We start from the raw sequence: 54,900 nt of genomic DNA, 5'->3' as shown, positions 1-54,900 counted from the left end.
CGACCAGACCGGCACGGCGAGCGTCGAGGCCTCCACGCAGGGCATCACGATCGGGATCTCGGCACCCAGCGAGGGCCTGCTCGGCGTCTCTCCTGACGGCGAGGTCGTCTCGTGGCGCGGGACCAGCGGCGCGGCTCCCATCGTGGCCGGTGTGGCCGCGCTGATCCGCTCGGCGCATCCGGGCATGAAGGCGAACGACGTCATCAACCGGATCATCAAGACCGCGATCCCGGTGCCGGATGCGAAGAAGCCGCAGGACCCGCTCTACGGCTTCGGACTGATCGACGCGGCGGCGGCGATCTCGGCGAACATCGCTCCCGTCAGCGCGAACCCGATGGGCGATCTGGAGGACTGGATCCGCGTGTTCCGACGGGCGGCCACCGAACCGCAGCCCGAGCCGCAGGAGACCACGTCGCCGGTCGCCGTTCCGCCGCTTCCTGCCGCCGATTCGCCGACCGAGGCCGGTTCACCGTTGCTTCCCAGCGCCGATTCACTGCGTTACGGTACCCTGCCGCTCATCGCACTCACGGTCCCTGGTATCCTGGTAGCGCTTGGCGTCACCGCAGCTGCCCGGCGCATCCGATCGGCGCGCGTTTCCGTACGCCAAATCCCCGACTCCGAGGAGTAGTTCTTCTGTGCCTCAGAACAGCACTGTGCCCAAGATCCTGATCGTCGGCGGAGGGTACGCGGGTTTCTACACCGCGTGGAAGCTCGAGAAGCACCTGCGCAAGGGTGAGGCCGACGTGACCATGGTCGACCCGCTGCCGTACATGACGTACCAGCCGTTCCTGCCCGAGGTCGCCGCCGGCTCGATCGAGGCCCGGCACTCGGTGGTCGCGCACCGCCGTCACCTCAAGCGCACCAACGTTCTCACCGCCAAGGTCACGAACATCAACCACGCGCAGAAGGTCGCCACGATCACGCCGCCGGTGGGGGAGCCGTACGAGTTCGCCTACGACCAGATCGTCGTCACCGCCGGTGCGGTCTCGCGCACGTTCCCGATCCCGGGCATCGCCGACAACGCGATCGGACTGAAGACGATCGAGGAAGCCGTCGCGATCCGTGACAAGGTCATGTCGAACTTCGACAAGGCCGCCTCGCTGCCGGCCGGTCCTGAGCGCGATCGTCTGCTCACGGTGGTCGTCGTCGGTGGTGGCTTCGCCGGCATCGAGGTCTTCGCCGAGCTGCGCTCGCTGGCTTCGTCGCTCGTCGCGAAGTACCCGCAGCTGAGCTTCGACGACACGCACTTCCACCTGATCGAGGCGATGGGCCGCATCATGCCCGAGGTCTCGCTGCAGACGAGCGAGTGGGTGCTCAAGGACCTCGCCAAGCGCGGTGCCAACGTGCACCTCGACACCCAGCTCACGGGTGCCGTCGACGGCAACGTCGAGCTCTCCACGGGCGAGGTCATCCCGACCGATGTGATCGTGTGGACCGCCGGTGTCATGGCCAACCCGACCGTCGTCCGTGGCGGTGACCTCCCGGTCGAGGAGCGCGGTCGTATCCAGACCCGCGCCGACCTGCGCGTCGGAACCCCCGAGGCATTCGTCGAAGGTGCCTGGGCCGCCGGTGACGTGTCCGCTGTCCCCGACCTCTCGGGGGGTGGCGTCGGCGGCTTCTGCGTGCCGAACGCGCAGCACGCGGTGCGCCAGGCGAAGCTGCTCGCGAAGAACCTGGTGGCCGTCCTCCGCGGTGAGAACCCGAAGGACTACTTCCACAAGAACATGGGTGCCGTGGCCGGTCTCGGCCTGTACAACGGTGTGTTCCAGTCCGGCAAGATCGCGCTCAAGGGCTTCCTCGCCTGGGTCGCGCACCGTGGTTACCACGGCCTCGCGATGCCCACGTGGGAGCGCAAGTGGCGCGTGTTGTGGGGTTGGTGGAACAACCTGTGGCTGGGTCGCGACCTCGTGAACCTGGAGACCGTGCAGAACCCGCGCTACGTCTTCGAGGAGTTCGCCGCACGTCCGCGTCCGGCTGCGCCGGCGACGCCCGAGGCGGCTCCGGCCGCGAAGACCGCCCCGGCGGTCAAGGCCGCTCCGGCCGCGAAGGCCGCTTCGGCGAAGAAGTCCGCCGCCGAGGCAGCTCCGGCCGAGAAGGCAGAGGTCGCGAAGAAGCCGGCGGCGAAGAAGCCCGCAGCGAAGAAGCCTGCCGCGAAGAAGGCCGAGCCCGTCGCGAAGTAGTCCTCGCTCGAACCTGACGATCGGCCCTGTGCGCTCTGCGCCGGGGCCGATCGCCGTTTCCACGGGTGCGTTCTGAGGCGATGCACAGGTGCGGTCGCTAGCGTGAGGCGCGCAAGGGGAGTACTCCCGAATGCGGCGACGTCGTCATTACGAGCATGAGATCGTGCTCCGGCCCGCCGGCCCGTACGGGTGGAGGAGACCTTGGCACCCGCATCGCGGGCTGTCGAGTGAACCCTGCCGTCCGTCCGACGTCGTGGATCCGCGGTGGCCCGCACCACGAAGGGACCACCCATGGGAAAGCTCTCCCGCCTGATCGGCCTCGCCTCCGATGCTCTCGAGAAGAACACCGGCTCGGCGCGCAGCGGCCACCAGCCCGATGGCGCACGATCGACGGACTGGGGCGGCATGCTCCGGGGCGCGGTCGGTGCCGTTCGCGGTCCTTCCGATGCGGCGCCGCCGTCGAGGCGGAGCGCTCACTCTGCCGCGAACGATCCCTACTCGCCGCCGCCGGCTCCCGGTACCGGCCGGGTGCCGCAGCAACGCGCGTCGGAGGCTGATCGTGCGGCGATCGCCCGGTATGACTATCTGCTGCAGACGGCAGATCCGCAGCGGGTGGAGCAGATCCACCGGGAGGCGTTCGCCCGCCTGACCCCGCAGCAGCGCGTGTTGGTCGAGGCGCGCATGCAGGAGGAGCTTCCGCCGGGTGAGCGTCCGCGCTCGTCGTCGCCGGATGACCTCGCCCGTGCGGCCGGTCGGGCGGAGGCGATGAACCCGGGGCGGATGCGCGGTCTGCTGTCACGCGTACGCGGTGGCGGGGTGAGCGGCGCGGCGGTGGTCGCGGGGGGTGCCGCCGTCGGGATCCTCGGTGTGGTCGCCGGCGGTGCCGTGCTCAGCAGTGTGGCGGGCCCGTTGCTCGACCAGGCGGCGAACCTGGGCGTCGATTTCGGTGCGCTGGCGGAGGGCGTCGATCTCGAATCGTTGGCAGCCGGAGTGGATATGGATGCACTGGCCGGTGGTGCCGGGGATCTCGTGGGATCCGCCGGGGAAGCGGTCTCGGGCCTGGGCGATGCGGCGACCGGCTGGGGTGAGCAGCTCGGAGATCTGGGCATCCCCGGTATCGGCGACCTTTTCGGACGTTGAGTTCGCATGGTTCTCTTCGCTGCCGCCGACCACGGTTTCACCGGGCTCACCGGGTTCGCCGCCGACGTACTCTCCTCGCTCGGGGATGTCGGCGTCGGACTGCTCGTGTTCCTCGAAGTGCTGATCCCGCCGATCCCGAGCGAGGTGATCCTGCCGTTCGCGGGGTATCTCAGCCAGAGCGGCGAACTGAACCTCGGCTGGCTGATCTTCTGGAGCACGCTCGCATCGTGGCTCGGTGCGCTGCTGCTGTACTGGCTGGGCGCGGCGATCGGCATGCAGCGGGCGATCCGCCTGCTCGCGGCGACGCGGCTCGTGAGTCGATCCGACCTGGAACGCGGGTCGGACTGGTTCGTCCGCAGCGGTGGGTGGACGGTGCTGGTCGGGCGCATGGTGCCCGGTGTCCGCAGCCTGATCTCGATTCCAGCGGGGGCGTCTCGCATGAACCTCGTGACCTTCAGCGTGTACACGATCATCGGCAGTGGCCTCTGGAACGCCCTGCTCATCGGTGTGGGGGCGGCTCTCGGCACGCAGCACGAGCGGCTGGAGCAGTACCTCGGCTACCTCGACTACGCGGTGTACACGGCGATCGTGATCGCGCTCGCGGTGCTGATCGTGCGCCGCGTGCGCGAGGCCGCCAGTGCCCGGAAGGCGGCTGTCTCCGTCGAGGAGTGAGGCGCGGGCGTGATCGAACATGACGACGCGTGCCCCCGCTGGGACTCGAACCCAGACTGAAGCGATTTTAAGTCGCCTGCCTCTGCCATTGGGCTACGGGGGCTACGCCGCCAGCCTATCGTCGCGCATCCGTTGCGACGCGGTGCCGCAGGGGGTGATCCTGAGTCCGGCGAGGCCTTAGGGTGGGGGAGTGCTCGACCTCATCGACGAACTGAGCCCCGTCCATGGTGCGCCCCCGGTCGCCCCCGAGTGGGAGGACCCCGCCCGGTACTGGCCGCGCCTGTCTGCCGCGACGGGTCATCTCCCTGCGCCGGTCGCGGTGATCGACAGAGAGGCATTGCGCTACAACGCGATGGACCTCCTGGTGCGGGCCGGTGGTCTCCCGATCCGTGTCGCGTCGAAGTCGGTCCGCGTCCGCGGTGTGCTCGACGCCGTGCTGCAGCTGCCGGGATTCCACGGCATCCTCGCGTTCACGCTCGAGGAGGCGCTCTGGCTCGCCGAGACCCACGACGACATCATGCTCGGCTATCCGACGGTGGATCGTGCGAGCCTCGAGCGACTCTTCGCGGATGAGCAGGCGACACAGCGGATCACGCTGATGGTCGACGATCTCGTCCACCTCGATCTGATCGACAGCGTCGCCGGCCCCGGCGCTCGCCCCGAGGTCCGTGTCGCGATCGATGTCGACGCCTCGTGGCGCTCCTCGCTGCTGGGCCACATCGGTGTGCGTCGCTCGGCGCTGTTCACGGCGGGAGAGGTGGCGGCATTCGCGCGGAAGGTCGTCGCACGTCCGGGCTTCCGGCTCGTCGGACTGCAGATGTATGACGCGCAGATCGCGGGACAGGGGGACGACGCGGGTCCCGATGCGCCGCTGATCCGCATGGTGCAGGCGCGCTCACGGAACGAGCTGCGCGAGCGGCGGGCGGAGATCGTCGCCGCCGTCGGCGCGATCGCCTCGCTCGAGATCCTCAACGGCGGCGGCACCGGATCCCTGGAGTTCACGGGCAGCGATGAGTCGCTCACCGAGGCGAGCGCGGGCAGTGGGCTCCTCGGCGGGCACCTGTTCGACGGCTACCGGTCGTTCCGCCCTGCCCCGGCGTCGGCCTTCGCGTTCGACGTCGTGCGACGTCCGGCCGTCGACATCGCCACCGTGCTCGGCGGAGGCTGGATCGCCTCGGGGCCTGCCGTGGCCTCGCGCCAGCCGCGGGCAGTGTGGCCCGAAGGTTTGCGCACGCTTCCGCGCGAAGCCGCAGGTGAAGTGCAGACCCCGCTGCAGGGTCCCGCCGCCACGTCGCTGGGCGTGGGAGACCGGGTCTGGTTCCGGCACGCGAAGAGCGGCGAGCCGGCCGAGCGCATCACGCACTTCCACGTGGTCTCGGGCGACGAGATCATCGACGAGCTGCCGACGTATCGCGGCGAGGGAAAGGCCTTCCTGTGACGAGAATCGGCGGCACCTGGCAGAACTGGGGCCGCTCGGCCTCGGTGCGACCTGTGCGCGTGGAGCGTCCGCGCACTCCGGAAGGCGTGCAGCGCGCCGTGCTCGCCGCGGTGAAGCACGGGCTGGCCGTGAAGGCCGTCGGCGCCGGGCACAGTTTCACCGGGATCGCGGTCGCACCGGGTGTCCTGCTCGAGCTGGACGATCTACAGGGACTCGTCTCGGCGGACGCCACGACGGGACGAGTGACGCTTCTCGCCGGCACCCGGCTGCACCGGATCCCCGGACTGCTCGCGCCGTACGGCCTGGCGATGGAGAACCTCGGGGACATCGACCGTCAGTCCATCTCGGGAGCGATCTCGACCGGCACGCATGGGACCGGAGCGGGCTTCGGCGGGCTCGCCACGCAGGTCGTCGGTGTGACGATGATCACCGCCGCGGGCGAGTTCCTCCGTATCGACGAGGAGCACCAGCCGGAGCTGCTCCCGGCGGTCGCCCTCGGTCTGGGGGCCCTCGGCATCATCGTCGAGGTGACCCTGCAGTGCGTGCCCGCGTTCGTCATGCATGCGATCGACGAGCCGGTACCGCTCGACGACGTGCTCGCGACGCTCGACGAACGCGTCGCCGGATCCGATCACTTCGAGTTCTACTGGTTCCCGCACACGGACGTGGCGTTGACCAAGCGGCAGACCCGCCTTCCGGAATCCACGGTGCGCAAGCCGCTTCCGGTCGTGGGGCGGTGGATCGACGAGACCCTGCTCTCCAACGGCGTCTACCGCGTGGTCTGTGCGGCGGGGCAGGCGGTCCCGGCTATCACGCCGCCGTTCAGCCGGCTCGCCGTCAAGCTCACGGGCAACCGCGAGTACACCGAGCTCTCGCACCAGGTGCTCATCCAGAGCAGGACCGTGCGGTTCCGCGAGATGGAGTACGCCATCCCCGCGGAGAACGTGGTCCCGGCGTTCGAGGCGGTCCGTGCGCTCATCGCGCGGCGCGGGTGGCGGATCGAGTTCCCGATCGAAGTGCGTTTCGCCGCCGCGGACGACCGCTGGCTGTCCACGGCCCACGATCGCGCGAGTGCCTACATCGCGGTCCACCGCTACTGGCGTGCCGATCCGACCGAGTACTTCGGGGCGGTCGAGGAGATCATGAGCGAGCACGGAGGCCGCCCGCACTGGGGCAAGCTCCACACCCTCACCGCCGAGACTCTACGCGAGCGCTATCCGCGCTTCGACGATTTCGTCGCGCTGCGTGATCGGCTGGACCCGGACCGCCGCTTCGGCAACCGCTATCTGGAACGCGTCCTCGGCAACTGAACCGACGCGCTATCGGCCCTGCATGCCCAGTCCACGTGCAGACTGCGCGTCTAGGATGAGAGAAACACGAGGAAGGGTGGGCCTCTGATGGAATGGCTCGTGCCGGTACTGATCGTTGTCGGAGTGATCCTGCTCGTCGGCATCTATCTCTGGGCCACGTACAACTCGCTGGTGCAGCTGAACGTCCGTGTCGACGAGGCGTGGAGCGGAATCACCGTGCAGCTCAAGCGACGAGCCGACCTCATCCCCAACCTGATCGAGACGGTCAAGGGCTACGCCTCCCACGAGAAGGCCGTCTTCGAGAACGTCACACGCGCGCGCGCCGAGACGCTGTCCGCCGGCGGCCCCGGCGAGGCGGGTATCGCCGAGGGGCACCTGCAGCAGGCACTGCGCAGTCTGTTCGCGGTCGCCGAGGCGTACCCGCAGCTGCAGGCCAGTACGAACTTCCTCCAGGTGCAGCAGGCGCTGGTCGACACCGAGGACAAGATCCAGGCCGCGCGGCGGTTCTACAACGGTGGCGTGCGCGAGCTCAACACCAAGATCAAGGTCTTCCCGAACAACCTGTTCGCCAAGGGGCTCGGATTCTCGGAGCGGGAGTTCTTCGAGGTCGCCGACAGCAGCGCGATCTCGGAGCCACCGCGCGTGCAGTTCTGACCCGCCCGGGGTCACCGATACGAAAGCACCAGGGCGTCGTCCGTGAACGACACCTCGCCGCGCACGCTCCATGATTCGGTGCGATACGTCGTCGTGCGGGCAGCGCCGTCCTGACCTGTTCCCGTGACCGTGGCGATCAGCACTCCGCCGTCGGCACTGAAGCCTGCCGATGTCAGCGCGATCACGGGGGACGCCTCGATGCGGTAGCGGATCTCGCTGACATCGTGGAACTCCGTCCCCCAGGGGATGCGGATGCCGCACTGTGCGGGGACTCGACCCGCGGGAACCGTGCACTCCTGCAGATGCTCATCGAGCTGAGCCTGCGCAGCCGTCGTCGCCTCCGGGCGCACGCCTGCGTCGATCGTCACGGCGGTGTCCTCGCCCGGCAGCATCACGACGGTGCTCTCGCCATCGAGGAGCGCGGTCGGCGCGGCAGCGACCGTGTAGACCGCCGGAAGAAGGACGAGGGGCTTCTGCACCGGTGCGGTCGCCGCGCCGATCGCGACCGCGGAGCCGATCGAGGATTCGGCCGTCAGGGTACCGAGCCCGGAGTCGGCGACGATCCATCGACCGTCCACAGTGCGCAGTCGAAGGGACGCGCGGTGCGGCGCGCCGTCGAGCTGGAAGGCGACGTCGACCGTCGCGGCCGCATCATCGGCGTCGCTCTTCTCGCCAAGGATCTCCGCCTCCTCGATGTGGGCGGTGGCGTCCGCGAACGCCTCGAGCGTCGTCGCCGACACGTCGATCCCCGTCGCCGCCACCGCGTCCGCATCGCCGGACTCCAGCGCATGCAGATAGGCGAGCGCGGCCTCATCGGGTGTGGACGGGCGAATCGTCGCCACCGAGAACCACACCGCAGCGGCGACGATCACGAGCACGATTGCGCCGCCGATGCCCCACCATCGGCGGCGATTCATGCCGTGGCCTCCCTCGCATGCACATGACGCTGCACCGCGGAGCCGGACCCGACGAGCGCAGCATGCAGCGCGGCGGTCGCATCGCCCCAGCCTGAGACGGAGACGTGTTCGAGCCCTTGCCAGGCCGCAGCGAGCCGGAGCTCGACAGCGAGGGGCTCCGCGTCTTCGGGGTGAGACTGCGGCTCCCACCAGGCGGACTGCACCTGCAACGTCGATGTCGCGCGGTCGGCTTTGAGGTCGACGCGCGCGACGATGCGGTCGCCGACGAGCACGGGCAGCGAGTAGTACCCGTACCGGCGCTTCTCGGCAGGCACGTAGATCTCGATGCGGTAGTCGAGATCGAAGGCGCGGAGCGCTCGATCGCGGAACCACACGACGGGGTCGAACGGGGTCAGGATCGCCGCCGCCTCGACCTTGCGCGGAAGCACGGCGTCGCGGTGCCGCCAGGCCGGCACAGGACGCCCGCCGCGCTCCCATCCGCGCACCTGAACCGGCTGGAGCTCGCCCTCGTCGACGAGCTCGGTGATGGATCGCGTCACGGCCGCCCGATCGCGGATGCGGTAGTAGTCGGCGAGGTCGGACTGGGTCGCGACGCCGTTCGAGCGCGCCGCGCGACGGATGAGTTCGCGGATCGCGTCGGCGCGGGGGATCTCCTGCGCGCGGATCGCGTCGGGAACGACGTGCTCGGCCAGCGCGTACGTACGCTCGAAGCCCTTGCGGCCGCTGACGGCGACATCGCCGGTGCGCCACAGATGCTCGAGTGCGAGCTTGACGTCGTCCCAGTCCCACCAGGTCCCGCGCTCGCGAGGGGCGTCCTCGCGGATGTCTGCCGGACGCAGCGGACCACGGCCGCGCAGTTCGTCCTGCACCCACTGCACCGTGCGCGCATTCGTGCTCGTCCAGGAGCTCGCCCCGGCCCAGCGTGCGCGGAAGTCGTCCATGCGGAAGCGCCAGAGCGGCCAGTCCTCGATCGGGATGAAGGTCGCCTCGTGCGCGAGGTACTCCACGTAGTGCGTCGTGCGCGACAGGAAGACCCGGTCGAGGAGCGCGGGGTCGTAGGCGCCGAGCCGGGAGAACAGCGGCAGGTAGTGCGAGCGCGCGAACACGTTCACGGAGTCGATCTGGAGCACGCCGAGCCGTTCCATGACGCGGTGCAGGTGGCGCCCCGAGACGGTGGCAGGGCGTGGTCGGGTGAAGCCCTGGGCCGCCAGGGCGATGCGGCGTGCCTGGGTGGGGGTGAGGACATCGGTCACGCCGTCAGCGTATCGCCGCACACCGACATCACACCGGCGAGAAAGGATGCGTCGAACGGCATACGGCATGACCGTAGACTTGGGCGATGAGCGAGGACCAGCGCCCCCGGCTGCGAGATCTCTTCCGTCCGCGCCCGGTATCCACCGATCGCACCGTGACCACCGAGGCCGATGAGGCGGTTCCCCTGCCTCTGCGCATCACCGCGGGCTACGCGTGGCGCCTGCTGATCATCGCCGCGGCGATCGGCGTCTTCATCTGGCTGGTGATGCTCCTCAAGCTCCTGGTCATCCCGCTCATGGTCGGCATCCTGATCACGGCGCTCCTCTGGCCGGCGTTCTCGTGGATGCTGCGCCGCGGCCTCCCGCGCTGGCTGGCGATCGCGATCGCGCTCATCGGCACCGCCGCGATCGTCACCGGACTCATGTGGCTGGTCGTGTGGCAGGTGCGCGCGCAGCTGCCCGACGTGCAGCAGCGCTCCACCGAAGCCTTCGACCAGTTCCAGGTGTGGCTGCACGAGGGCCCGCTCAACCTCTCCGACACGCAGATCGCGGACTACCTGCAGCAGGGCCTCGACCTCATCTCCGAGCAGGCGCAGCTGCTCTGGACCGGGGCGCTGGCGATCGGCACCACGGTCGGCCACGTCGCCACCGGTGCGCTGCTGTCGCTGTTCATCCTCATCTGCCTGCTGGCCGACGGCGCCGGCATCTGGCGCTGGACGCTCCGGATCTTCCCGCGCAAGTCCCGTCCCGCCGTCGACGGCGCCGCCCGCAACGGCTGGAGCACGATCGTCAACTACGCCCGCACGCAGTTGTTCGTGGCGACGATCGACGCGATCGGCATCGGGCTGGGTGCGTTCCTGCTCCAGGTTCCGCTCGCGCTGCCGGTGGCCGTGCTGGTCTTCCTCGGCTCGTTCATCCCCATCGTGGGTGCAGTCGTGACCGGTGCCGTCGCCGTGTTCCTGGCGCTCGTCTACAACGGGCCGTGGATCGCCCTGTGGATGCTCGTCGTCGTCCTGGCCGTGCAGCAGATCGAGGGGCACATCCTGCAGCCGATCATGATGGGCTCGGCGGTCAAGGTGCATCCGCTCGCAGTCGTCCTCGTCGTGGCGGGTGGGGCGATGATCGCGGGAATCCCGGGCGCCCTGTTCGCGGTGCCGCTGGCGGCGTTCGTCAACGTCGCCGCCGTGACGATCAGCTCCGGCTCCTGGCGCACCGGCGCCGGGCCGAGCGGAGACCTTATCTGGAGTACAGTGCCGCGCGAGCGGCGACGGAGGAATCGATGAGCGCAGTCCCCAGCCTGACCGAGTTCGAGCACGCCGCTCAGAGTCTGGCTGAGGTGATCTCGCACACGCCGACGTTGCCGTCGCGAGCCCTCTCCGACATCCTCGGAGCCCCCGTCGTGCTGAAGATGGAGAATCTGCAGCGCACCGGCTCGTTCAAGATCCGCGGTGCCGCGTACCGGCTGTCGAAGCTGAGCGCCGAGGAGCGCTCCCGCGGCGTGGTCGCGGCGTCGGCGGGCAACCACGCGCAGGGCGTGGCTCTGGCCGCGCAGGCCCTCGGCATCCCCGCCACGATCTTCATGCCGCTCGGCGTGCCTGTGCCGAAGCTCCTTGCCACCCGCGGCTACGGAGCGGAGGTCGTGTTGGAGGGCGAGACCGTGGCGACCTCGCTGCGTCTGGCCGCCGAGTTCTCCGAGCGCACGGGCGCGGTGCTGATCCACCCGTTCGACCACCGCGACGTGGTGATCGGGCAGGGCACACTCGGGCTGGAACTGCTGGAAGACGCTCCCGAGGTCGACACCGTCGTGCTCGGCATCGGCGGCGGCGGACTCATCGCCGGCGTCGCGGCGGCGGTGAAGGCGCGCGCCGCTGAGAGCGGACGCACCGTGCGCATCATCGGCGTGCAGGCCGAGAACGCCGCGGCAGTTCCTCCCTCGCTCGCAGCGGGGGAGCCGGTCGACATCGTCACGCGACCCACGATCGCCGACGGCATCCTGGTCGCCCGTCCCGGTGCGATCCCGTTCGACATCATCAAGGATCTCGTCGACGAGGTCGTCACCGTCTCGGACGACGATCTGGCCCGTGCCATCCTCATCCTGCTGGAGCAGGCGAAGGTCGTGGTCGAGCCCGCGGGAGCCGCCGGCGTCGCCGCGATCCTCGCCGGGAAGGTCGCGGCGACCGGCACCACGATGGCGGTGCTGTCGGGGGGCAACATCGATCCGCTGCTGCTGCAGCGCGTCGTGTCGCACGGGCTCGCGGCGTCGGGCCGCTACCTCACCATCCGCATCCCCCTGCCCGACCGTCCCGGTCAGCTGGCCCGCGTGTCGGAGCTCATCGCCGAGGCGGGTGCGAACGTCATCGAGGCGATGCACACCCGGCACGGCCACGGTCTGCAGATCAGCGACGTCATCCTCGAGCTCAGCGTCGAGACCCGCGGCCCCGAGCACTCGGAGCACACGCTCGACACGCTGCGCCGGGCCGGCTTCGAGCCGTTCCTCGTCCCGGATTGAGCTGCGTCCCGCAGACGAGAAACGCCCCGGCATCCGTGTGGATGCCGGGGCGTTCTGCGGGTGGGCGACTCAACCCGTGTAGGTCTCGACGTTCACGATCTCGACGCTGATGGAACGCCCGTTCGGCGCCTCGTAGGACGACTTCTCGCCGACCTTGAGGCCGAGGATGGCCTGGCCGAGCGGGCTCGCCTCGCTGTAGACGTCCAGGTCGCTGCCTGCGGCGATCTCGCGGCTGCCGAGGAGGAAGACCTCTTCGCCACCGGCGACGACAGCGGTGACCACGGTGCCGGGCTCGACGATCCCACGGCTGGCCGGTGCCTCGCCGACCTTGGCGGTCTTCAGCAGGCCTTCGAGCGTGCGGATGCGGGCCTCCTGCTTGCCCTGCTCATCCTTGGCCGCGTGATAGCCGCCGTTCTCCTTGAGGTCGCCTTCTTCGCGAGCCGCCTCGATGCGCTTGGCGATCTCGTCGCGACCGAACGTGGACAGGTGCTCCAACTCGGCGACGAGCCGGTCATACGCTTCCTGCGTGAGGAACGGAACCTGAGCATCGGTGGACATGACGAAGCTCCTTCTTTCGGGATCCCTCCGACGAGCTGCGGGGGATATGCCAAGACGCCCCGGCACGGTGCCGGGGCGTCGTCTGTCTGGCACGAGTCTAAGCGACCCAGCAGGTGTTCACCAAACCTGTCGTCGCCTCGGCGACGGTCGGGATGGTGACCGATCGAGCCTGGGAGTGGCGGTCTCCGGCTTCGATCTCGACGATCTTCCAGCCGACGACGCCGAACTCCTCATCGAGCGCCTCGACAGCGCAGACGACGTTCTTGCCCTGCACTCCGGTGACCTGGAAGGTGACGTTGACGGAGTGCGCATCTACGAGCTCGAACCCGAGATCGTCGGCATCCACGGACGCCATCGACTGGGTCACGGTCATCCAGCTGAACGCACCAACGACCAGGAGTGCGACGGCACCGCCGATGATCCACGGCGTCCGCCGTCGTCCGGTTCGGCCATAGCGTTCATCGAGCTGTCGTGCGGTCGTCACAGGTGGGTCTTCCCGGTCGTTAGGCTGGTACCACCAGGTTATGCGACCTGAGTACGAAAGGCCGATTCATGTTCTCTCTGTCTGAGACCCCGATGCCGACTCCGAGCATGACCGTGGCACCGGAGGCCGTCACCCCGGGCTTCGTCGGCTTCGCCGTGATCGTGGTGATCGTGGCCGCGGTCATCCTGCTGATCTGGGACATGAACCGGCGCATCCGCCGCGTGCGCTACCGCGAAGAAGTGCGCGAAGAGCTCGACGCCGAAGAAGCAGCCCTCGCCGCCGAGGCTGAGGCGGGCAAGGGCGCTCCGGAATCCGACGCACCGCTCCCGCGCGACGCCGGCGACGAGCCGCCGACCCGCTGATCCCGGACTACGGCGCGCCCAGCGAGGGCGACAGCGGCGCGAGGGCGATGAGCAGACACGCCGTCCAGTGGCACAGGAACGCGAGCACCGTGCACACGTGGAAGATCTCGTGGAACCCGAAGTGGCCCGGCCACGGGTTGGGCTTCTTGAGCGCGTAGACCACGGCTCCGCCGGTGTAGAGGAGCCCGCCGACGATCACCAGCACCATCATCGCGAAGTTCGCGTTCATGAGATCGACGATGTACATCACGGCCGCCCAGCCGAGCAGCAGGTACAGCGCGACGTAGAGCCACCGCGGGGCGTTGATCCAGAAGACGCGGAAGAGGATCCCCACGAGGGTGCCTCCCCAGACCAGGCTGAGCAGCAGCACGCCCTTCTGCGGCGGCAGCGCCAGCACGGCGAGCGGAGTGTACGTCCCGGCGATGAGCAGCAGGATGTTGGCGTGGTCGATGCGCTTGAGGACGACCTTCACCCGGGGACGCCAGTTGAAGCGGTGATACAGCGCCGAGTTGCCGAACAGCAGCAGCGACGTGAGCATGAACACCGCCGAGGCCCATTTCGCCGCGGCGCCATCGGCCATGACGATCAGGATGATCCCGGTGACGATGGCGACGGGGAACGTGCCGGCGTGGATCCATCCTCGCCAGGTCGGCTTGATCTCGACGGCGGCGTCGACGGCCGCAGCCTCCAGCAGGGGGAGCTGGGGGACGTCGGGGCCCGAGGCCTCAGGTGTGCTCACGTGCTCACTCTAAGCCGACCCGCATTCCGCGCAGGGCACATATCCTCAGGCTCCGCACACGGCGCGGGATGGCCCGGCACGATAGCGTAGGGAGGTGATGTCACGCGAGAGCCCGGGGCGAGGGCCGCTGTATCGGCTCTACACGAACCGGCTGCGCCGCCACCTCGATCCCGCATCCGTGCCGCATCACGTCGCGATGATGATCGACGGCAACCGTCGGTGGGCACGCCAGCTCGGACTGGATACCCCGGCCGAGGGACATCGCGCCGGCGCTGCCAAGATGCGCGAGTTCCTGGGCTGGTGCGATGAGCTCGGCGTGCGTGTGGTCTCGCTCTACCTGCTCTCCAGCGACAACCTGCGAAAGCGCGATTCCGGGGAGCTCGCCGACCTCATTGAGATCATCGCCGAGCTCGCGGAGGCGCTGTCACGCGAAGGGAACTGGCGGGTCAAGCACGTCGGGCGCTCCGACATCCTCCCGCCCGAGCTCGCCCGTGTGCTCGCGGACGCCGAGGAGCGCACCAAGGACCACACGGGGCTGCATGTGAACCTCGCCGTCGGCTACGGCGGGCGGAACGAGATCGTCGATGCGGTCCGCAGCATCATCACGAAGCACGAGGCCTCCGGCGGCACGATGGAGGACCTCGCCGCGCACCTCACCCCCGAGATGATCGGAGAGCACCTCTACACCGGAGGGCAGCCCGACCCCGACCTCGTCATCCGCACGAGCGGAGAGCAGCGGCTCAGCGACTTCCTGCTCTGGCAGAGCGCGCACAGCGAGTTCTACTTCGTCGAGGCCCTCGGACCGGACCTGCGCCAGGTCGACTTCCTCCGGGCGATCCGCGATTACGCCGATCGAGACCGTCGCTTCGGCCGCTGACCGCGCACCGTGGGCACGCAGAGCCATGCCACAATGACGCAGTGAGCACTTTCCAGGACTATGTCGACACGTTCGACAACGAGTCCGGCTACTTGAACTGGGCGGCCTTCGGGCCGCTGTCGCCGTCCGTCCGCGACGAGGTCTTCGCCGACGCCGATCTGCTCGGCAGCGGACGCCCATCCTCCCTGGCCCTGGTCGGAGAACGCATCGGACAGGCGCAGGAGATCGTCGCGGAGCTGCTCGGCGGAGATCCCGACGACGTGACGCTGCAGCCCTCGTCGACCAACGGTCTCATGCACGCGCTGTTCGGGCTGTCGGGCGCGGTCATCGCGAGCACGGCGGAGTTCCCGAGCGTCAGCCTGACCGTCGAGCGGGCGGCGACCGCGTCGGGGCACGCGGTGACGCCGCGGTGGATCACGCCCGACGACGGACGCGTCACGCCCGACGCGGTCATCGAGGTGCTCGACGATGACGTGGTGGCCGTGGCTGTCAGCCACGTGGACTTCCGGACCGGATATCGCGCCGACCTCGCCGCGCTCCGTGAGGCCATCGGCCCCGACCGCCTCCTCATCGTGGACGCGGTGCAGTCCTTCGGGATGATCGATGTCGACTACGGTGCCGCGGATGTGGTGGTCGGCCACGGCTACAAGTGGTTGCGCGCCGGCCGGGGCAGCGCATTCGCATGGTTCTCCCCGCGGGCGCGTGAGCGGATCGTCCCGGTGCTCTCCGGGATCACCGGAACCACTGCCACAGGTCTCTTCGTCGACGAGCTGCCGGCGCCTTCTCCCTCGGCGCGCGCCTTCACGATCAGTCAGCCGGACACGCTCGCCGCCGGGCGCCTCGCGATCGGCGTGCGCGACGTCCGCGACGCCGGGGTCGCCGCGATCGAGGAACGGCTCTCCGAGCACGTCGACACGGTGATCGAGATCGCCGATCGCCATGGCATCGAGGTGAGCTCTCCGCGCGAGCGCACCCGGCGCGCGGGCATCGTGGCGCTCGCACCCGAGGAGCCCGCGCGGCTGGCCGCCGCGCTCGCGAACGCCGGACTGGTCGTCACCGCACGCGGTGCGTCGGTGCGGATCGCCCCGCACGCGGGCACCGATACGGGGACGCTCGAACTCCTCGACGAGACCCTGCATGCGTTCGGCAACGAGACGTTCATCAGCGCGTAACGAATCGTTGGCGTGTCGACGTCGGGTTAAGCGGTCGCACGGTCGTACCTTCTAGGCATCGGGCAAGGAGCCCGATCGGGTCGGCCTCAGGATGACGACTCGTGACCCCCTGGTCGACTCGTTCGAATAGCCGGGATTCCCCGGGTCGGGAGTGGGTCGTGACCACACGTACAGCGCAGCAGGCCACCAACACCGCGCAGCAGTCCACCCGTAAGACGACGAGGCGAGCATCATCCGCCGATCCCGATCAGGATCTGCGCACGTATGTCCTCGACACCTCGGTCCTGCTGAGCGATCCGCAGGCGTTCTTCCGATTCGCCGAGCACTCCGTCGTCATCCCGGTCGTCGTCATCACCGAACTCGAGGGCAAGCGCCACGATCCCGAGATCGGCTACTTCGCGAGGCAGGCACTGCGGCACCTCGACGATCTGCGCATCGAGCACGGACGCCTCGACTTCCCGGTCGAGGTCGGCGAAGGCGGCACCCTCCGGGTCGAACTTTCGAACACCGACCCCTCCGTGCTCCCCGCAGGGATCCGGCTCAGCGACAACGACACCCGCATCCTCTCGGTCGCCATGCACCTCGCGCAGGACGGTCAGGACGTCACGATCGTGTCCAAGGACCTGCCGATGCGCGTGAAGGCGGCGTCGCTGGGCATCCGGGCGGAGGAGTACCTCGCAGAGCAGGCCGTGGACTCCGGATGGACCGGGATCTCGGCGCTCGACCTCTCCGGCGACGACATCAGCGATCTCTACGAGAGCGAGGTCGGCATCAGCGAGGACGCCCGCGGCCTTCCCGTGAACACCGGGCTGATCATCCACTCCGAGCGCGGGTCCGCACTGGGACGCGTGACAGGGGACGGTGAGTATCGGCTCGTGCGCGGTGACCGGGACATCTTCGGCATGCACGGCCGCTCGGCGGAGCAGCGGATCGCGATCGACCTGCTGCTGGACCCGGAGGTCGGCATCGTCTCGCTCGGTGGGCGCGCCGGCACCGGCAAGTCCGCACTCGCGCTGTGCGCGGGACTGGAAGCGGTGCTGGAGCGGCAGCAGCAGAAGAAGATCATCGTGTTCCGGCCGTTGTTCGCCGTCGGCGGGCAGGAGCTCGGCTACCTTCCGGGCGACCAGGGCGAGAAGATGGGGCCCTGGGGTCAGGCCGTGTACGACACGCTGGGTTCGGTGGTCTCCGGGAACGTCATCGAGGAGGTGGTCGAACGGGGGCTGCTCGAAGTGCTCCCGCTCACCCACATCCGCGGACGATCGCTGCACGACGCCTTCGTGATCGTCGATGAAGCCCAGTCGCTCGAGCGGAACGTGCTGCTGACGGTGCTGAGCCGGATGGGCCAGAACTCGCGTGTCATCCTCACTCACGACGTCGGCCAGCGGGACAACCTCCGTGTGGGCCGGCACGACGGCATCGCGAGCGTGATCGAGACGCTGAAGGGACACGACCTGTTCGGGCACGTGACTCTGATGCGCTCGGAGCGCTCCGCGATCGCAGCCCTCGTCACCGAACTCCTGGAGGGCGGAGAGCTCAGCTGACGATGGACGACAGCGGATGCCCGACACAGACCAGGGCATCCGCTGTCGTGCGTCTGTCCGGCTCTCCTGACGAGGCGTTGCAGACACGACGAATGCCGCGAGGAACGGCTCCTCGCGGCATTCGTCGTGCGGGCGGGATCAGCCCGGGTGGGTCATCGACAGCAGGTCGAGCTTCTCGTCCAGCTGCTCCAGGGTGAGGTCACCGCGCTCGACGTAACCGAGGTCGATCACGGCGTCACGCACCGTGATGCCCTTCGCGACCGAGTGCTTCGCGATCTTCGCCGCAGCCTCATAGCCGATGAGCTTGTTCAGCGGGGTCACGATGGACGGGCTCATGCCCGCGAACGCGGCCGCGCGCTCGACGTTGGCCTGCAGACCGTCGATCGTCTTGTCTGCGAGCACGCGCGAGGCGTTCGACAGCAGACGGATCGACTCGAGCACCGCGGTGCCCATGACCGGGATGGCGACGTTCAGCTCGAACGATCCGGAAGCGCCGGCCCAGGCGACCGTCGCGTCGTTGCCGATCACGCGGGCGCACACCATCAGCACAGCCTCGGGGACGACCGGGTTGACCTTGCCGGGCATGATCGAGGAGCCGGGCTGCAGGTCGGGGATGTGCAGCTCGCCGAGGCCCGTGTTGGGGCCGGATCCCATCCAGCGCAGGTCGTTGTTGATCTTGGTCAGCGAGACCGCGATCGTGCGCAGCGCGCCGGAGGCCTCGACCAGGCCATCGCGGTTGGCCTGAGCCTCGAAGTGGTCCTTGGCCTCGGTGATCGGTAGCTCCGTCTCGGCAGCGAGCAGAGCGATGACCTTCTGCGGGAAGCCGAGGGGCGTGTTGATGCCCGTTCCCACCGCGGTGCCGCCCAGAGGGACCTCCGCGACGCGGGGGAGGGCCGACTGCACGCGCTCGATGCCGAGGCGGATCTGGCGGGCGTAGCCGCCGAACTCCTGGCCGAGGGTCACGGGCGTGGCATCCATGAGGTGCGTGCGGCCGGACTTGACCGCGTCCTTCCACAGCTCCGCCTTCGCCTCGAGCGCCACCGCGAGGTGGTCGAGAGCGGGGATGAGCGTGTCGATCAGGGCCTGCGTGACGGCGATGTGCACCGACGTGGGGAACACGTCGTTCGACGACTGCGAGGCGTTCACGTGGTCGTTCGGGTGCACGGTCGCACCGAGGATGCGGGTGGCGAGGGTCGCCAGCACCTCGTTCATGTTCATGTTCGACGACGTGCCCGAGCCGGTCTGGTAGGTGTCCACCGGGAACTCGCCGTCGTGCGCACCGGATGCCACCTGGTCGGCGGCCTGGGCGATCGCGTCGGCGATCGCGCCATCGAGGGTGCCGAGCTCCTTGTTGGCGAGCGCCGCCGCCTTCTTGATGCGTGCCAGGGCCGCGATCTGCGTCGATTCCAGTCCCTTGCCCGAGATCGGGAAGTTCTCCACGGCGCGCTGCGTCTGCGCCCCGTAGAGCGCGTTCACGGGCACCCGCACCTCACCCATGGTGTCGTGTTCGATGCGGTAGTCCTGCTCGGTCATTCCGAACCCTCCTTGGTTGCGGGGTCGATCCCCTGGATAGCGTCGTCGGTATCGATGCCGACCGTGATCACGGGCACGGCCGTGCCCTCGGCCAGACGGTAGTTCGCGCCGACGATGCCCAGGCGGCCGGCGGCGACGGCGTCGCTGATGATCTCGGACGACTGCAGCAGGTCGCCCACGGTGTTGCGCAGATGCTCGATGCCCACGAGCTCCGAGTCGATCTGTGCGACGGTCGTTCCACCGCTCTCGGCCAGGACCTTCCGGGCGGCCGGCACGATGGGAGCGATCAACTTCCAGATGTGCGGCGGCAGGGGAGCGGCGTCGATCGCGGTGCCGTCGATCGCGGCGCGCACCGCACCGCAGGAGTCATGTGCGAGCACGACGATCAGCGGCACCTCGAGCACCGCGACCGCGTACTCGAGGCTCGCGACGATCGACTCGCCGATCACCTGTCCCGCATTGCGCACCACGAAGAGGTCGCCGAGGCCGAGGTCGAAGATGATCTCTGCGGCGAGGCGCGAATCCGAGCACCCGAACAGAGTCGCGACGGGGTGCTGCGCGGCGGTCAGGTCCTTGCGGCGGGCCACATCCTGGTTCGGGTGTCGCGGTTCGTCGAGGACGAAACGGCGGTTGCCCTCCTGCATCTGCTGCCAGGCGGCGGCAGGGGTCAGCGGGTGCGTCATTGTGCCTCCGAGATGGTCTCGATCTGCGGGATCAGGGACTTCGCGAGCTCGGCGGTCGAATCGGCCGAGCGCGAGCCGTACAGCAGGATGTAGTCGTCGCCGGCCTGGGTGCCGATGGCGTAGGTGACGTTGGCGTTGGCCTCGGATCCGCCGGGCTTGTAGACGTCCCAGTCGAGGCCGCCGATGCGCACGGTGTCGGTCGGGGCGATGCCGTTCAGGCGCTGCGGGGCCCACGAGGAGTCGGCCTCGAACGCCTGCGCGACCTTGATGAAGCCGCGTTCCGTGTCGGACTTCGGCGCGAGGGTGACCTCCCACACGACCGTGGCACCCCCCTGCATCTCCGCGCCGTTGGCACGCCAGAAGGTGCCCAGCTCGGGGATCAGGACCGGCCGGTCCATCGAGGACTCGACCCCTTCGGCGATGCCGGCGACGTCGATCGGCTTCGCCGCCACGGGCTCACCGCGCGGCACCGCGAAGATGATGACGGCCACGACGGCGACCGTGACGAGCAGCGCCGCGACGAGGTTGCGCACGGTCTGGCTCGATCGGTAGGCCTTGCTGAACGCTGCCTTGCGGGCGGCGGTCTCGTCCGGTGTCTCCGGGCGGCCGAGCTCGGCGATGATGGGAGGCTGCTTGCTCATGACTCTCCCGGGGTCTCCGCGTCCGCAGCCGCAGCCCGTGCGGCGTCCAGACGACGCTTCGCACCGAGCAGCCATTCCTCGCACCGGGCGGCGAGAGCCTCGCCACGCTCCCAGAGCGCCAGCGAGTGCTCCAGCGTCGGGGATCCCTGCTCGAGCTCCGCGACGACCTTGACGAGCTCATCGCGGGCTGCCTCGAACGACAGCGTGTCCACGGGGGTGTCGTTCAACGCGCTCACTCCTCCATCCTACGTCGTGCGTCCTGACCGCTCTGCTCAGGCGTCTTCGGCGATCTCGCCCTCGGAGCGGGCCCGGAGCGAGCCCCGGTCGAGGGTGATGGTGAGCTCGGCTCCGGTCGGCGCGTCGGCGGCGTCGCGCAGGATCACGCCGCCGTCGAGGTGTGCGATGGCATAGCCGCGGGCGAGAGTCGCAGCGGGGGAGAGCGCACGCAGAGACGCGCGAAGCTCGGCCGTGCGTCGCCCCGCCTGCTCGATGTGGCGATTGACGGTGTCTCGACCGCGAGCGAGCAGCAGCCAGGTCTCCTGTGCCCGGGCATCGATGATCGGTGCGGGGGAGCGCAGCACGGGGCGGGATCGCAGCTGCTCCAGCTGGGCGATGTCGTGCGACAGCCGCTGCGTGAGCCGTGTGGTCGCGCGCGAGCGCAGCTGAGCGATGAGCGCGCGCTGCTCGCCGACGTCCGGCACGACCCGCTTCGCCGCGTCGGTGGGAGTGGAGGCCCGCAGATCGGCGACGTCGTCGAGCAGCGGATGGTCGTTCTCGTGTCCGATCGCGCTCACGATCGGAGTCGACGCCGCGGCCACGGCGCGGACCAGCCTCTCGTCGCTGAATCCGAGGAGCGTCTGCGGGTCGCCTCCTCCGCGCGCGATGATGATGACATCGACCTCCGGGTCGGCGTCGAGTCGCGCGAGCGCGGCGAGGGTGTCCGGCACGCAGCGGTCGCCCTGCACGGCGGCGTACTCGGTGCGGAACCGTACCTGCGGCCAACGCAGTTCGGCGTTGCGATGCACGTCCTTCTCGGCATCCGATCGCTCACCCGTGATCAGGCCGATCATGTGCGGGAGGAACGGCAGGCGCTTCTTTCGTGCCGGGTCGAACAGCCCTTCATGTCGCAGCTGCACGCGCAACTTCTCGAGGCGCTCGAGCTGATCGCCCAGTCCGACGTGCTTCATCGACGAGACCGTGAAGCTGAAGTCTCCCGACTTGACGAAGTAGTCCGCCTTCACCGCTGCCACGACGTGATCGCCGACGCCGATGTCGGAGGGGATGCGTCCGCGCACACTCGACCACACCCGGATCGAGATCTGCGCGTCGGAGCGCGTGTCCTTCAGGCGTGCGAACACGTTGCCGGCTCGCACGTTCCAGGAGGTGATCTCACCTTCGACCCAGACCGTGTTCCACCGCGCGACGAAGTCGCGGATGGTCGCGTTCAGCCGGGTGACGGAGGTGGGGGCGTCGGCAGTGGAATCGCGGGGGGCGACGGAATCGGCGGGCGGTGTCTCGCCCTGCCCCGTCGTCGCTTCGAAGACTGTCATCCGCTCCCGTTCCTGCCCCTGGGCCTCCCCGGCCCCGCACAGCCGGCCGGCGGTAGAATCCAGGGGTGACTTCGACTGCCGTTCATCTTCCCGTGCCCCGCCTTCCACGAGTGCGTGCGGCGGCCGGCCGGCTTCAGGATAACCCGGTGGTCGGACACAAGCGGGTTCTGCTCGCCGCACCGCGGGGCTACTGCGCCGGTGTCGACCGTGCTGTCGTCGCGGTCGAGAAGGCGCTCGAGCGCTACGGCGCTCCGGTCTACGTGCGCAAGCAGATCGTGCACAACATCCACGTCGTCACCGAACTCGAGGCGAAGGGTGCGATCTTCGTCGAGGAGGTCGACGAGGTCCCCGAGGGTGCGCACGTCGTCTTCAGCGCGCACGGGGTGTCGCCGGCGGTCGTGAACGCGGCGTCCGACCGCGGCCTGCACACGATCGACGCGACCTGCCCGCTCGTCACCAAGGTGCACCGCGAGGCCGTCCGGTTCGCCCGCGACGACTTCGAGATCCTGTTGATCGGTCACGAAGGGCACGAAGAGGTCGAGGGCACCGCGGGCGAGGCCCCGGAGCACGTGACCGTCGTGAACTCGCCGGAAGAAGCTGACACGGTCGTCGTGAAGGATCCGAGCAAGGTCGTCTGGCTGTCGCAGACCACGCTCTCCGTCGACGAGACGATGGAGACCGTCAACCGACTGCGGCTGCGGTTCCCGGAACTGCACAATCCGCCGTCCGACGACATCTGCTATGCGACGCAGAACCGCCAGGTCGCGATCAAGAAGGTCGCCGCCGGCGCCGATCTCGTGATCGTCGTGGGCTCGTCGAACTCGTCGAACTCGGTGCGCCTGGTCGAGGTCGCGCTCGAGTACGGGGCGAAGGCCGCGTATCGCGTCGACTATGCCGAGGAGATCCAGCAGGAGTGGCTCGACGGCGTCGAGACGGTCGGCGTCACGAGCGGGGCGTCCGTACCCGAGGTGCTCGTGCGGGAAGTGCTCGATGCCATCGGTGACGCCGGCTACCGCGACGTCGAAGAGGTCAAGACGGCGGAGGAGGACCTGATGTTCTCTCTGCCCAAGGAGCTGCGTCAGGACGCATCCGGTCAGCGCGACGCGCGTGCGCTCGGCGGTCGGGCATCCGGAGGGGACGCGTAGCGTTGAGCGCCGCGGAAGCGGAGCCCACCCTCATCGGGTCGGTGCAACGCGCGCTGCGGCTGGTCGACATCGTCGCCAACTCTCCCCGTCCGCTCCCGCCGAAGACACTCGCCGCGATCACCGGGCTGACCCCGGGGACCACCTACAACCTCGTGCGCACGCTGGTGCACGAGGGGTATCTCGGCTCGGAGCCGGACGGTCTCGTGCTGGGCACCCGGTTCCCGTCGTTCCAGCAGCAGATCAGCTCACGCGGAGTCTTCCTGGCGCGCGTCCGAGCTGCGCTCCGCGAGGTCACCGAGGACGTCGGCGCCACGGCCTACCTCTCCCGATTCGCCGATGGGGAGATGCACCTCGTCGACATCGTCGACGCCGCCCGCAACCCGCGGATCGAACTGTGGGTGGGGCTGCAGTCCAGCGCCCACGCGACCGCGCTGGGCAAGCAGATCCTCGCGGAGCTGCCCGAAGAAGAGCGTCTGGACTACCTGTCCCGGCACCGACTGGAGGAGTTGACGCCGCGCACCATCAGCGATCGCCGCACGCTGCTGACCCAGCTGGAGCGCTCGCCGGGATGGGCGATCGACCAGGAGGAGTATGCGATCGGTGCGACCTGCGTGGCCGTGCCCGTCATCGCCCCCGGAGTCACTGCGTCGTTGGCGATCTCCTTGCCCACGGAACGAGCGGTCGTCGACCGCGCGCTCGTGTCGTCGCTCCAGCGCACCGCACGACGGCTCTCGCTGCAGCTCGGGGCCGATGCCATCGACGATGGATCGTCAGGCGCGGAGTTCACTATCTGAAGGAAGACCCCTGGCGTTCCGGCATACGTTTTCCTACTATGGAGAAAGTAGCGGCATACATGAACGCTACCGATCGCTCACAGCGTCCCCAGCGCTGGCGGTCAATCCGGATGAGGAGCGTCCCCAGCGCACCACATCCGCGGCCCCGAGAAGTCCCCACTTCTCCGGGGCCGCTGTCTGTTTCGGGCCGCCCGCACCCGGCATGCTGCTGTGAGCCCGTCGAAAGCTCAGGCGGCTAGCATTGCGGGATGACCGATCAGCGGCCCCAGTACGGCGAACTCGCGACCCCCGAGGAGCAGCGACGCGCAGCCGGGCTGCCTCCGCTCGGTGAGGTCGTCGCGGCGCCTCCCGCCCCGCCGACCGCAGGAGTCGTGCCGCCGGAAAGCGCTACTGATGCACCAGCGAAGCGGCGGCACCCCGTCGACCGCCTGGTGACGATCGCCCTGCTCGCCTACGGCCTCGTGAACATCGTGATCACCGGCCTGTCGTACCTCGATCTGACGAGCGTCATGAACCAGACCATGGAGGTCCTCGGAATCGAGGGCGAGTTCACCAACTTCGCGCAGGGGAAGACCTGGGGCACGATCGCCGCGATCGTCCTCGCGCTCGGGTGGTCTCTCACCGCGGCGCTGTCCATCCGACGTCTCCGGCGGGGACGGATCACCTGGTGGCTGCCGATCGTCGGCGCGATCGCGACCATGATCGTCGTGTCGATCTGCCTCACCGTGCCGATGATGGGAGACCCGGCTTTCATCGCCTACCTCGACCAGATGACCGCGCGCTGACGAAGCCCGGTCAGACGAAAGAAGGGGCCCGACATGTCGCCGGGCCCCTTCTCTCGTCGTCCGTGGTGGATCAGCTCTTCGACTGACCGTACGAACCGAGCTGGCGCGTCGACTCGACCACACGGGCGGCCATGGCCGTCTCGGCGATCTTGCCCCAGGCGCGCGGGTCGTACTGCTTCTTGTTGCCGACCTCGCCGTCGACCTTGAGCACGCCGTCGTAGTTCTTGAACATGTAGTCGGCGATCGCGCGCGTGTACGCGTACTGCGTGTCGGTGTCGATGTTCATCTTGATGACGCCGTTGGCGACCGCGAGGGCGATCTCCTCGTCGGTGGAGCCGGAGCCGCCGTGGAACACCAGATCGAGCGGCTTCGCGCCCGTGTTGTACTTCGCGGCGACCTCAGCCTGGATCTCGCCCAGCAGCTCCGGACGCAGCTTCACGCCACCGGGCTTGTAGACGCCGTGCACGTTGCCGAACGTGAGGGCGGCGATGTAGCGTCCCTGCTCGCCGAGGCCCAGCGCCTGCACGGCCTGGTCGACGTCGGCGAAGGTCGTGTACAGGGCCTCGTTCGAGCCCTCGTGCTGCACGCCGTCCTCTTCGCCGCCGACGACGCCGATCTCGACCTCGAGGATGGCGTTGATGTTCTTCATGCGGGGGAGAAGGTCCTTCGCGATCTCGATGTTCTCCGCGAGGGGAACGGCCGAGCCGTCCCACATGTGGGACTGGAAGATCGGGTTGCGACCGGCCTTGACCTCTTCCTCGGAGGCGGCGATCAGAGGCTCGACGAAGCCGGCGAGGGCATCCTTCGGGCAGTGGTCGGTGTGCAGCGCGACCGTGACGGGGTAGTTCTTGGCGACCTCGGTCGCGTAGCGGGCGAAGGCGAGCGCGCCCGTGGCACGCGCCTTCACGGTGTGGCCGGCGAAGTAGTCCGCGCCACCCGTGGTGACCTGGATGATGCCGTCGGAGCCGGCCTCGGTGAGCCCCTGGAGGACGGAGTTGATCGTCTGCGAGCTGGAGACGTTGAACGCGGGGTACGCGAAGCCGCCGGCCTTCGCGCGGTCGAGCATTTCGGCGTACTGATCCGGGGTGGCGACGGGCATGAGAACTCCTGCGATTTGGGAAGCCGGGACAAGGGCCACTCTATCGGGGCGCGCGCGCTGATACCGCAGCCGGGACTCCGTCGACGCACTGCGGCTTCTGCTGGGGTGTTAAGAATCACATTTCCTTCTTCGGATCCGCGCCGAAAGGCGGTCAGTTCGCGCCTCTCGCTGGATAGGCTGACCGCATGGTGAGTCTGACAGCGGATCTGAGCCCTCTTCGTCCCGACCGTAACCTCGCGATGGAGCTGGTGCGTGCGACAGAGGCCGCGGCCATCCGTGCGGTGCCGTTCATCGGACGCGGCGCGAAGGAGGCGGCCGACGGTGCCGCAGTCGACGCCATGCGTGCGTTCCTCGGAACCGTGGACTTCCAGGGGCGCGTCGTGATCGGCGAGGGCGAGAAGGACAACGCCCCGATGCTCTTCAACGGCGAGGTCGTCGGCACCGGGCGCGGGCCGTTGTGCGACATCGCGGTCGACCCGATCGACGGAACGTCCCTCACCGCGGCCGGACGACAGAACGCTCTGTCCGTGATCGCCGTCTCCGACCGCGGAACGATGCTCGACGCCTCCACGGTCTTCTACATGGACAAGCTCGTGACCGGGCCGGCCGGAGTCGGCCTGGTCGACATCCGCCTGCCGATCGGGGAGAACATCCGCAAGCTCGCCGGCGCGCTCGACAAGCCCGTCGACGAGATCGTCGTGTCGGTGCTGAACCGTCCGCGGCACGAGCAGTTGATCCAGGAGATCCGCGACGCCGGTGCCGGTACGCGTCTGATGAGCGACGGCGATGTCGCCGGTGGCATCAACGCCGCCCGCCACGACGCCCGCACCGACATGTGCGTGGGCGTCGGAGGCAGCCCGGAGGGCATCGTGACGGCGTGCGCGATCAAGGCCCTCGGCGGACACATCCAGGGGCGTCTGTGGCCCCGTGACGACGAAGAGCGTCAGCGCGGCATCGACGCGGGACTCGACATGGACAAGGTCTACGAGGCCGACGACCTGGTGCAGGGCAACAACACGATCTTCGTCGCCACGGGTGTCACAGACGGGCAGCTGGTCGCGGGCGTGCGTCGCGAGCGCGGCTACGTCTACACCGAGAGCGTCGTGCTGCGCGGAGCCTCGGGCACGCTGCGCCGGATCGCGTCGGAGCACCTCGTCTCGAAGTGGCTCTGACCGCGCGACCGGCCTGAGCCGCCGCGATCGGGGGCATCGATCGCGCCATTCGTTACGCACCCGGTATCGGTTCGCCAGGGCACGATCCACGCTTCTGTGGAGGGCCGTGTCACAATTGTCACTGGGTTTGTCGCCGTCGACGGAGCCGCCAGGCACCGCAGGCACAGGAGGGCGAACAGATGACAACGCAGCACACGAACGGCTCGAAGGCCGCTCCGACGAAGATCGTCACCACCAACACGGGGCGCATCCTCCGTGTGAGTGCTGACGCCGAAGCCGTTGCGGTCACGCCACCCGTCGTGACTCCGCCGACCGCGGTCTCCGACCCGGCGCGTCGAGCCGACGTGCTGTTCCGCGTTCGTCGCGACGAGGGGCACGAGATCAGTGCCTGGTGGATGATCGGCGCCTTCCTCGCGACCAGCGGGCTCGTCATCCTGCTGCTCAGCGGCGTCCCCGGCGTCGCCTGACGCGTCTCGTCCGTCTCCTACGGTTCGTCGAGCCGGATCCGGACGTCGCCCACATCGGCGCGCATCGGGGTCGCTGACTGTGCGGCGGTGTCGTCGGAGGCGATCAGCTCGGGTGCCGTGAACCGACGGGCGGTCTCTGCCGTCAACGGCGGCGTGGAGGCGAGCGCGGACGCGTCGACACCCGGGAACTGCCGCGCAGTCACCAGCACCCGCGTCTCGAGGGACCCCGCGAACCGGTTGTAGCTGTCGACCGTCCGCTCCAGCGCGCGGCGCAGATCGTCGGCGTGCCCGGCCAGAGTGCCGAGGCGGTCGTACAGTTGCGTGCCGAGGGCGAGGAGAGTTCGTGCCTCGGTCGACACCTCCTGCTGGGTCCAGGTGAACGCGACGGTCTTGAGGACGGCCCAGAGGTTCACCGGGGAGGCCAGGGCCACACGTCGGCTGAACGCGTAGTCGAGGAGCGTCGGATCTTCATCGATCGCCGCCGCCAGCAACGACTCGCTCGGCAGGAAGCAGATCACGAACTCGGGGCTCGCCTCGAGTCCCGACCAATACGCCTTCTTGGCGAGCGCATCGATGTGGGCGCGGACCGCCTTCACATGCTTCTGCATCAGTGCCCGCCGCTGCGACTCGTTCGCATCCCCTGCGGCGAGGGCCGAGGCCTCGAGATAGGCATCGAGCGGCACTTTAGCGTCGACAGCGATGGAACTGCCGCCCGCCAGGCGGATGACCATGTCGGGGCGCCCCGGGCCGCGGTCGGAGGCGATCGTCGCCTGAAGGTCGAAATCGATGTGCCGGGTGAGTCCGGCGGCCTCGACCACGCGGCGCAGCTGGGTCTCTCCCCACACTCCACGCGTCGCCGTGGAGCGCAGGGCGCCCGCGAGCGACTCGGTCGTCGCTCGGAGCGCCTCATCGGATTCCTGCGCGCGCCGCAGCTGTTCCTCGAGCGTGCCGAACTGCGCGTGCCGCTCTCGCTCGATCGCGGCGACCTTGGTCTGCATCTGCTGCAGGCTATCGCGGACCGGCGCGAGCGCTGTCAGCACGGCGTTCTGCTGTTGCACCCGCTGCGCCTCGGCTCGCTGCTCGTTCCGCGCGTGTTCGACCGCGTCGCGGTACAGGTCGTACTGACGGTCGCGATCGTCGCGCGCCGCCGCCAGCTGGGCCTCGGTACGCGCGAGTTCCGCCGACCCACGACCGGCACGGAGGAACCAGCCCACGGCGACACCTGCCGCGAGGGCGAGGAGGACGAGAACGACAGACAGAGCATCCATGTGTTCATGATGCGGCTGGGGTCCGACATTCAGTCGTCGCCGCGCACGGCTGCGGTGCGGGGCTCAGGCGACGGCGCGCTCCAGCGCGGGTGCGACCGGTGCGGTTACGCGCAGGCTCAGGGCGTCGGCGAGCGCGAAGACATCGCCCGCTCCCGCTCGGGCGGCGGCATCGATGACGATCTGCGCGCAGGCACGTGCATCGGCGAGAGCGTCATGGTGCGAGAACTCCTCGAACCCGGCTGCGGCGGCGGCGATCGGCAGTCGGTACGAGTCGAGCTCGTAGGTCTTGCGGGCCACCTGCAGGCTGCACAGGGAACGGTACGGCGGGCACGGCTGACCCGTCGCCTCGGAGGCGCGACGCAGCACGTTGAGATCGAAGCCGGCGTTGTGGGCGACGAGCACGTCGGCCCCTGCGAACGCGCAGAGGCGATCGAACTGGTCGACCCAGCTCGCTGCCGACAGCACGTCCTCCGGCCGGATCCCGTGGATGCGCACGTTCCATTCCTGGAACTCGTCGTGGCCGGGAGGCGGCTGGATCAGCCACCCGGTGGTCGCGACGACTTCACCGGCACGCACGCGCACGAGTCCGACGGAACACGCGGAGGCAGGGCTGGAGTTCGCGGTCTCGAAGTCGATCGCAGTGAAATCCAGTGGCACGATCCCACCTTCTCCCGCGGTCTCGGAGAGCTGTCGGAGACTCGCCGTATGCTGGCGACATGGCTGAGGACATGGCGAGGTCGTTCGGAGCGCAGGCCGGAGATTACGAGGTCGGAAGGCCGGAGTACCCCTTCGACGCCGTCGCGTGGATGCTCGAACGGATGCCCACCGACTCGCGCCGCATCGCGGACGTCGGAGCGGGCACGGGCAAGCTCACCCGCGTGCTCGCGCAGGCGCCGGAGGCCGAGGTCGTCGCGATCGACCCCGATCCGGAGATGCTTGCGACGCTTCGAGGTGTCGTTCCCGGGGTGCCGACCTACGTGGGGACGGCCGAAGGCCTCCCGCTTCCGGACGCGAGCGTCGATGCCGTCGTGCTCGGACAGGCCTGGCATTGGGTGGACCCTGTGATGGCATCGGCCGAGATCGGTCGTGCGGTGCGCAGCGGGGGAGTGCTCGGCCTGATCTGGAACATCCGCGACGATCGTGTCGACTGGGTGCGCAGGCTGACCGAGATCATGCACGGAAGTCACGCCGAGCTCATGCTTGCTGAGGGCGACCCGGTCGTCGCCGCACCGTTCGGACCCCTGGAACAGGAGCGGTGGGAATGGGTGCGGCCGATCACGCGCGACCTGCTGCATCGGATGGCCGCATCGCGCAGTTACATCATCACCGCACCGGACGAGGAGAAGGAGCGCATCCGCCGCGACCTGGACGCGCTCTTCGATGAGCTCGGCCTGCACGGAGATGCCACGATCGACCTGCCGTACGTGACGCGGGCGTACCGCGCCACCCGCGACTGACGCGACCGACTCCGCCGCATCCGGCCATCCCGCCGAATCAGGCCAGAACGGTCGCGGCTCGCCTGATGTCGCCGGTCTGCCTGATCGCGCGCGGTGTCCGCGGGCCATCCCGCAGGATCGCGGGCAGGTAGACTCGTGCCCCGTGGCTCTCACTATCGGCATCGTCGGCCTGCCCAACGTCGGCAAGTCCACCCTCTTCAACGCACTCACCAAGAACGACGTGCTCGCGGCGAACTATCCGTTCGCGACGATCGAGCCCAACGTCGGTGTGGTGAACCTGCCCGACCCGCGGCTCGACAGGCTGGCGGAGATCTTCGGCAGCGAGCGCATCCTCCCGGCGGCGGTGTCGTTCGTCGACATCGCCGGCATTGTGCGCGGCGCGAGCGAGGGCGAGGGGCTGGGCAACAAGTTCCTCGCGAACATCCGTGAAGCCGACGCCATCGCCCAGGTCGTGCGCGGCTTCGCCGACGACGACGTGGTGCACGTGGACGGCACGGTCAACCCGGCGTCCGACATGGAGACGATCAACGCCGAGCTCATGCTTGCCGACCTCGAGACCGTCGACAAGGCGATCACCCGATACGAGAAGGAAGTGCGCGGCAAGAAGATCGAGCCGATCGTGCTCGAGACCGCGAACGCGGTGAAGGATGCTCTCGAACGCGGTGTGCTGCTCTCCGTCGCCGGCATCGACCTGACGCCGATCCGTGAGCTGGGTCTGCTCACGGCCAAGCCCGTCATCTTCGTCTTCAATGTCGATGAGTCCGTGTTGACCGACGATGCGCGCAAGGCGGAACTCGCCGCGCTCGTGGCACCCGCGAAGGCGATCTTCCTCGACGCGAAGATCGAATCCGAGCTCATCGACCTCGACCCGGAGGATGCCGCCGAGCTGCTCGCATCGACCGGTCAGGACGAGTCCGGGCTGGATCAGCTCGCCCGCATCGGCTTCGACACCCTCGGACTACAGACGTACCTCACGGCGGGTCCGAAGGAGGCGCGCGCCTGGACGATTCCCAAGGGAGCGAAGGCCCCGCAGGCCGCCGGCGTCATCCACACCGACTTCGAGAAGGGCTTCATCAAGGCCGAGGTCGTGTCGTTCGACGACCTCGTCGAGACGGGCTCCGTCGTCGAGGCCCGCGCCAAGGGCAAGGCCCGCCTCGAAGGCAAGGACTACGTCATGCAGGACGGCGACGTGGTGGAGTTCCGCTTCAACAACTGACGCGTGGCGGCTCTCCGGCTCGCGGCGGCGATACCCTCTTCGCAGTGATCGAATGCGAATGGAGCGCATGTACGAGGAGCGACACCCCGACTCGCCGGTGCTGCAGTGCGTGTGGCAGGCGCGGGCGACAAGAGATGAGCGCTACCTCGTCCCCGCGGTCGAGTACTGGGACATCTGGTTCGCCCGCGAGCCGGGCGGACAGACGTCTGCCGGGCTGGCGGGCCCGACCCTGGGGCACCGCTGGATCCGTTCGACGATCGGCGAGCACAGCCGGGGCATCCAATTGAAGGCTCATGCCGTTCTGCCTGGAGTCAGCAAGCTGCTCCTGCGCGGCGGAGAGCAGCCTCTCGTCGTCGACGCAGGGAACGTCACGATCGCGCATCATGCGCTGCCGTTCCCGGAGTTCGACGACCTCGAGAGCTTCACTGAGCGCCTTCTCGAGTTGGACGTGCTGCGGGACGACGAGGACGTCAGACGGATGCTCACCGGAGATGACGCGGGCTACTCGGAAAGGCACCGTCAGCGCCGGGTCCGCACCGCGACAGGGCTGACGCGCAAGCAGATCGAGCAGTTGTCGCGAGCGCGTGAGGCCTTCAGTCTGCTGCTGCTGGGTGTGCCGCCGGTCGAATGCGCTGCGCGTTGCGGTTTCGCCGACCAAGCCCACCTGACTCGTTCGCTGCGTGCCTTCCACGGCCAGACGCCTGCCCAGGTGCTGTCGGGTCGATGATGGCGGAATTGTTCAATACCGGGGCAGTCGCCCGGTGATGGACTGAGGACATCGCATCCGTCACCAGCAGAGGAACAGACGATGTCCATACCCACCGCCCCCGAGGGCTACGCCACCGTCAACCCGTTCATCATCACGACACGCGCCGATGAGGTGGCCCGGTTCGTGATCGACGTCTTCGGCGGCGAGGAGCGCGCAGAAGCGCGCACGATGGATGAGGACGGGCTTCTGCTCCAAGCTGAGGTGCGAGTCGGCACGACCACCATCATGCTCGCCGAGCGCAAGCCGGACTGGCCCTTCACACCCGGCCTGCTCCAGGTCTATGTCGATGACCTCGACGCCGTGCTCGAGCGTGCTCTCGCGCGCGGGGCTCGACTGGTCACGAAACCGACCGACTTCTTCGGCACGCAGTTCGCGCGTGTGCAGGATTCGAGTGCCAACCTCTGGTGGATCTGGCAGCACGGTGAAGTGGTCTGGGACGCCCAGCCCGGTGAGAGTGAGTGGGCGACAGAGGGCGTCGATGAGGGGTGGGCTGAGGTGTCGCCCGAGCTCGCCTACATCCACGACACGCTGCTCGAGGCGATGACCGCCCTGCGCGACCCGAAGGTCTGAGAAGCGCAAGCGGTGGAGTTCCGCTTCAATCCTGCGTCCGCGCGGCACCCGAGCGGGTGACAGGATTGACGGATGACCGCAACACTCGTGGCCCAAGGGCTGGCCGGCGGGTACGGCCACCGCACCCTTTTCGACTCCCTCGACCTGACCGTGGCAGCCGGGGACGTCGTCGGCCTCGTCGGCGCCAACGGTGCGGGCAAGTCGACCCTTCTGCGGCTGCTGGCCGGTGTCGACGAGCCGCAGGCCGGCACGATCCGGCTCTCACCCGCCGACGCGTTCGTCGGGTGGCTTCCGCAGGAGCATGAGCGCGTCGTCGGTGAGAGCGTCGCAGAGTACATCGGCCGCCGCACGGGGTGTGCGGCGGCGACCCGGGACATGGATGCTGCGGCCGCCGCGCTCGGCGACCCCTCGCTCGCCGAACCGGGCACTGATCCGGCTGATGTCTACTCGGCCGCACTGGACCGATGGCTCGCGAGCGGTGCTGCCGACCTCGACGAAGGCCTGCCGGTGGTGCTCGCCGACCTCGGACTCGATCTGGGTGAGGAACCCGCGGGGGCGATGATGACGGCGCTCTCGGGCGGACAGGCGGCGCGCGTCGGCCTCGCCGCGCTGCTGCTCTCACGGTTCGACATCGCCTTGCTGGACGAGCCGACCAACGACCTCGATCTCGACGGCATCGAGCGTCTGGAAGCCTTCGTCCGCGGCCTCCGGGGAGGCGTCGTGGTGGTCAGCCACGACCGCGAGTTCCTCGCCCGCTGCGTGACGCGGGTGCTGGAGCTCGATCTCGCACAGGGCAGCAACCGCGTGTTCGGCGGCGGCTACGACTCGTACCTCGAGGAGCGGGCCACGCTGCGTCGGCATGCGCGCGAGAAGTACGACGAGTTCGCCGACAAGAAGGCAGACCTCGTGGCGCGCGCCCGCACGCAACGCGAATGGTCGAGTCAGGGCGTGCGCAATGCGATGAGGAGGTCGCCCGACAGCGACAAGATCAAGCGCAAGGCCTCCGCGGAGTCGAGCGAGAAGCAGGCGCAGAAAGTGCGTCAGATGGAGAGCAGGATCGCCCGTCTCGAGGAGGTCGAGGAGCCGCGCAAGGAGTGGCAACTCGAGTTCACGATCGGTTCGGCGCCGCGCTCCAGCTCGGTCGTGTCGACGTTGAGCGCGGCGGTGTTCCGGCAGGGATCCTTCCAGCTCGGACCGGTGTCGCTCCAGGTGAACGCGGGGGAGCGGATCGGCATCACCGGGCCCAACGGCGCCGGGAAGTCGACGCTACTGCGCGGACTTTTGGGACGTCAGATCCCGGACGAGGGAACGGCGAGCCTCGGAGCGAGTGTGCAGATCGGTGAGATCGACCAGGCCCGTGCCCTGCTCGCCGGCTCCGAGCCGCTCGCGGGAGCCTTCGAGGCTCTCGTGCCCGAGATGAACGCCGGGGATGTTCGTACGCTCCTCGCCAAGTTCGGTCTCAAGGCCGATCACGTGACCCGCGCCGTCGACGAACTCTCACCCGGTGAGCGCACCCGCGCAGGACTGGCCCTGCTGCAGGCGCGGGGCGTCAACCTGCTGGTGCTGGACGAGCCGACCAACCACCTCGACCTCCCCGCGATCGAGCAGCTGGAACAGGCACTCGAATCGTACGAAGGCACCCTGCTGCTGGTCACCCATGACCGGCGGATGCTCGCGACGGTGCAGACCGATCGCCACTGGCGGGTGGAGGCAGGCCAGGTCAGCGAGCTCTGAGCGCCGGCACGTTGTTGCACGGCGCCGCGAGCGCACGCCAGAATATCGATCAAGCTGCCTGACGTCGTCGTGGAGCTCCTCGCTATGAGCTTCCAGGGCTCGTGACCTCACTGAACGGAACGCGCCTATGACCTCGGCATCCGCTGCGCCGCGCACCAACACTCTCGCACTCGTCGGCTTCATCGCCGCGTTCGTGATCCCCGTCGCGGGTCTGATCCTCGGGATCTTCGCTCTCCGGCAGCTGCATGTCCCGGGGAATACCGAATCAGGGGCCGGCCTCGCCCGCTGGGCGATCGTGATCGGCTCGATCATCTCGGTGTTCTACGTGCTGTTCTTCATCGTGTGGTTCTCGCTGTTCTTCACTGCGATCAATCAGTCGCTCGTGGGCTGAGCCGGGAGATCGGGGTGAGGTCGAAGAACGCGCGTGCGGTCCTGTCGCAGGCGATGGAGGCGACGGCCCTGGTGAGAGTGGAACGCACGCCGAAGTGGGCCGACCACGTCGAGGGATTCGTGCTGCGTGTCGGACCGAAATGGGCGCTGATGGCGCGCACGGTGGACGGCGGCTACTTCGATGGCGTGATCGCCTTCCGTCTGCGCCATGTGAAGCGCATCACCGATGATGAGTCGGTGGCGGTGCGATTCTCGAGGACCCGGCCCGAATGGCCGCCTGCGTTCGATCCGGACGTCGACCTCGCGACGACAGCCGGAGTGCTTGGTGGAATGGGGTGGAGCGGAGCTCTGCTGGGCATCCAGAAAGAGCGGGAACGCTCTGCGACCTGGATCGGGACCCTGGACCAGATCCATGGCCGATTCGTGTACCTTCACGAGGTTCGTCCCGATGGCGCCTGGCACGCGGCACCCCTCGGCTACCGATTGCGAGCCATCACCAGCGTGGAGGTCGGCAGACGCTACTACGCCGCGCTCTTCGCCATCGCCGGCGACGTACCGCCTCACGAACGCCCGACACTCGGCACGACGTCTCGCTGAGCGTCGGGTCGGGATACGCTGGAACACGGCGGCTCGAGCCGCGGTCCGGTCGCAGGCGTCCGCCGTGGACGTTCCGCCTGAGCACCTGACACCGACGGCACGAGGAGATTGACGCCGATGACCGACACCCAGATCTTCGAGCCCGACGGCCGCGCGATCCCCTTCGTCGACGAGGGCGACGGGCCCGTCAAGCTCGTCCTGATCCAGGAGCGCGACGTCGCCGCCGATGTTCTCGGGGTCGTCGCGCACTACCTCGCCGAAGAGGCCGGATTCCACGTGCTGCGCATCGGTCATCGCGCTGACGTCAAGGGCGACGACCCGTCGCTGGACGACCGGGTCGAGGACGCGCTCGCCGTGATCGACTACGTCGGGCTGGGCGACACCTGGATCGGCGGACACGGCTTCGGCGGCACGGTCGCCCGCGCGTTCGCCGTCGCCCACGCCGATCGAGTGAACGGTCTGGCGCTGCTCGGGGTCGAGGAGCACGAGACCCCGCTCGCGCCGGTCATGCCCGTGCTGATCATCCAGGGCACGAACGACCTCACCACGCCGTTCCGCAACGGTGAGCAGCTGCAGTCCACTGCCCCCGAGCGCGCGAGCGTGAAGAGCATCGACGGCGGAGACCACCTGTTCCCCATGACGCACCCGATCGAGACGGCCGTCGTGATCGAGGAATACCTCGACTGGGACTGAACGACTAGCGGCCCTGCCGCTTCTTGTACGGCTTCGGCTGACCTTTCACCGCAGGCGCTCGCCCCTTGCCTTTCGACGCCTTGGCCTTGCCGCCGGCGGGAGCGGGCGCGCTCTTCACCGGCTCAGGAGCAGTCGCGACCTCGGCTTGCGCCTCCACCAGGAACAGCTCGCCGACGCGCGTCAGACGGGTCGGGCCGTCGCGGTGGACGAGGGGATGCCCGACCTCGGCTTCGAGCTTGTCGATCGAGGTGTACAGCGAGGCCAGGGGGATGCCGAGTTTCTCCGCTGCCCGCGGGAAATGCCGCTCATCCGCGAGGACGACGAAACGGCGGAGCAGAGAGATCTTCACAGTGACCCTTCGATGGTCCGCACGGGTTGCGGATCCTCTCCAGGGTACGCGGTGCGGGAACGACGGATGCCGCGACCGAACCGGCCGCGGCATCCGGGAATCCTTCGGTCAGGCGACCTGCGGCAGGACAGCGAACGACACCGAGCCTTCGTCGTCCACTCCGGCGTCGAGGATCTTGTCGTCGAGCGCGGCGACGGCCGACTCGTCGAGGAAGAGTCGCGTGCCGGAGACCTCCACGACCTGATCCTGCGGCTCGGGATCGGCAGCGACGAGCACCGCGAGGCGCGCACCACCCGCCGCATCCGGAGATTCCGTGGAGTGGATGCGCAGCCCGGCATCCGGGGCGTCGGTCTGACGGCTCACGAGGGTCGTGACGATGGCGGAGGCGTTGTCGGTGAGGGTGAGCACGAGACTCTCCTTCCGGTCGGGGCATGCCGCGGTCGCGACATGTCCGGGCCACGATTCCGCACCTCGCCCGCACCCTCAACCCCCTTGCGTGGATTCGGAGGAGGCTCTTATGGTGCTCGCAGTCGCCACGCAGACCTTCGCTCGACCCATGCCACTGTCAACCCCCTCGGCTCGGGGCATACCGCGAGCTAGCGTCCGCAGCAGGAGGTCACACCATGGCTCAGAGCACCACGACCACGAAGACCCGCACGGCCGCCAAGCGGGCGAGGACGACACGGCAGCAGAACGCGGAGAAGGGCTTCACCGCGTCGACGACGCTCGCGAGCAACCTGCAAGCTGTGCTCGTCGATCTGCTCGACCTCGCGATCCAGGGGAAGCAGGCGCACTGGAACGTGGTCGGACGGAACTTCCGAGACACGCACCGCCAACTCGACGAGATCATCGACGACGCGCGCACCTTCAGCGACACCATCGCGGAGCGGATGCGTGCCCTGCATGCCGTGCCCGACGGGCGTAGCGCGACGATCGCGAAGACGTCGTCCCTGCCCGAGTTCCCCGCGGGCGAGGTCTCGACGACGGAGACGATCGACCTGGTCACCGCGCGCCTGGAGGCAGCCGTCGGGACGGCAAGGGACGTCCACGACGCCGTCGATGAGGAGGACCCGACATCCGCCGATCTGCTGCACGCGATCATCGAGAGGCTCGAGCAGTTCGCGTGGATGGTCAGCGCCGAGAACCGGAGCCCCGCAGGACGTTGACCGGACAGATGGCCTTCCGGCGTCCCTCACTCGCGGGTGGCTCCGCGGGCGAGCGGTCGTCCGCGCATGACACGCGGCAGCGCCACCCACAGGGACGCCACCAGTACGAGCGCCGCGACGAGAGCAACGACGCCGGCCGTGCGGTTCACCGTGAAGTCGACGATCAGCGTCGTCACCCCGATGGTCAGTGCGCCGATCACGATCAGGTCGATGCGCACGATCCGGGCGGCGATGCGGACGAGGTCGGGTTTGCGGCGACGCCCGAACAGCGCTCGATGCATCCCGACCGGCGCGAGGGCGAGGATGGTCGCCACGGCCGCGAGAGCGACGAGCACGACGTACAGATCGCGCTGGAGCTCGTCCATATCGGTGAACCGCGGTTGGAAGGCGACGGCGAGGAGGAATCCGGTGAGGATCTGCGTACCCGTCTGCATGACGCGCAACTCCTGCAACAGCTCGTCCCAGTTGCGATCCGCGCGTTCGTTCGCCGTCTCGTCGCGCCCGTCGGGCTGGTCGTCGAGGTTGTCCCCACCCGAAGCATCCGCAGTCATGCCCTCAGTGTGATTCCCCGCCCGGGCACTGTCCAGAGGCTTGCTCCCGGAGAACGAAAGAAGGCATGATGACACTCCCTCCGATCCGCGACTGGTGGTCAGAGCTCTCGGATGAGGGGCGCCGGGCGGTGCGAGACAGTGAGACTCCATATCTCGATGAGGCTGTGCGCGAGGAGATCCGGGTGATCACCGGTGCCGTCGTCGGCATGGTGGAAGCACTGAGCGACGACGACCTCGCTTACGCTCGCACGCACATCGGAACGTCGGACTGAGTGCCGAGCCCGCCGACTACGCCGCGTCGGGCTCGGTCTCGGCCGGACGCTCGTCCCGCAGCCGCGGCTCGGTGCGACGCTCCGGACGCAGCCCGGCCTTGTCGGCGTAGAACGCCCGGATCCGGTCCATGTCGGCGGCCACATCGCCGGTCAGGTCGATCGTCGGTCCGAGGCCGGTCGTCATGGTGGTGCGGTCGACGAAGCCGAGAGTGACGGGCATGCCCGTCTCCCGGGCGATCCGGTAGAAGCCCGACTTCCAGTACTCATTCCCGCCGCGCGTGCCATCCGGTGTGACGACGAGGCCGAAGACGGTCCCCGCGTGCACCTGGCCGACGACCTCGTTCACGACGCGGGCAGGGTCGGTGCGGTCGACGGGGATGCCGCCGAGCCCAAGCATGATCGGTCCCCGCCAACCGCGGAACAGGCTCTTCTTGCCCAGCCAGTGCACATCGATGCCGAGCCGCCACGCGATCGCGAGCATCAGCACGAAGTCCCAGTTGGACGTGTGCGGTGCCCCGACCAGCACGGTCGGACGTGTCGGCGCGCCCTCGCTCACGAGCGTCCAACGGCTGAGCGCCCAGTACAGGCGGGCGAGGAATCGTCTGACCACCTCTCAACCGTAGGGGAGGACAGCTGTCGATCCGCTGGCCGTGCCCTCAGACGTCCCTCGGCGCCACCGGCTTGTGGGAGGCGTACGATCGAGGGATGAAGGAAACGCAGCAGGACTCCGTGCAGCAGGACGCGCCCGTCGGGTTGCCGCCGCTCCTGGAGTCGCTGAACCTGCTCGAGGGCGGAGCTGCCGGTCTGTGCAGCAATGGCGTCTGCCAGTTCCCCGCCCCGAAGTCCGAGTAACCGACAGACGCCATCGTGCGCGTCCGGCGCGGATCAGTGTCCGCCGTGGAAACCCTCTCCGGCATCGTCGGCAGGCTTGCGGACGAAGGGGCTGAGCGCCACCGCTGCGAGTGAGATGATCGCGGCGATCAGGAACGCCATCCGCGCGCCGGGAGCACCCGCGACCGCGGTCGACAGACCCTCGTGCTCACCCGCGTGCAGGATCGACGAGTACGTCACCAGCAGCAACGCGACGCCCGCCGCGCCACCGACCTGCTGCAGCGTATTCAGCACCGCCGAACCGTGCGAGTACAGCGAACGCTGCAGCGATCCGAGCGAGGCCGAGAACAGCGGCGTGAACGACATCGCGAGACCGACCGACATGGCCGCCTGCACGGTGACAAGCGCCCACGCCTCGGTGTGCTCGCCGACGGTCGAGTAGAAGAACAGCGACGCCGACACCAGGATCGTGCCCGGGATGAGCAGCGGGCGGGTGCCGCGTGCGTCGTAGAGACGGCCCATGACCGGACCGAGCAGACCCATCAGGAGCGAGCCCGGCAGGAGGATCAGGCCGGACTCGAGCGGGTCGAGGCCGACGACGTTCTGCAGGTACTGCGGGAGCAGCGTCAGCGTGCCGAACATCGACATCGCCAGGATCGACATGATGATCACGGACAGCGTGAAGTTGCTGGAACGGAACACCCGCAGGTCGAGCAGCGCGTCGTCGATCCGCTGCAGCACGAGCTGACGCCACACGAACAGGGCCAGCGACACGACGCCGACGCTCAGCGAGATGATGCCGGCGAGCTCGCCCGATCCGCCCTCGCCGCCGAACTGGCTGAGTCCGAACACGAGGCCGCCGAAGCCGAGGGCCGCGAGCGGGATCGAGAGCACGTCGAGCGGCACCGTCCGGGTCTCGCCGAGGTTGGTCATCCACTTCACACCGATGGCCAGGGCGATCAGGGCGATGGGCAGGATGATCGCGAACAGCGCGCGCCAGCTCGCAACGGCGAGCACAGCACCGGCGAGAGTGGGGCCGATCGCGGGGGCGAGCGAGATGACGAGCCCGACACGGCCCATCATGCGTCCGCGCGACTGCGGCGGGACCACGTTCATGATCGTCGTCATGAGCAGCGGCATCATGATGCCGGTGCCCGCCGCCTGGATCACGCGACCCACCAGCAGCACGGAGAAGCCGGGCGCGACGAGCGCGACCAGGGTGCCGAGCGAGAACGCGATCATCGCGGCGATGAAGACCTGACGGGTCGTGAATCGCTGCAGGATGAATCCGGTCGTCGGGATCACGACGGCCATGGTGAGCATGAACGCACTGGTGAGCCACTGCCCGAGTTCTGGCGGGATGCCGAGGTCGGCGTTCAGATGCGGGATCGCGATCCCCATCGTGGTCTCGTTGAGGATGGCGACGAAGGCGGCGACCAGGAGCAGCCAGATCACCCGCATGTCCTTGCGGGAGGCCTCGCCACCCACCGCGGCGGGGGTCGTCGGGATGGAGCCGGTATCGACGGCAGACATGGGCGGCCTCCAGGGCGAAGAAGTTATGGATTTCGCGAGAGTTCGCAAGAGTCACTCATCGTAACGGGGGTCGCGGACATTTCATTCCGAACTCACAGATATCCGCTCGCGGCAGATCAGCCGGCCCCTCGATGTCCGAGGGCTGAGTACGCTGGCGCCATGAGCATGGGCGGCGGAATGGGCGGGGGACCGCGGGGCGGTTTCCGAGGTGTCGACGAGGAGGCCCAGCGGAGACAGAATTCCGAAGCCCCGCGCATCAGCGGCCTCGGCTCCCGGGTGATTGCGCTGTTCCGTGCCTACAAGTGGCGCATCTTCTTCACCGGAATCCTCGTGGTGCTCGGTGCTGCCATCGCTGTGATCCCGCCGCTGATCGTGCAGCGCATCTTCGACGATGCGCTGTTCCCGGTGGCCGGAGGCGGCCCGCACCTCACTCTGCTCGCCTGGCTCGTGGCTCTGATGGTCGCGCTGTTCCTCCTCTCCGCTGCGCTCGGCGTCGCGCAGACGTGGCTGACCGCGACCGTCGGCAACAGCGTGACGGGAGACCTGCGGGTCAAGCTCTTCGAGCACCTCCAGGCGATGGAACTCGGCTTCTTCACGCGCACCAAGACCGGCGTCATCCAGTCCCGATTGCAGAACGACGTCGGCGGTGTCTCGGGAGTGCTCACCAACACCGTGACGAGCATCCTCGGCAATGTCGTGACGGTGGTCGCCTCACTCGTCGCCATGATCCTGATCGACTGGCGGCTGACCCTCATCGCGGTCGTGATGATGCCGTTCCTGATCTTCGTGCAGCGCAAGGTGGGGCAGGTGCGCGCGCGGATCGCGGGCGAGACCCAGGAGTCGCTGTCGGAGCTGACCTCGATCACCCAGGAGACGCTGAGCGTGTCGGGGATGCTGTTGTCGAAGGCGTTCAACCGCCAGCGCACCGAGTCGGAGCGCTACCAGGCCGAGAACCGCAACCAGGTGACCCTGCAGGTGCGTCGGGCGATGAGCGGCCAGGGCTTCTTCGCCGTCGTCCAGGTGCTGATGGCGAGCGTTCCCGCCGTGATCTACCTGGTCTCCGGATACCTGATCGCGGGCGGCACGGGGGCGATCACCGCGGGGACCGTCGTCGCCTTCACGACCGTCCAGGCCCGTCTGCTGATGCCGCTGATGGGACTCATGCGGGTGTCGCTCGATCTGCAGACATCGTCGGCGCTGTTCGCCCGCATCTTCGAGTACCTCGATCTGGTGCCGGAGATCCAGGACGCGCCCGACGCGATCGCGGTCGACGAGGCGCCGGGGCCGCGGGGGCGCATCGAGTTCGCCGAGGTGGTCTTCCGCTATCCGGATGCCTCCGCCGATGCGCGGCCGACGCTGGACGGCGTCTCCTTCGTCGCGGAGCCCGGCCAGCACGTGGCCTTCGTCGGCCCGTCCGGGGCAGGCAAGACGACCATCCTCTACCTGGCGCCGCGACTGTATGAGGCGAAGGGCGGAGCGGTGCTGTTCGCCGGCGCCGACGTGCGCGCGCTCACGCAGGAGTCGATCATCGACCACGTCGGCATCGTGTCGCAGGAGACCTACCTGTTCCACGCCACGATCCGCGAGAACCTCCGCTACGCCAAACCGGACGCCACCGAGGAAGAGCTCATCGCCGCGTGCACAGCGGCCAACATCCACCACATCATCGCCGGGTTCGAGCAGGGCTACGACACGGTGGTCGGCGAGCGCGGGTACCGGCTCTCCGGCGGAGAGAAGCAGCGCATCGCGATCGCCCGCGTGCTGCTCAAGGACCCGCCCGTCCTGCTGCTCGACGAGGCCACATCGGCGCTCGACACCGTCTCGGAGCGCGTGGTGCAGGAAGCCCTCGACGAAGCCGCGAAGGGACGCACGACCCTCTCGATCGCGCACCGGCTCTCGACGGTCATGGGCGCCGACGTGATCCATGTCATCGAAGCGGGGCGGATCGTCGAGTCGGGAACGCATCCCGAGCTCCTCGCACGGGGCGGCCTCTACGCCGAGCTCGCGGCCCAGCAGGTCGCGGCGTCGCGTGTGCTCGACGCCGAGGTCGCGGTCGAGCAGGCGGTGACCGGGGGAGAGCGTCCGGCATTCGCCGATCGTCGGGCCGATCGCGCGCCCGCGGATTCGGCGGGCGCCGACGCCGTCGCGGCCATCACTGCGGCCGTGCCGCTGCTGGCTGCCCCTCGACCCGACGAACGGGTCTATCCGCCGGAGACCTGAGACACCGACCGGCTCAGTGCACCGACAGCCCGCCGTCGACGAACAGCGAGTGCCCGGTGATGTAGCCCGAGCCCGCGCCGGCGAGGAACACTGCGGCGCCGGCGAAGTCGCTCGGCAGCCCGTTGCGTCCGATCATGGTGCGTGCGGCGAGCTCGGCCACCTTCTCGGGGTCCTGCTGCAGCCGCGCGTTCAACGGGGTGAGCACGAATCCGGGTACGAGCGTGTTGCTCGTGACACCGCTGTCGCCCCAGGCTTCGGCCTCCGAGCGCATGAGTGATTCGACCGCGCCCTTGGAGGCGCCGTAGATGCCACTGCCCACGAACGCGCGGTGTGCCTGCTGGGAGCTGATGTGGATGAGCCTGCCGTAGCCGCGCTCCGCCATGCCCTGCGCATACCGCTGACCGAGCAGGAACGGTGCCAGCGCGTTGACGGTCATGGTCGCATCCCAGTCGTCCTCGGTGATCTCGGCGAACGGCGGGCGGATGTTGATCCCGGCGGAGTTCACCAGGATGTCGGGTTCGCCGAACGGCGCGGTGGCGGCCTCCGCGGCGGCGTGGATGCCCTGCCGGGTGCTGAGATCGCCGACGATGCCGGCGGCTCGGCAGCCGCGAGCACGGAGGTCTTCGACGGTGTCGTGGATGCGGTCCTCGCCGCGTGCGACGATGACGGTCGCAGCTCCCGCCTGGGCGAGCGCGGTCGCGATGCCCCGGCCGATGCCGGAGCTGCCGCCGGTGACGACGGCGGTGCGGCCTTCGAGGGAGAACAGCGAGGCGAGATAGTCGTTCATGTGTTCCTCAGGTGGTCGTGGGGAGCGGGGTCACCACGCGAGCGCGGCGGCGAGGGCGGGATCGGGAGCGGCGTCGGCGAACTCGGGCAGTGCGCGCAGCTCGGCGATGAAGGCGTCGACCTCGGCGGCGTAGGCGGAGTCCGGATGGGAGCCGGCGATCTCCCGCAGAGGTGCGATATCCATCGCGAGGATCAGGTCGAGGCGGGCCGTGACCGACGCACGAGCTCCCGCATCGTGCAGCACGCGGATGCCGCCGCGCAACGCTTTCAGGTAGTCGCGCAGCACGCTCAGCTGCGCCTTGCTCTGGGTGATCGAGGTGCCGTCGGCGCGGAGCCGCCATTCCACGACGACGTCGGGGATCACGTCGAAGGCTCGTGCCCGCGTGTACATCAGCTGGGCGACGATCTGATCCTCGTAGGCGACGCCCTCGGGGAAGCGGAGATCGTCCCAGAGGGCGGTGCGGCTCACCTTCGACCAGGCGACGATGTTCGACACCGCACGCGGGTGCTCCGTGAGCGTGGTGCCGAGCCGCTCCGGGGCGGTGGCTGCGGCGACCCAGGGTTGCACGCGCCCTGCGACGTAGGCATCGCCGTGCAGGCGGGAGCGCACGTAGGCAGCGGCCACGAAGTCGCTTCCGGTGCGTTCGAGAGTGCCGGTGAGGCGCGCGAGGGCGGCGGGGCGGAGTTCGTCATCGCCGTCCAGGAAGCCGACGAAGGGGGTGTCGACGAGAGCGAGGCCGATGTTGCGCGCGGCTCCGAGGCCCCGGGACGCGTCGTGGCGGACCACGCGGAACCGGTCGTCGTCCGCGGCGGCGTGGGCGAAGATCGCCCCGGTGTCGTCGGTCGAGCCGTCATCGATCAGGATCGCGTGCCAGCGGGATTCGGTCTGCGCGCGGAGCGAGTCGAGGGCGGCCGGAGCGAACGCGGCGATGTCACGACCGGGGACGATCAGCGTCACGATCGGGGCGGAGGCAGTCACCAGCCGAGTCTATGGCTGTCTCTCACCCTCGGGCCGCGCGCACCGACTCCGCGACCAGCGCTGCCAGGCGCTCGGGAGCATCGTCGGGGAGAGCATCCCGTCCGAAGGTGAACCGCACCGATGTCTGGGCGACCTCGGCGGGCACACCGGATGCCAGGAGCACGTGGGAGGGCTCGTCGCTGCCTGCGGCGCACGCGGAGCCGCTCGACGAGATCACTCCTCGGCGCTCGAGCTCGAGCAGCACGGCCTCGCCGCTGGTGCCCGCGAACGTGAAGCTCGCCGTCCCGGGCAGACGATGGTCGCGATCACCCGTGAGCTCGGCCTCCGGGACGGCGTCGAGCACCAGCGCGATGAAGCGCGTGGTCGCCGCCCCGACGGTGGCTGCCGCCGTCTCGCGCTCGCGCTCGGCGAGCTCCAGAGCCGTCGCGAGCCCCACGGCGCCGGCGACGTTCTCGGTGCCCGAGCGCCTGCCACGCTCCTGACCGCCGCCGTGCAACAGTGGTTCGAGCGGCACCCGCCCACGTACGCCCAGCGCACCGATGCCCTTGGGGGCGCCGAGCTTGTGCCCCGCGATCGACACGGCATCGGCGCCGAGACCCTGCAGCGGCAGCCAGCCCGCCGACTGCACGGCATCGAGGTGCAGCGGAGCACCTGCCGACCGCGCGACGGCGGCCAGCGCCACCGAATCCTGGATCGTGCCGATCTCGTTGTTCGCATGCCCGATCGAGACGAGCGCGGTGTCGTCCCGGATCGCGGTCGCAAGCGCGACGGGCGTGATCCGGCCGACGCGATCCACCGGCACCTGCGTCACCTCGACGTCATGGAAGCGGGTGAGGTAGGCAGCGGACTCCAGGATCGACTCGTGCTCGATCGGCGACACGACGAGGTGTCGACGTCCGGTAGCGAGGGCCGCGAGCACGATCCCCTTGACGGCGAGGTTGTTCGCCTCGGTGCCGCCGGCCGTGAACACCACGTCGCCCGTGCGCATCCCGAGCATCTGAGCGACGCGGGCGCGGGCATCGTCGAGCGCGCTCGCCGCGGATTCGCCCGCGGTGTGGTGGCTCGATGGGTTGCCGAACACACCCGTCAGATACGGGCCCATGGCAGCGAGCACCTCCGGTCGCACCGGGGAGGTCGCAGCGTGGTCGAGATACAGCATGCGTGTCAGTCGATCCGCAGGTCCAGGGCCAGGTCGAGGGCGCGCGCGGAGTGGGTCAGGGCGCCGACCGAGATCACGTCGACGCCGGTGCGCGCGATGTCGCCGACGGTGTCGAGGTTCACGCCGCCGGAGGCCTCGACCTGCGCGCGTTCCCCGATCAGGGCGACGCCAGCGCGCAGGTCATCGAGGGAGAAGTTGTCCAGCAGCACGGTGTGCGCACCCCCGTCGAGCACGGCGGGGATCTGGTCGAGGCGGTCGACCTCGACGACGACGTGCGTGGTGTGGGGGAGCCGCGACAGCGACTCGCGCAGCGCCGTGGCGAGGTCGAGGCCGGAACGGGTGAGCACGGCGAGGTGGTTGTCCTTCGCCATCACCGCGTCCGACAGCGAGTACCGGTGGTTGCGACCCCCGCCCGACTCGACCGCGTGGCGTTCGAAAGCACGCAGTCCAGGGGTGGTCTTGCGGGTGTCGGCGATGCGTGCCGCCGTGCCGTCGATCGCAGCCACGTAGGCCGCGGTGAGGGTGGCGATGCCGCTCATCCGCTGCGTGAAGTTCAGGGCGACGCGCTCCGCGGTGAGGATGCCGCGTGCCGAGCCGGACACCGAGGCGAGCACATCACCGGCGGCGAACTCGTCTCCGTCGCCGACGTGCAGGTCGACCGCCAGTGAGGGATCGGTCAGCGCGAACGCGGCGGCGAACACCTCGCCTCCGCTGAACACTCCGGCCTCGCGGGCGACGAGGTCGGCCGTGGCGGTGGCATCGGCGGGCAACAGCGTCGTGCTGGTGAGATCGCCCCAGGGGGCATCCTCTTCGAGGGCGGCACCGACGACGCGGTTCAGGGTCGCGTGAGTGAGCATCAGACGGTCTCCAGGATCGAGGTGCGGGTCGGCGTGGCGTCGGCCTCGGCGTCCACACGGTGATGGGCGCCGACCGAGATGGTTCGACGAAGAGCGGCGCGCGCGGTGGCTTCGGCGAGGACGAGCAGGTTCGCGTCCTCCTGCGCACGGGATGTCGTGGGTGTCGTCGCTGCGGTGGTCCAGGCCTGCAGGGTGTCGAGCGCGCGGGTGAGTCCGTCGCGCGTGCGCAGCAGCCCGACCTCGTCCCACATCAGCTGCTGCAGGGCCGACCGGGAGAAGTCGGGTGCGGTGAGACGGGAATGCCCGCGATCATCGACACCGTCCGCCCGGTCATCGGCTGTCGGAGTCCCGGCGATACGGCTCGTCCCCAGAGCGGCGGCGGCACGTGCCCCGAACACCGCACCCTCGAGCAACGAGTTCGAGGCGAGCCGGTTCGCGCCGTGCACGCCGGTGCAGGCGACCTCACCCACGGCGAAGAGCCCCGGGACCGTGCTGCGGCCGTCGCGATCCGTGACGACTCCGCCCATCAGGTAGTGCGCGGCCGGTGTCACCGGGATCGGGTCGCGCGACCAGTCGAAGCCGCGCTCGCGCGTGACGCGATCGATCGTGGGGAATCGCGCTGCCAGGGTCGCCGCGCCGAGCATCGTGGCATCGAGCCGTACGGGTGCGCCCTGTGCCGCTGCCTGGCGGGCGATCGATCGCGAGACGACATCGCGCGGGGCGAGCTCGCCGTCGGGGTGGCTGTCGAAGGCGAAACGGCGACCCTCCTCGTCGATCAGCGTGGCGCCCTCGCCGCGCACCGCCTCGGAGATGAGGAACGCCGGGCCCGACGCCAGGATCGTCGGGTGGAACTGGACGAACTCGAGGTCGGCGACGGCCGCACCCGCGCGCAGCGCCGCGGCGATGCCGTCCCCGGTGGCCCCGGCCGGATTGGTCGTGTGCGCGTAGAGCTGCCCGGCACCGCCGGTGGCGAGGATCACGGCATCCGCGGCGAGGTCCGATCCGACGCCGCCGATCAGCACCCGGATGCCGCGTGTGACGCCGCGATCCACGAGGAGGTCGACGAGGAAGGCGTGCTCGACGACGGCGATCGCCGTGGCCCGGACCGCCGCGATGAGCGCCGCGGAGATCGCGGCACCGGTGGCGTCTCCGCCGGCGTGCACGATGCGCGCGTGCCGGTGGGCGGCCTCGCGCCCGAGTTGCAGCGTGCCGTCCGCCGTCCGATCGAACGCGACGCCGCGGGCGACCAGCTCCGCGATCCGTGCCGCGCCGTCTTCGACCAGCACGCGCACGGCGTCGGGGTCCGACAGCCCGGCACCGGCATCCAGGGTGTCCTCGGCGTGCTGCGCGGACGAGTCGCCCGCACCGTAGATCCCGGCGACCCCGCCCTGTGCGAGTCCGGTGCATCCGTCGCCGAGCGCGCCCTTGGTGACGACGGTCACCGCGTGACCCGCTTCGTGCGCGTGGAGGGCCGCGGTCAGTCCCGCGATGCCCGACCCGACGACGATGACGTTCATCGTGCGCCGGCGCTCACGGGAGGCTTCGCGGCCAGCATGCGCTCCAGCGCCACGCGCGCGGGATCGGCCACGTCGGCCGACACCGTGATGCGGTTCGGGGTGCGCCCCGCCACGAGCTCTTCGAGCACCCATGCCAGGTAGCCCGGGTGGATGCGGTACATCGTGGAGCACGGACACACCACGGGGTCGAGGCAGAAGATCTCGTGCTGCGGGTACTGGGCGGCGAGGCGGCGCACGAGGTTGATCTCGGTGCCGATGGCGAAGGTGGTGGGTTCGGTCGCGGCGTCGATGGCGCGACGGATGTAGTCCGTGGAACCGGCCTCGTCGGCGGCGTCGACGACCTCCATCGGGCACTCCGGATGCACGATCACCCGCACGTCGGGGTGGTCGGCGCGGGCCTGCTCGATCTGGCCGACTGTGAACCGACGGTGGACCGAGCAGAAGCCGTGCCACAGGATCACGCGCGAGTCGACGAGTTCGTCCGACGTGGAACCGCCGAGTGCTCGCCGCGGGTTCCACATGGGCATCTGCGCGAGCGGGACGCCCATGGCCTTCGCGGTGTTCCGGCCCAGGTGCTGGTCGGGGAAGAAGAGCACACGCTGTCCGCGTTCAAACGCCCACTCGAGCACGGTCTGCGCGTTGGACGAGGTGCAGACGATCCCGCCGTGGCGTCCGACGAAGCCCTTGATCGCGGCGGAGGAGTTCATGTAGGTGACGGGGATCACGGGCACGCGGCCGTCGGCGTCGGGGGTGTCGAGGTCTCCGAGCACGTCGGCGAGCTGCTCCCAGCAGTCCTCGACCTGGTCGATGTCGGCCATGTCCGCCATCGAGCATCCGGCGGCGAGGTTCGGCAGGATCACGGCCTGCTCAGGTCCGGAGAGCAGGTCGGCCGTCTCGGCCATGAAGTGCACGCCGCAGAACACGATCGCCTCGGCGTCGGGGCGTCCTTTCGCCGCGGTCGCGAGCTGGAAGGAGTCGCCGACGTAGTCCGCGTGCTGCACGACCTCTTCGCGCTGGTAGAAGTGGCCGAGGATGACGATGCGGTCGCCGAGTGTGGCCTTGGCCGCGCGGATGCGCTCGTCGAGTTCGTCTTCGCTCGCCTCCCGGTATTCGGTGGGAAGCTCGCCCTGGCGCGGGGCTCCGGTCGGGATGACGTCGCCCATGGACGAGCCCGGCCCGTATCCCGGTCGGGCGTCGAAGTCCCAGGGGCCCGCGGCGAGGTCGGTGGCGCAGGTCGCGTCGGTGGATGCGCCGCTGACGATCGCCTGGATCGCATGGTCGACCGAGGCGTCGAGCGGGGGAACGGCGGGAGCGGGTACGAAGGTGATGCTCATCGGGTGCTCGTTTCTTCGGGGCCGAGGGGGCCACGATCGGCCAGCTCGATGTCGGTGTTGTCGCGGTACAGGCGGGCGGGGCGGTGGCTACCGGTGCGGAAGCGGTCGGTGGGCAGCAGATTGCCGGCGGACTCGACCTGTCGGCGGAAGTTCGCCGGGTCGAGTGTGCGTTCGAGGATCGCCTCGTAGGCCTCGCGCAGTTCGGCGAGCGTGAACTCAGCGGGGAGGAAGCCCTGGGCGACACGGCTGTACCCGACCTTGTTGCGCAGTCGCCACAGTGCGTACTCGACGATCTCGGTGTGGTCGAACGCGAGTTGCGGGAGTTCGTCGACATCGAACCACTGCACGTTCTCGGGGGCGTGGCCGGACGCGCGGTGGGCGGCGCTCTGGGCTCTCACGTCGTCTTCGCGCAGCAGTGCCCAGTACACGATCGACACGACACGCGTGGGGGAGCGGTCGACGGCTCCGAACGCGTAGAGCTGCTCCAGGTAGCTGGGCGCAAGACCCGTGGTCTCTGCGAGCGTGCGCGCGGCGGCATCGACCGGGGACTCGGTGGCGGTGAGCCATCCACCCGGAAGCGCCCACTGCTGTGCGAAGGGCTCCCGCGTGCGCCGGACGAGGGGGAGTGCGAGCAGGGCGCGCCCCTCGTCGGTGCGACGCAGCGTGAGGATGACCGTCGAGACGGCGACCCGGATGCCAGTGCTTTGAGTCATTGGAACCTTAACCCTTCCTGCATGATCTTAGTGTCATTGCGACCCTTAGTGGGCGCAGATGACGTCTATTCCGGTCGAGTCCGAAACGTTATCTGGGGAGCGTGAGGAGGCTTGTTCGTCGGCACAGGGTTTGTTAGGTTACTGTCCTAACAAACCCCTTCGAGTGTGACCGCCGGTCACCTCTCCGGGGCCCACGAACCCCGCACCGGGGTTCTGCTCCATCCGGGGCGATCCCTCCTGCAGTGCAGCACCGAGAGGAAACAACAGAAATGATCCGTAACGGAAAGCGCAAGATCGCGCTCACCGCGGTCGCCGGAGCTTCCGTCCTCGCCCTGGGCCTCACCGCCTGTGGCGCCGGCGGCAGCGACAGCGGAAGCGCCGACGGCGACCGGGCCCTGCGTGTGTGGGCCGGTAGCCAGACTCCGATCACCGCGAACTACAACCCGTTCGCGCCGACCGTGCTCCACGGCGCGCTCGGACCGATCTACGAGCCGCTGTTCTTCTACAACAAGACCGCGGACTCCGAGCCGGTCGGCCTCATCGGCGACTCGTTCGAGTACAACGAGGACGGCACGGTGATCACCATCACCATCAAGCCCGACCTCAAGTGGAGCGACGGCGAGCCGCTCACCGCCAAGGACGTCGCGTTCTCCTTCAACTACGACGCCAACAACCCCGAGGGCAACGGCCTCGTCTCGGCTGAGGCCACCGACGACACCACGGTCGTGCTGACCTATGCCTCGGCGCAGTACACCACCGAGTTCCAGCGTCTCGGTTCGACGTACATCCTCCCCGAGCACATCTGGAAGGACGTCAAGGACTTCGCGAACTTCGCGAACGAGGACCCGGTGGGCTCCGGCGCGTACGTCGTCGACAAGACCACGAGCGAGTCGTACACCCTCGTCGCGAACAAGAACTTCCGCGACGCCGACAAGCTCGGCGTCAAGAAGGTCCAGTACATCGCGGTCGACAACAACCAGACGGCTCAGGACCTGCTCGCCGCCGGCAAGCTCGACTGGACGGGCATGTTCATCCCGAACCCGGACGACGTGACCTCCAACGGCAAGATCGACTGGATCAACACGCCGCAGGACCCGACGGTGCTCTACACCTGCTCGAACGCCGAGCTCGGCTGCACCGGTCCGCAGACCGACGTTGCCGTGCGCCAGGCGCTCAACGTCGCGATCGACCGCGCCACCATCAAGGACAAGGCGTTCGTCGGTCTCACCGGCGACATCTCGCCGACGTTCGCGCTGCTGCCGCGTGACGAGAAGTGGGTCGCCGACCCCGCCAACGAGGTCAGCCCGCAGGAGGCCAACGCGGCCGAGGCCGGTTCCATCCTCGAAGCAGCCGGCTACACAAAGGGCGCCAGCGGAATCTACGAGAAGGACGGCGTGCCCCTCGAGCTCACGCTGACCTCCGTCGACGGCTGGACCGACTACAACGACGCCGCGAAGCTGATCACCGAGCAGGCCGAGGCAGCCGGTATCAAGATCACGGCCTCGACCGTGCAGTGGCAGGAGTTCTCCGACTCCCGTCAGGGCGGCGAGTTCCAGCTGATCGTCGGTGGCGTCATCGGCACCTCGGTCGCCGACCCGTTCCAGATCTACCGCGACTGGTTCGGCGGCACCGCTGTCGAGTCCACCAGCCCCGTCGGCACGGAGATCCCTGCCGGTCGCTGGAACTTCAGCCGCTACAGCAACCCGGTCGTCGACCAGGCGATCCAGGCGGCGATCAGCACCAACGACGAGGCGACGAAGAAGGAGCTGTACGGCACGATCCAGACCGAGATCGTCCGTGACCTGCCCTACATCCCGCTCGTCATCAACGCGACCCAGACCTTCTACAACACGAAGGACTACACGGGCTGGCCGACGGAGGACAACCTCTACGCCTTCCCGCCGTCGTGGGGTGCGATCGCTGCCGGCTACATCTTGACGCAGATCCAGCCTGCCAAGTAAGTAGAGAGGAGTCGGGGAAGAAGGAAGTCAGGATTTAGTGACATGAAGTTCTATGCACGAAGGATCGGGTTCTACGCGTTCACGCTGTGGGCCGCGATCTCCATCAACTTCCTTCTTCCCCGGCTTCTGCCGGGAAACCCGGCCGACATCATGATCGCCAAGATGCAGCGGGCGGGCGGCGAGGTCTCCGAGACCACGATCCGCAACATCAAGCTCCTGCTCGGTGGCGACGACTCCTCCCTCTGGGAGCAGTACCTGGCGTACTGGGGCCGGATGTTCCAGGGCGACCTCGGAGTCTCGGTCACCAAGTTCCCCACTCCGGTCACGGAGCTCATCGCCGGAGCGCTGCCGTGGACGCTGATCCTCGTCGGCACCGCGACCGTCATCTCGTTCGTCCTCGGCGTCGTGCTCGGCGCCTGGGCCGGATGGAAGCGCGGCACCTGGGTCGATCACCTGATCCCCGCCACCACGGTGCTGCAGTCGATCCCATACTTCTGGATGGCCCTGATCCTCGTCGCCGTGTTCGCGGTCGGACTCGGTTGGTTCCCGATCTTCGGCGGCTACGACGTCTTCGACTTCCCGGACGGCCCGGAGCCCACGTGGGCGTTCTTCAGCGACGCGGTGGCCCACGCCATCCTCCCCGCCATCACGATCGTGATCAGCTCGGTCGGCGGCTGGATGTTCGGGATGCGCAACATGATGGTCTCGACGCTCGCGGAGGACTACGTTCTCACCGCGGAGGCGAAGGGCCTGCGTCCGCGCCGCGTCATGACGACGTATGCGGCACGGAACGCCGCGATCCCCTCCATTGCCGGCTTCTCGATCACGCTCGGATTCGTGGTCGCCGGATCGATCGTCATGGAGCAGGTGTTCACGTACCCGGGCATCGGCAAGCTGATGTTCCAGGCCGTGACCAACAACGACTACGCGCTGATGCAGGGGCTGTTCCTCGTCATCACGCTCACGGTGCTCGCCGCCAACTTCATCATGGACCTCGTCTATGGCTTCATCGACCCGAGGGCTCGCCAGAATGTCTGACACGAAGAATCCGCTCCTGACGCAGGAGCCACCGACCACCGCGCCGGCCAGCACGATCTCGCTCGCGACGCAGCAGGGCCGCAAGCGTCGGCGCATCCTTCCCAGCACCTCGCCGAAGTTCATCGTCGGCGTGATCCTGGTCCTCGCGATCGTGCTGTTCGCGATCATCGCGCCGATCTTCGCGCAGAACCCGCGCAGCACCGCCAACCCGGCGCTTGAGCCGCCTTCTGCGGAGCACTGGCTCGGGACGACCAAGCTCGGCAACGACATGTTCGCGCAGCTGGCGACCGGTGCCCAGGGCTCGCTGCTCATCGGTGTGACCGCCGGCGCCATCGCGATCGTGCTGTCGCTGCTGTTCGGCGTCCTCGCCGGCTACCTGGGCGGCTGGCGCGAAGACGGTCTGGCCCTCATCACGAACGTCATGATCGTCATCCCGGGGCTTCCGCTCGTCATGGTGATCGCTTCGTTCGTGCCGCAGCGCAGCTGGCAGCTCGTGGCGTTCGTGCTCGGCATCACCTCGTGGGCCGGTGCCGCCTACGTGCTGCGGCTGCAGACGCGATCGCTGCGCACGCGTGACTACGTGTATGCGTCGAAGGTTGCGGGCGAGCGTTCGTTCCGCGTGATCCTCGTCGAGATCATGCCGAACCTCCTCCCGCTGCTCACGGCGCAGTTCCTGTTCGCGATCATCTTCGCGATCCTCGGCGAGGCCGGCCTCTCCTACCTGGGCCTGGGCCCGAACTCGTCGATCACGTGGGGATCGATCCTCAACGACGCGCAGTCCGGACAGGCGCTCGGGCGCGGCGCGTGGTGGTGGTTCGTCCCGCCAGGACTCATGATCGCCCTCCTCGGGGCAGGTCTCGCCCTTATCAACTTCGCGATCGACGAAGTCATCAACCCGAAGCTGCGCAACGCGCCCGATGCTGCCCGCCGCGTGCGCAAGGCCGCCAAGAAGAAGGGGGTCACCGCATGAGCGACGCAGTGCTGACGGCGAGGAACGTCTCGATCGAGTATGAGGTGGATCCGCCGGTGAAGGCGGTGCGGGATGTGTCGTTGACGTTGAACCGGGGGGAGATCCTGGGGTTGGCGGGGGAGTCGGGGTGTGGGAAGACGACTCTGGCGTATGGGATGAACCGGTTGCTGAAGGCTCCGGCGCTCATGACGGGTGGGGAGATCGTGTTCCATGACCGGGATGGTCACGATATCGACATCGTGGGCCTGGACGGCGAAGGACTTCGCGCATTCCGGTGGGACAAGATCTCGATGGT

The 54,900-nt window shown here is 68.7% G+C and carries 59 protein-coding genes and 1 tRNA gene (1 of these 60 only partly in view); 34 read left to right on the top strand and 26 right to left on the bottom strand.

All coding sequences use genetic code 11. The features are described 5' to 3' along the window. The 4 genes from WFM69_RS15970 to WFM69_RS15955 all read left to right on the top strand — a co-directional run. On the top strand, positions 1–628 hold the final stretch of the coding sequence (locus WFM69_RS15970) for a S8 family peptidase (RefSeq protein ID WP_337006405.1). It extends 686 nt beyond the left edge of the window; the window shows 628 of its 1,314 coding nt (coding positions 687–1,314); its start codon lies beyond the left edge, outside the window; it ends in the stop codon at positions 626–628. 25 nt (positions 629–653) lie between these two features. Continuing rightward, positions 654–2,180 (top strand): NAD(P)/FAD-dependent oxidoreductase, encoded by a 1,527-nt coding sequence (locus WFM69_RS15965; protein WP_337006505.1) that lies wholly within the window; start codon positions 654–656, stop codon positions 2,178–2,180. 291 nt (positions 2,181–2,471) lie between these two features. Continuing rightward, positions 2,472–3,320, top strand: coding sequence for a cation-transporting ATPase (locus WFM69_RS15960; RefSeq protein WP_337006403.1), 849 nt, complete (start codon positions 2,472–2,474; stop codon positions 3,318–3,320). 6 nt (positions 3,321–3,326) lie between these two features. Then, the gene (locus WFM69_RS15955) at positions 3,327–3,992 is read left to right on the top strand and encodes a DedA family protein (protein ID WP_337006401.1); all 666 of its coding nucleotides are present in this window, start codon (positions 3,327–3,329) and stop codon (positions 3,990–3,992) included. Between the two features lie 30 nt (positions 3,993–4,022). Here WFM69_RS15955 and WFM69_RS15950 read toward each other — a convergent pair. Further along, positions 4,023–4,095: transfer RNA gene (locus tag WFM69_RS15950), tRNA-Leu, on the bottom strand. Between the two features lie 87 nt (positions 4,096–4,182). On the opposite strand from WFM69_RS15950, the gene WFM69_RS15945 reads away from it, so the two are divergent. From WFM69_RS15945 to WFM69_RS15935, 3 genes are all read left to right on the top strand, one after another. After that, positions 4,183–5,430, top strand: a complete 1,248-nt coding sequence (locus WFM69_RS15945) for an amino acid deaminase/aldolase (RefSeq protein ID WP_337006399.1) — start codon at positions 4,183–4,185, stop codon at positions 5,428–5,430. After that, positions 5,427–6,740: a D-arabinono-1,4-lactone oxidase gene (locus WFM69_RS15940; protein WP_337006397.1), complete on the top strand. Its 1,314-nt coding sequence runs from the start codon at positions 5,427–5,429 to the stop codon at positions 6,738–6,740. Before WFM69_RS15945 ends, WFM69_RS15940 begins: the two co-directional genes overlap by 4 nt. Positions 6,741–6,827: 87 nt before the next feature. Then, a complete protein-coding gene (locus WFM69_RS15935) occupies positions 6,828–7,394 on the top strand; it encodes a LemA family protein (RefSeq protein WP_021199536.1) in 567 nt (188 codons plus the stop codon). An 11-nt stretch (positions 7,395–7,405) separates the two neighbouring features. Here WFM69_RS15935 and WFM69_RS15930 read toward each other — a convergent pair whose 3' ends face one another. Together WFM69_RS15930 and WFM69_RS15925 are read right to left on the bottom strand one after the other, a co-directional pair. After that, entirely contained in the window at positions 7,406–8,311 is a 906-nt protein-coding gene (locus WFM69_RS15930) for a hypothetical protein (protein ID WP_337006393.1), read from the bottom strand. Beyond that, positions 8,308–9,564: a winged helix-turn-helix domain-containing protein gene (locus WFM69_RS15925; protein ID WP_337006391.1), complete on the bottom strand. Its 1,257-nt coding sequence runs from the start codon at positions 9,562–9,564 to the stop codon at positions 8,308–8,310. The genes WFM69_RS15930 and WFM69_RS15925 overlap by 4 nt, the downstream gene beginning before the upstream one ends. Positions 9,565–9,650: 86 nt before the next feature. Here WFM69_RS15925 and WFM69_RS15920 point away from each other — a divergent pair, with 86 nt between their 5' ends. Together WFM69_RS15920 and ilvA are read left to right on the top strand one after the other, a co-directional pair. Further along, positions 9,651–10,847, top strand: coding sequence for an AI-2E family transporter (locus WFM69_RS15920; protein ID WP_337006389.1), 1,197 nt, complete (start codon positions 9,651–9,653; stop codon positions 10,845–10,847). Beyond that, positions 10,844–12,073, top strand: coding sequence for a threonine ammonia-lyase (gene ilvA / locus WFM69_RS15915; RefSeq protein ID WP_337006387.1), 1,230 nt, complete (start codon positions 10,844–10,846; stop codon positions 12,071–12,073). The genes WFM69_RS15920 and ilvA overlap by 4 nt, the downstream gene beginning before the upstream one ends. A gap of 69 nt (positions 12,074–12,142) precedes the next feature. Here the strand turns inward: ilvA and greA are convergent, their stop codons facing one another. Together greA and WFM69_RS15905 are read right to left on the bottom strand one after the other, a co-directional pair. Beyond that, on the bottom strand, positions 12,143–12,631 hold the full coding sequence (greA, locus tag WFM69_RS15910; RefSeq protein WP_267417776.1) for a transcription elongation factor GreA: 489 nt from the start codon (positions 12,629–12,631) through the stop codon (positions 12,143–12,145). Positions 12,632–12,728: 97 nt separating this feature from the next. Then, positions 12,729–13,115, bottom strand: coding sequence for a DUF4307 domain-containing protein (locus WFM69_RS15905; RefSeq protein ID WP_337006384.1), 387 nt, complete (start codon positions 13,113–13,115; stop codon positions 12,729–12,731). Positions 13,116–13,183: 68 nt separating this feature from the next. Here WFM69_RS15905 and WFM69_RS15900 point away from each other — a divergent pair, with 68 nt between their 5' ends. Next, positions 13,184–13,477: a hypothetical protein gene (locus WFM69_RS15900; RefSeq protein WP_337006382.1), complete on the top strand. Its 294-nt coding sequence runs from the start codon at positions 13,184–13,186 to the stop codon at positions 13,475–13,477. Between the two features lie 7 nt (positions 13,478–13,484). Here the strand turns inward: WFM69_RS15900 and trhA are convergent, their stop codons facing one another. Further along, positions 13,485–14,216 (bottom strand): PAQR family membrane homeostasis protein TrhA, encoded by a 732-nt coding sequence (trhA, locus tag WFM69_RS15895; RefSeq protein WP_337006380.1) that lies wholly within the window; start codon positions 14,214–14,216, stop codon positions 13,485–13,487. 97 nt (positions 14,217–14,313) lie between these two features. On the opposite strand from trhA, the gene WFM69_RS15890 reads away from it, so the two are divergent. The 3 genes from WFM69_RS15890 (at position 14,314) to WFM69_RS15880 (ending at position 17,806) form a co-directional block, all read left to right on the top strand. Continuing rightward, complete coding sequence (locus WFM69_RS15890) at positions 14,314–15,093, top strand: isoprenyl transferase (RefSeq protein WP_337006379.1); 780 nt, start codon at positions 14,314–14,316, stop codon at positions 15,091–15,093. A 41-nt stretch (positions 15,094–15,134) separates the two neighbouring features. Further along, on the top strand, positions 15,135–16,265 hold the full coding sequence (locus WFM69_RS15885; RefSeq protein WP_337006377.1) for an aminotransferase class V-fold PLP-dependent enzyme: 1,131 nt from the start codon (positions 15,135–15,137) through the stop codon (positions 16,263–16,265). Between the two features lie 254 nt (positions 16,266–16,519). Then, on the top strand, positions 16,520–17,806 hold the full coding sequence (locus WFM69_RS15880) for a PhoH family protein (protein ID WP_337006503.1): 1,287 nt from the start codon (positions 16,520–16,522) through the stop codon (positions 17,804–17,806). Positions 17,807–17,944: 138 nt separating this feature from the next. Here the strand turns inward: WFM69_RS15880 and WFM69_RS15875 are convergent, their stop codons facing one another. Genes WFM69_RS15875 through xseA form a run of 5 tightly spaced genes read right to left on the bottom strand, consistent with a single transcriptional unit; the run spans position 17,945 to position 22,213 of the window. Then, positions 17,945–19,339 carry a class II fumarate hydratase gene (locus WFM69_RS15875; protein ID WP_021199548.1) on the bottom strand — a complete coding sequence of 465 codons (1,395 nt, stop codon included), beginning with the start codon at positions 19,337–19,339 and terminating at the stop codon, positions 17,945–17,947. Beyond that, the gene (locus WFM69_RS15870) at positions 19,336–20,022 is read right to left on the bottom strand and encodes a carbonic anhydrase (protein ID WP_337006374.1); all 687 of its coding nucleotides are present in this window, start codon (positions 20,020–20,022) and stop codon (positions 19,336–19,338) included. The genes WFM69_RS15875 and WFM69_RS15870 overlap by 4 nt, the downstream gene beginning before the upstream one ends. Further along, a complete protein-coding gene (locus WFM69_RS15865; protein WP_337006372.1) occupies positions 20,019–20,663 on the bottom strand; it encodes a DUF4245 family protein in 645 nt (214 codons plus the stop codon). The genes WFM69_RS15870 and WFM69_RS15865 overlap by 4 nt, the downstream gene beginning before the upstream one ends. Then, positions 20,660–20,899: an exodeoxyribonuclease VII small subunit gene (locus WFM69_RS15860; RefSeq protein WP_337006370.1), complete on the bottom strand. Its 240-nt coding sequence runs from the start codon at positions 20,897–20,899 to the stop codon at positions 20,660–20,662. The genes WFM69_RS15865 and WFM69_RS15860 overlap by 4 nt, the downstream gene beginning before the upstream one ends. Positions 20,900–20,935: 36 nt before the next feature. Then, positions 20,936–22,213, bottom strand: a complete 1,278-nt coding sequence (gene xseA / locus WFM69_RS15855; RefSeq protein WP_337006368.1) for an exodeoxyribonuclease VII large subunit — start codon at positions 22,211–22,213, stop codon at positions 20,936–20,938. A gap of 92 nt (positions 22,214–22,305) precedes the next feature. On the opposite strand from xseA, the gene WFM69_RS15850 reads away from it, so the two are divergent. From WFM69_RS15850 to WFM69_RS15840, 3 genes are all read left to right on the top strand, one after another. Beyond that, the gene (locus WFM69_RS15850; protein ID WP_442928379.1) at positions 22,306–23,358 is read left to right on the top strand and encodes a 4-hydroxy-3-methylbut-2-enyl diphosphate reductase; all 1,053 of its coding nucleotides are present in this window, start codon (positions 22,306–22,308) and stop codon (positions 23,356–23,358) included. A gap of 2 nt (positions 23,359–23,360) precedes the next feature. Continuing rightward, complete coding sequence (locus WFM69_RS15845) at positions 23,361–24,152, top strand: IclR family transcriptional regulator (RefSeq protein WP_337006365.1); 792 nt, start codon at positions 23,361–23,363, stop codon at positions 24,150–24,152. A gap of 248 nt (positions 24,153–24,400) precedes the next feature. Next, positions 24,401–24,937: a DUF6264 family protein gene (locus WFM69_RS15840; RefSeq protein WP_337006363.1), complete on the top strand. Its 537-nt coding sequence runs from the start codon at positions 24,401–24,403 to the stop codon at positions 24,935–24,937. Positions 24,938–25,007: 70 nt separating this feature from the next. On the opposite strand, the gene fbaA is transcribed toward WFM69_RS15840, so the two are convergent. Further along, the gene (gene fbaA / locus WFM69_RS15835; protein WP_337006361.1) at positions 25,008–26,036 is read right to left on the bottom strand and encodes a class II fructose-bisphosphate aldolase; all 1,029 of its coding nucleotides are present in this window, start codon (positions 26,034–26,036) and stop codon (positions 25,008–25,010) included. A gap of 185 nt (positions 26,037–26,221) precedes the next feature. On the opposite strand from fbaA, the gene glpX reads away from it, so the two are divergent. Next, positions 26,222–27,208: a class II fructose-bisphosphatase gene (gene glpX / locus WFM69_RS15830; protein ID WP_337006359.1), complete on the top strand. Its 987-nt coding sequence runs from the start codon at positions 26,222–26,224 to the stop codon at positions 27,206–27,208. 179 nt (positions 27,209–27,387) lie between these two features. Next, positions 27,388–27,675: a hypothetical protein gene (locus tag WFM69_RS15825; RefSeq protein ID WP_337006357.1), complete on the top strand. Its 288-nt coding sequence runs from the start codon at positions 27,388–27,390 to the stop codon at positions 27,673–27,675. Positions 27,676–27,692: 17 nt separating this feature from the next. On the opposite strand, the gene WFM69_RS15820 is transcribed toward WFM69_RS15825, so the two are convergent. Together WFM69_RS15820 and WFM69_RS15815 are read right to left on the bottom strand one after the other, a co-directional pair. Continuing rightward, positions 27,693–28,943: a DNA recombination protein RmuC gene (locus WFM69_RS15820; protein WP_337006355.1), complete on the bottom strand. Its 1,251-nt coding sequence runs from the start codon at positions 28,941–28,943 to the stop codon at positions 27,693–27,695. Between the two features lie 63 nt (positions 28,944–29,006). Further along, positions 29,007–29,600, bottom strand: coding sequence for a 3'-5' exonuclease (locus WFM69_RS15815; protein ID WP_337006353.1), 594 nt, complete (start codon positions 29,598–29,600; stop codon positions 29,007–29,009). Between the two features lie 59 nt (positions 29,601–29,659). On the opposite strand from WFM69_RS15815, the gene WFM69_RS15810 reads away from it, so the two are divergent. The 8 genes from WFM69_RS15810 (at position 29,660) to WFM69_RS15775 (ending at position 36,369) form a co-directional block, all read left to right on the top strand. After that, a complete protein-coding gene (locus WFM69_RS15810) occupies positions 29,660–30,400 on the top strand; it encodes a class I SAM-dependent methyltransferase (RefSeq protein WP_337006351.1) in 741 nt (246 codons plus the stop codon). 142 nt (positions 30,401–30,542) lie between these two features. Further along, positions 30,543–31,616: a redox-regulated ATPase YchF gene (gene ychF / locus WFM69_RS15805; RefSeq protein ID WP_337006349.1), complete on the top strand. Its 1,074-nt coding sequence runs from the start codon at positions 30,543–30,545 to the stop codon at positions 31,614–31,616. 67 nt (positions 31,617–31,683) lie between these two features. After that, positions 31,684–32,343: an AraC family transcriptional regulator gene (locus tag WFM69_RS15800; RefSeq protein WP_337006347.1), complete on the top strand. Its 660-nt coding sequence runs from the start codon at positions 31,684–31,686 to the stop codon at positions 32,341–32,343. Between the two features lie 81 nt (positions 32,344–32,424). Beyond that, the gene (locus WFM69_RS15795) at positions 32,425–32,955 is read left to right on the top strand and encodes a VOC family protein (protein ID WP_337006345.1); all 531 of its coding nucleotides are present in this window, start codon (positions 32,425–32,427) and stop codon (positions 32,953–32,955) included. Positions 32,956–33,027: 72 nt separating this feature from the next. Continuing rightward, positions 33,028–34,689, top strand: coding sequence for an ABC-F family ATP-binding cassette domain-containing protein (locus WFM69_RS15790; RefSeq protein ID WP_337006343.1), 1,662 nt, complete (start codon positions 33,028–33,030; stop codon positions 34,687–34,689). A 127-nt stretch (positions 34,690–34,816) separates the two neighbouring features. Then, complete coding sequence (locus tag WFM69_RS15785; protein WP_337006341.1) at positions 34,817–35,080, top strand: DUF4190 domain-containing protein; 264 nt, start codon at positions 34,817–34,819, stop codon at positions 35,078–35,080. 14 nt (positions 35,081–35,094) lie between these two features. Continuing rightward, on the top strand, positions 35,095–35,676 hold the full coding sequence (locus WFM69_RS15780; RefSeq protein WP_337006339.1) for a hypothetical protein: 582 nt from the start codon (positions 35,095–35,097) through the stop codon (positions 35,674–35,676). Positions 35,677–35,793: 117 nt separating this feature from the next. Then, positions 35,794–36,369 carry an alpha/beta fold hydrolase gene (locus WFM69_RS15775; protein WP_337006337.1) on the top strand — a complete coding sequence of 192 codons (576 nt, stop codon included), beginning with the start codon at positions 35,794–35,796 and terminating at the stop codon, positions 36,367–36,369. A 4-nt stretch (positions 36,370–36,373) separates the two neighbouring features. Here WFM69_RS15775 and WFM69_RS15770 read toward each other — a convergent pair whose 3' ends face one another. Beyond that, positions 36,374–36,718: a LysR family transcriptional regulator gene (locus WFM69_RS15770; protein WP_337006335.1), complete on the bottom strand. Its 345-nt coding sequence runs from the start codon at positions 36,716–36,718 to the stop codon at positions 36,374–36,376. Between the two features lie 108 nt (positions 36,719–36,826). Beyond that, positions 36,827–37,126 (bottom strand): Fe-S cluster assembly protein HesB, encoded by a 300-nt coding sequence (locus WFM69_RS15765; RefSeq protein ID WP_337006333.1) that lies wholly within the window; start codon positions 37,124–37,126, stop codon positions 36,827–36,829. Positions 37,127–37,341: 215 nt separating this feature from the next. Here WFM69_RS15765 and WFM69_RS15760 point away from each other — a divergent pair, with 215 nt between their 5' ends. Further along, the gene (locus WFM69_RS15760; protein ID WP_337006331.1) at positions 37,342–37,884 is read left to right on the top strand and encodes a Dps family protein; all 543 of its coding nucleotides are present in this window, start codon (positions 37,342–37,344) and stop codon (positions 37,882–37,884) included. A gap of 26 nt (positions 37,885–37,910) precedes the next feature. Here the strand turns inward: WFM69_RS15760 and WFM69_RS15755 are convergent, their stop codons facing one another. Next, a complete protein-coding gene (locus tag WFM69_RS15755) occupies positions 37,911–38,435 on the bottom strand; it encodes a DUF6328 family protein (RefSeq protein ID WP_337006329.1) in 525 nt (174 codons plus the stop codon). Between the two features lie 68 nt (positions 38,436–38,503). Here WFM69_RS15755 and WFM69_RS15750 point away from each other — a divergent pair, with 68 nt between their 5' ends. Next, positions 38,504–38,707, top strand: a complete 204-nt coding sequence (locus WFM69_RS15750) for a hypothetical protein (protein WP_337006327.1) — start codon at positions 38,504–38,506, stop codon at positions 38,705–38,707. A 16-nt stretch (positions 38,708–38,723) separates the two neighbouring features. Here the strand turns inward: WFM69_RS15750 and WFM69_RS15745 are convergent, their stop codons facing one another. After that, the gene (locus tag WFM69_RS15745; RefSeq protein WP_337006325.1) at positions 38,724–39,317 is read right to left on the bottom strand and encodes a 1-acyl-sn-glycerol-3-phosphate acyltransferase; all 594 of its coding nucleotides are present in this window, start codon (positions 39,315–39,317) and stop codon (positions 38,724–38,726) included. Positions 39,318–39,412: 95 nt separating this feature from the next. On the opposite strand from WFM69_RS15745, the gene WFM69_RS15740 reads away from it, so the two are divergent. After that, a complete protein-coding gene (locus WFM69_RS15740; protein WP_337006323.1) occupies positions 39,413–39,559 on the top strand; it encodes a hypothetical protein in 147 nt (48 codons plus the stop codon). 33 nt (positions 39,560–39,592) lie between these two features. Here the strand turns inward: WFM69_RS15740 and WFM69_RS15735 are convergent, their stop codons facing one another. Beyond that, positions 39,593–41,071: an MDR family MFS transporter gene (locus tag WFM69_RS15735; protein ID WP_337006322.1), complete on the bottom strand. Its 1,479-nt coding sequence runs from the start codon at positions 41,069–41,071 to the stop codon at positions 39,593–39,595. A 165-nt stretch (positions 41,072–41,236) separates the two neighbouring features. Here WFM69_RS15735 and WFM69_RS15730 point away from each other — a divergent pair, with 165 nt between their 5' ends. Beyond that, positions 41,237–43,291, top strand: coding sequence for an ABC transporter ATP-binding protein (locus WFM69_RS15730; RefSeq protein WP_337006501.1), 2,055 nt, complete (start codon positions 41,237–41,239; stop codon positions 43,289–43,291). Between the two features lie 13 nt (positions 43,292–43,304). On the opposite strand, the gene WFM69_RS15725 is transcribed toward WFM69_RS15730, so the two are convergent. From WFM69_RS15725 to WFM69_RS15695, 7 genes are read right to left on the bottom strand one after another with little or no spacing between them, the layout of a single operon-like run. Then, on the bottom strand, positions 43,305–44,078 hold the full coding sequence (locus WFM69_RS15725; RefSeq protein WP_337006320.1) for an SDR family NAD(P)-dependent oxidoreductase: 774 nt from the start codon (positions 44,076–44,078) through the stop codon (positions 43,305–43,307). A 30-nt stretch (positions 44,079–44,108) separates the two neighbouring features. Continuing rightward, complete coding sequence (locus tag WFM69_RS15720) at positions 44,109–45,056, bottom strand: glycosyltransferase family 2 protein (RefSeq protein WP_337006318.1); 948 nt, start codon at positions 45,054–45,056, stop codon at positions 44,109–44,111. 22 nt (positions 45,057–45,078) lie between these two features. After that, positions 45,079–46,215, bottom strand: coding sequence for a cysteine desulfurase family protein (locus WFM69_RS15715; protein WP_337006316.1), 1,137 nt, complete (start codon positions 46,213–46,215; stop codon positions 45,079–45,081). A gap of 5 nt (positions 46,216–46,220) precedes the next feature. Further along, positions 46,221–47,072, bottom strand: a complete 852-nt coding sequence (gene nadC, locus WFM69_RS15710; protein WP_337006314.1) for a carboxylating nicotinate-nucleotide diphosphorylase — start codon at positions 47,070–47,072, stop codon at positions 46,221–46,223. Then, positions 47,072–48,589 (bottom strand): L-aspartate oxidase, encoded by a 1,518-nt coding sequence (nadB, locus tag WFM69_RS15705; RefSeq protein WP_337006311.1) that lies wholly within the window; start codon positions 48,587–48,589, stop codon positions 47,072–47,074. Before nadB ends, nadC begins: the two co-directional genes overlap by 1 nt. After that, entirely contained in the window at positions 48,586–49,923 is a 1,338-nt protein-coding gene (gene nadA, locus WFM69_RS15700; protein WP_337006309.1) for a quinolinate synthase NadA, read from the bottom strand. The genes nadB and nadA overlap by 4 nt, the downstream gene beginning before the upstream one ends. Next, entirely contained in the window at positions 49,920–50,636 is a 717-nt protein-coding gene (locus tag WFM69_RS15695; protein ID WP_337006307.1) for an NUDIX hydrolase, read from the bottom strand. Before WFM69_RS15695 ends, nadA begins: the two co-directional genes overlap by 4 nt. A 269-nt stretch (positions 50,637–50,905) precedes the next feature. Between WFM69_RS15695 and WFM69_RS15690 the strand changes: the two genes are divergently transcribed. The 4 genes from WFM69_RS15690 to WFM69_RS15675 form a co-directional block, all read left to right on the top strand. Then, positions 50,906–52,597 carry an ABC transporter substrate-binding protein gene (locus tag WFM69_RS15690; RefSeq protein WP_337006305.1) on the top strand — a complete coding sequence of 564 codons (1,692 nt, stop codon included), beginning with the start codon at positions 50,906–50,908 and terminating at the stop codon, positions 52,595–52,597. A gap of 42 nt (positions 52,598–52,639) precedes the next feature. Further along, complete coding sequence (locus tag WFM69_RS15685) at positions 52,640–53,635, top strand: ABC transporter permease (RefSeq protein ID WP_337006303.1); 996 nt, start codon at positions 52,640–52,642, stop codon at positions 53,633–53,635. Further along, the gene (locus tag WFM69_RS15680; protein ID WP_337006301.1) at positions 53,628–54,605 is read left to right on the top strand and encodes an ABC transporter permease; all 978 of its coding nucleotides are present in this window, start codon (positions 53,628–53,630) and stop codon (positions 54,603–54,605) included. Before WFM69_RS15685 ends, WFM69_RS15680 begins: the two co-directional genes overlap by 8 nt. Beyond that, on the top strand, positions 54,602–54,900 hold a 299-nt coding region (locus tag WFM69_RS15675), incomplete at its 3' end, for an ATP-binding cassette domain-containing protein (protein WP_337006299.1). The genes WFM69_RS15680 and WFM69_RS15675, both read left to right, overlap by 4 nt.

The organism is Microbacterium sp. LB12 (genome assembly GCF_037150835.1).
Lineage (GTDB): Bacteria > Actinomycetota > Actinomycetes > Actinomycetales > Microbacteriaceae > Microbacterium.
Note: the sequence above shows the minus strand (reverse complement) of the source record. Positions and strands in the feature narration are given on the sequence as shown.

What these genes read in the sequence shown, in the direction of transcription:
- nadB (WP_337006311.1), bottom strand. Translation starts at nt 48,589, where the DNA reads ATGAACGTCATCGTCGTCGGGTCGGGCATCGCGGGACTGACCGCGGCC.
- WFM69_RS15865 (WP_337006372.1), bottom strand. Translation starts at nt 20,663, where the DNA reads ATGAGCAAGCAGCCTCCCATCATCGCCGAGCTCGGCCGCCCGGAGACA.
- WFM69_RS15740 (WP_337006323.1), top strand. Translation starts at nt 39,413, where the DNA reads ATGAAGGAAACGCAGCAGGACTCCGTGCAGCAGGACGCGCCCGTCGGG.
- WFM69_RS15800 (WP_337006347.1), top strand. Translation starts at nt 31,684, where the DNA reads ATGTACGAGGAGCGACACCCCGACTCGCCGGTGCTGCAGTGCGTGTGG.
- WFM69_RS15810 (WP_337006351.1), top strand. Translation starts at nt 29,660, where the DNA reads ATGGCTGAGGACATGGCGAGGTCGTTCGGAGCGCAGGCCGGAGATTAC.
- WFM69_RS15760 (WP_337006331.1), top strand. Translation starts at nt 37,342, where the DNA reads ATGGCTCAGAGCACCACGACCACGAAGACCCGCACGGCCGCCAAGCGG.
- greA (WP_267417776.1), bottom strand. Translation starts at nt 12,631, where the DNA reads ATGTCCACCGATGCTCAGGTTCCGTTCCTCACGCAGGAAGCGTATGAC.
- WFM69_RS15820 (WP_337006355.1), bottom strand. Translation starts at nt 28,943, where the DNA reads ATGGATGCTCTGTCTGTCGTTCTCGTCCTCCTCGCCCTCGCGGCAGGT.
- WFM69_RS15875 (WP_021199548.1), bottom strand. Translation starts at nt 19,339, where the DNA reads ATGACCGAGCAGGACTACCGCATCGAACACGACACCATGGGTGAGGTG.
- WFM69_RS15785 (WP_337006341.1), top strand. Translation starts at nt 34,817, where the DNA reads ATGACCTCGGCATCCGCTGCGCCGCGCACCAACACTCTCGCACTCGTC.
- WFM69_RS15960 (WP_337006403.1), top strand. Translation starts at nt 2,472, where the DNA reads ATGGGAAAGCTCTCCCGCCTGATCGGCCTCGCCTCCGATGCTCTCGAG.
- WFM69_RS15840 (WP_337006363.1), top strand. Translation starts at nt 24,401, where the DNA reads ATGACCGATCAGCGGCCCCAGTACGGCGAACTCGCGACCCCCGAGGAG.
- WFM69_RS15725 (WP_337006320.1), bottom strand. Translation starts at nt 44,078, where the DNA reads ATGAACGACTATCTCGCCTCGCTGTTCTCCCTCGAAGGCCGCACCGCC.
- WFM69_RS15900 (WP_337006382.1), top strand. Translation starts at nt 13,184, where the DNA reads ATGTTCTCTCTGTCTGAGACCCCGATGCCGACTCCGAGCATGACCGTG.
- nadA (WP_337006309.1), bottom strand. Translation starts at nt 49,923, where the DNA reads ATGAGCATCACCTTCGTACCCGCTCCCGCCGTTCCCCCGCTCGACGCC.
- WFM69_RS15680 (WP_337006301.1), top strand. Translation starts at nt 53,628, where the DNA reads ATGTCTGACACGAAGAATCCGCTCCTGACGCAGGAGCCACCGACCACC.
- WFM69_RS15690 (WP_337006305.1), top strand. Translation starts at nt 50,906, where the DNA reads ATGATCCGTAACGGAAAGCGCAAGATCGCGCTCACCGCGGTCGCCGGA.
- WFM69_RS15955 (WP_337006401.1), top strand. Translation starts at nt 3,327, where the DNA reads ATGGTTCTCTTCGCTGCCGCCGACCACGGTTTCACCGGGCTCACCGGG.
- WFM69_RS15790 (WP_337006343.1), top strand. Translation starts at nt 33,028, where the DNA reads ATGACCGCAACACTCGTGGCCCAAGGGCTGGCCGGCGGGTACGGCCAC.
- WFM69_RS15750 (WP_337006327.1), top strand. Translation starts at nt 38,504, where the DNA reads ATGACACTCCCTCCGATCCGCGACTGGTGGTCAGAGCTCTCGGATGAG.
- WFM69_RS15755 (WP_337006329.1), bottom strand. Translation starts at nt 38,435, where the DNA reads ATGACTGCGGATGCTTCGGGTGGGGACAACCTCGACGACCAGCCCGAC.
- xseA (WP_337006368.1), bottom strand. Translation starts at nt 22,213, where the DNA reads ATGACAGTCTTCGAAGCGACGACGGGGCAGGGCGAGACACCGCCCGCC.
- WFM69_RS15935 (WP_021199536.1), top strand. Translation starts at nt 6,828, where the DNA reads ATGGAATGGCTCGTGCCGGTACTGATCGTTGTCGGAGTGATCCTGCTC.
- WFM69_RS15920 (WP_337006389.1), top strand. Translation starts at nt 9,651, where the DNA reads ATGAGCGAGGACCAGCGCCCCCGGCTGCGAGATCTCTTCCGTCCGCGC.
- WFM69_RS15795 (WP_337006345.1), top strand. Translation starts at nt 32,425, where the DNA reads ATGTCCATACCCACCGCCCCCGAGGGCTACGCCACCGTCAACCCGTTC.
- nadC (WP_337006314.1), bottom strand. Translation starts at nt 47,072, where the DNA reads ATGCTCACTCACGCGACCCTGAACCGCGTCGTCGGTGCCGCCCTCGAA.
- glpX (WP_337006359.1), top strand. Translation starts at nt 26,222, where the DNA reads ATGGTGAGTCTGACAGCGGATCTGAGCCCTCTTCGTCCCGACCGTAAC.
- WFM69_RS15685 (WP_337006303.1), top strand. Translation starts at nt 52,640, where the DNA reads ATGAAGTTCTATGCACGAAGGATCGGGTTCTACGCGTTCACGCTGTGG.
- WFM69_RS15890 (WP_337006379.1), top strand. Translation starts at nt 14,314, where the DNA reads ATGTCACGCGAGAGCCCGGGGCGAGGGCCGCTGTATCGGCTCTACACG.
- WFM69_RS15825 (WP_337006357.1), top strand. Translation starts at nt 27,388, where the DNA reads ATGACAACGCAGCACACGAACGGCTCGAAGGCCGCTCCGACGAAGATC.
- WFM69_RS15870 (WP_337006374.1), bottom strand. Translation starts at nt 20,022, where the DNA reads ATGACGCACCCGCTGACCCCTGCCGCCGCCTGGCAGCAGATGCAGGAG.
- WFM69_RS15715 (WP_337006316.1), bottom strand. Translation starts at nt 46,215, where the DNA reads ATGCTGTATCTCGACCACGCTGCGACCTCCCCGGTGCGACCGGAGGTG.
- WFM69_RS15775 (WP_337006337.1), top strand. Translation starts at nt 35,794, where the DNA reads ATGACCGACACCCAGATCTTCGAGCCCGACGGCCGCGCGATCCCCTTC.
- fbaA (WP_337006361.1), bottom strand. Translation starts at nt 26,036, where the DNA reads ATGCCCGTCGCCACCCCGGATCAGTACGCCGAAATGCTCGACCGCGCG.
- WFM69_RS15930 (WP_337006393.1), bottom strand. Translation starts at nt 8,311, where the DNA reads ATGAATCGCCGCCGATGGTGGGGCATCGGCGGCGCAATCGTGCTCGTG.
- WFM69_RS15695 (WP_337006307.1), bottom strand. Translation starts at nt 50,636, where the DNA reads ATGACTCAAAGCACTGGCATCCGGGTCGCCGTCTCGACGGTCATCCTC.
- WFM69_RS15730 (WP_337006501.1), top strand. Translation starts at nt 41,237, where the DNA reads ATGGGCGGCGGAATGGGCGGGGGACCGCGGGGCGGTTTCCGAGGTGTC.
- WFM69_RS15735 (WP_337006322.1), bottom strand. Translation starts at nt 41,071, where the DNA reads ATGTCTGCCGTCGATACCGGCTCCATCCCGACGACCCCCGCCGCGGTG.
- ilvA (WP_337006387.1), top strand. Translation starts at nt 10,844, where the DNA reads ATGAGCGCAGTCCCCAGCCTGACCGAGTTCGAGCACGCCGCTCAGAGT.